The organism is Erysipelothrix sp. HDW6B, from assembly GCF_011301115.1.
In the GTDB taxonomy this organism is placed as follows: domain Bacteria; phylum Bacillota_I; class Bacilli_A; order Erysipelotrichales; family Erysipelotrichaceae; genus Erysipelothrix; species Erysipelothrix anatis.
The window spans coordinates 691,671-747,516 of sequence record NZ_CP049860.1 but is presented as its reverse complement, the minus strand read 5'-3'; the positions used below and the strand labels follow the sequence as shown (position 1 = coordinate 747,516).

Genomic DNA, 55,846 nt, shown 5'->3' with positions numbered 1-55,846 from the left:
ACAGTTCTCCACCATCAATGTCGCATACATTTTCGACTTTAGATGGTTTGTAGTGAATATTGTATATTGCACCACATGTTTTGCAGAGACGACGTCCTGTAATTCGTTTTACAAGTGTATCGTAATTAACTTGTAGATTGATAACGAGATCGATTGGTTTTCCAATTTCACGAGCCATTTCTTCTACAGCGTTTGCTTGATGTAAGTTACGTGGATAACCATCTAAGAGATATCCATTTACTGTATCATCTTGCATAATACGCTCTTTAACCATACGATCAGTAACATCATCAGGTACTAAGTTACCATTATCCAAGTAAGTTTTTGCCTCTAAACCTACAGGTGTTCCGTTCGCAATTGCAGAACGGAACATATCACCTGTAGAGATATGAGCAATGCCAAACTCTTCAACGATTTTCGCTGACATTGTTCCTTTACCGCTACCAGCAGGACCCATAATTAATAAATTCATAGTTCCTCCTATCGGCTGAATAAACCTTTATATGAACGTTCAGTTAAACGTCCTTTTAATTCTTTAACAGTTTCAAGTGCTACCCCAACAACGATGATGATACCAGTTCCACCAATAGCTGTTGATGCAGGAATTCTGCCATCAGTAATCATTGGTAAGATATGTGGTAATACAGCGATAAATGTTAAGAATAATGCACCTAGCACAGTAATTCGATTTAATATTGTACTAATGTAATTCTTAGTATCTTTCCCTGGGCGAACCCCTGGAATGTAAGAATTATTTTTCGCAAAGTCTTCTGAAATTTTCTCAGGATCAACTTGCAAGTGAGTGTAGAAGAATGTGAATGCGATTGTAAGTACAGCATAGATTGCAAGACCCACTGGGTGTGATGTTACAAAGTATGTTGACAAGAATTGATATACACTTCCTTGATTTACCCAACTTAATGCGATAATCGGTGCTTGCATGATTGCTCCTGCAAAGATAACCGGGATAACACTCGCTGAGTTAATCATTAATGGTAAGTGATTCATTCCTTTTCCACGCATCGTTCCGCCAGCACTCGAAGTGTATTGGATCGATATTTTACGAACGGCACCGCTCATAAAAGTTACCAAGATGATAATTGCAATAAATGATATAACGTAAAGTGTAAACCATAACCATCCTAAGCTTCCGCCATTTGTAACCATTGCGTTAAACGCACTGACAAATGAATTTGGCATTGCAGATACAATACCAGCAAAGATAATTAATGAAGTACCATTACCAACACCTTTGGTAGTGATTTGATCAGCTATCCAAAGTAAGAACATAGTTCCCGCTGTCATGACTGTTCCCATGAAGAAATAGTCAGCAGGAGTTGTACTCAATAAGATTCCATATTGAGAATTAAATACGTATAAAATACCAATTGCTTGCACATATGCCAATACCACACCTAAATAACGCGTAATACGATCAAGTTGTTGTTTTCCACTTTGACCGGATTTTGTTAATTCAGTGAGGTAAGGTATAACGTCCATTGCTAATAATTGAACGATAATTGATGCTGTGATGTATGGTCCCACTCCAAGCGAGAAAATTGATAACGACTGAAGCAGTCCACCACCAAGAATATTCATCATTCCAACTAAGTTGTTAGACTCTAATGCAGATACCATCCCTGAAAGCTTAACGCTATCAACGTTAGGAACAGGTACAACTGTTCCTAAACGATAAAGTAATAGCATCGCAAGTGTGAAAATGATTCTTATTCTGATTTCTTTGTTTTTGAATAAATCAGTGATAAATCTCATTAGATCACCTCTGCTTTTCCACCCATTTTTTCGATAATTTCAACTGCTGATTTTGAGAATACATTAGCTTTAACAACTAATTTTTTCTCTAATTCACCTTGGCCTAAGATTTTTACGCCGTCAAGTGTTTTGTTGATAATACGTTTTTCTAATAACATTTCAATTGTAACTTCTGTACCATCTTCAAATACGTTTAATGATGATACGTTAACAATTGCGTGCTCTACACGGTTAACGTTTTTAAATCCACGTTTTGGAATACGTTTGAATAATGGTGTTTGTCCACCTTCGAACCCTAAAGCAACTCCACCGCCACTACGTGCGTTTTGTCCTTTGTGTCCTTTACCCGCTGTTTTTCCATTTCCTGATCCGTGTCCACGACCGATACGTTTACGATCTTGGCGTGCACCTTCATTGTATTTTAATTCATGTAGTTTCATAAAGGTCCCCTTCCTATCGTACGTCTTGGACTTTAATTTCGCGTAATTTCGCTACTTCGTCTACAGTTGTCATTGATTCTAAAGCATCAAATGTTGCACGAACCATGTTGATTGGTGTGCGTGACCCGATACATTTTGTAAGAACGTCAGTAACTCCTGCTAACTCCATAACGTCACGGATTGCTCCACCAGCGATAACACCAGTACCTTCGATAGCTGGACGTACAAAGACTTCTCCTGCTCCGAATTTACCTGTGTTTGTATGTGGTAAACTTCCGTTTACAAGTTTAACATTGATTAAGTTTTTCTTAGCTGCTTCAACACCCTTACGGATTGCATCTGGAACTTCGTTTGCTTTACCTGTTCCAAATCCTACGCGGCCTTTTTTATCACCAACTACGACTAGAGCTGCAAAGCGGAAACGACGACCACCTTTAACAACCTTAGTAACACGATTGATGACAACAACACGTTCTTCGAATTCTTGTTCGCGTGCTTCTCTTCTAGGTTTACGATTCATCATGCGCCTCCTTATTAAAATTCTAGTCCGGCTTCACGAGCTGCTTCTGCAACTGCCTGAACACGTCCATGATAGATGTATCCACCACGGTCAAATACTACAGTAGTAATGCCTTTGTCTTTAGCGAGTTTTGCAACTTCTGCACCGACTTTTTTAGCTGCTTCGATGTTTCCACCGTTTTCAAGTTTAAGAGCTACTGATCCTGTAGCAACAAGAGTTGTCTTAGCTACATCGTCAATAATTTGTACCGCAATGTGTGTATTTGAACGATACACGCTAAGACGTGGGCGTTCTTGCGTTCCACTGACTTTACGACGAACGCGTGCATGACGACGAACACGTTCCTGATTTCTAGATAATTTTTTTGCCATAATTCAATTTCTCCTTTCCCACTATTTCTTAGCTGCAGTTTTACCCTCTTTACGACGGATAACTTCATTTTTGTATTTAATACCTTTACCGAGGTAAGGTTCTGGTTTACGAGTTGCGCGAACGTTTGCTGCGAATTCTCCTACCATTTGTTTGTCAATTCCACTAACAACGATTGATGTTGCTGATGGTACTTCAACTTCTAGTCCTTCTGTTACATCGAACTCGATTGGATGTGAGTATCCAACATTCAAGACTAATGTATTCCCTGACTTAGATGCACGATACCCGATACCAACAAGGTCAAGTTCTTTTTTAAAGCCTTCGTGAACACCTTCGATCATGTTGTTTAACAATGAACGTGTAGTTCCGTGAATCTGTTTTACTAATTTTGTATCATTCGGACGAATAACGTTGATTTCGCCTTCAGCGATTTCGATTGTGTAAAGTTCATTGAACTGACGTGTTAAAGTTCCTTTAGGACCTTTAACTGTCACCTCATTACCAGCCTTTACTTCGACTTCAACGCCAGCCGGAATGGTAATCGTTTTATTTCCGATACGTGACATAGTGTGTCTCCTCTCTTACCAAACGTAAGCTAACACTTCTCCACCAACATGTTTTTGGCGAGCTTGTTTATCTGTTAGCAATCCGTCTGATGTTGTGATGATTGCGATTCCGAGTCCATTAAGAACACGTGGCACTTCATTCACTTTTGCATAAACGCGTTTTCCAGGTTTTGAGATACGTTTTAATCCGCTGATTACTCGTTCTCCATTTGCACCATATTTTAGTACAACTGTGATTGATTGTTTGTATCCCTCACCATTGATGAGGAAGTCACGAATAAAACCTTCTTCTTTTAAAATTCTTACGATTTCTACTTTTTCTTTACTTGCAGGAATTTCAACAATATCGTGTTTCGCTTGAACAGCGTTACGAATACGTGTTAATAAATCCGCAATTGGATCTGTTACATACATGAAAAGTTCCTCCTTGCTACCAGCTAGCCTTACGTACGCCCGGAATTTGCCCTTTATGAGCTAATTCACGGAAACGAATACGTGACATACCATATTTACGTAAATATCCACGAGGACGGCCATCGACTTTATCGCGATTATGTAAACGAACTGGTGAAGCATCACGTGGTAATTTTTGTAACCCGATGTAATCACCTTCAGCTTTTAATGCTGCACGTTTTTCGGCATAGCGAGCAACAACTTCTTGACGTTGCATTTCACGAGCAATCTTTGATTTTTTAGCCATTAGTTACCCTCCTTCTTAAAAGGCATTCCTAACTCTTTTAATAGAGCGTATCCTTCTTCATCTGTTTGAGCTGTGGTGACAATAGTGATATCCATACCACGAACTTTATTAATTTTATCATAATCAATTTCTGGGAAGATTAATTGTTCTTTAACACCCATTGTGTAGTTTCCACGTCCATCGAATGATCCACCGTTAATTCCACGGAAGTCACGTACACGAGGAAGTGCAACTTTGATTAATTTTTCTAAGAAATCATGCATTTTTTCGCCACGTAAAGTAACTTTAACACCGATTGGCATTCCTTCACGTAACTTAAAGTTAGCGATTGATTTTTTAGCTTTTGTAACTACAGGTTTTTGTCCTGTAATCATTTCCAAGTCAGCAACTGCATCGTCGATTGCTTTCGCATTGTTGATAGCTTCTCCGACACCCATGTTGACAACGATTTTTTCAAGTTTTGGAACTTGCATTACTGAAGTATAGTTAAATTGTTTAACTAAAGTTCCAACTACTTCTGTTTTGTATTGTTCTTTTAATTTCATCTAGCTATACCTCCTTATTTAACTACGCTGCCTGATTTTTTGTAGACGCGTACTTTCTTACCTTTTTCTTCTTTGAATCCTACACGGCTAGCTGCTTTTGCTTTAGCATCGTATAGCATTACGTTTGAAACATGAATCCATGCTTCTTGTTCAATGATTCCACCATCTGGATTCATTTGAGTTGGTTTCATATGTTTCTTAACTAAGTTAACACCTTCGATTTTGACTTTGTCAGTTTTAGGACTTGCTTCAATGACATCGCCGATGGTTCCTTTATATGATCCAGTGATAACTTGAACTTTATCGCCACGTTTGATTTTCATAAAAGCCTCCTTATAACACTTCAGGAGCTAATGAGACGATCTTCATGAAGTTTTTTTCACGAAGCTCACGAGCTACTGGTCCAAAGATACGTGTTCCTTTTGGTGTCATATCATCTTTTAAGATAACAACTGCGTTGTCATCAAATTTAATGTATGAACCATTTCCACGACGAACACCGTATTTTGTGCGCACGACAACTGCTTTAACAACGTCACCTTTTTTAACACTTCCACCTGGGATTGCTTCTTTAACTGTACCAACAACGATATCACCGATGTTTGATGTACGGCGGAAGCTTCCACCTAGTGAACGGATAACTAAGATTTCTTTTGCACCAGTGTTGTCTGCAACTTTACATCTTGATTCATTTTGTATCATCTTGACAACCTCCTACAATACAACAGCTTTTTCGAGTAAACGAATTACGCGGAAATGTTTTGTAGCTGATAATGGACGTGTTTCCATAATTTCTACGATATCTCCGACCTTAATTTCATTTTTCTCGTCATGAGCTTTGAATTTTTTTGAATAGTTTACACGTTTTCCATAGAGTGGATGACGTTTTGATGTTTTAACTTCAACGACTACCGTTTTGTCCATTGCATCAGATACAACAGTACCACGGTAAACTTTACGTTTATTTCTTTCCATCGCTTTGTGACCTCCTACTTATTGTCACTAAGCTGACGCTCAGTGATTACTGTTTTGATGCGTGCAATCGTTTTACGGATTTCACGTAAACGAGCAGGGTTCTCAAGTTGACCAATAGCTTGTTGGAAACGTAAGTCAAATAATTCTTCTTTTAATGTATCGATTTGAACTAATAAATCTGTATTATTAGCTTCACGGATTTCTTTCAATGATGTCATACTTGTTCCTCCTCTCCCTTACGGACGAATCGAGTTTTAACTGCTAACTTGTGTGATGCAAGACGGAACGCTTCACGCGCAACTTCTTCTGGTACACCAGCAACTTCGAACATTACTCGACCTGGTTTAACTACTGCTACCCATCCTTCAGGTGCCCCTTTACCGGAACCCATTCGGACTTCAAGTGGTTTTCTTGTAATTGCTAAGTGAGGGAAAATTTTGATCCAAACTTTTCCGCCACGTTTCATATAACGTGTCATTGCAATACGAGCAGCTTCGATTTGTCTGTTGCTTACGTAGTTTCCTGATTCAGCAACTAAACCATATTCTCCAAAAGCAACTGTACGTCCTGCTTTTGAACGTCCTTCGTATGAAAGACGGTGTGGTTTTCTATATTTAGTACGTTTAGGCATCAACATAACTAATTACCTCCTTGCTCGTCTTTTGATGCTGCTTGAGCATCGTTGCGTTGTGGACGGTTATTTGGACGACGGTCGTTACGGTCATTGCGACGACGACGTGGTCGATCAAATTTTCCACCTTTTGGTGCTTCTGGTTCTTGTACTAATTGTCCTGGCAATACTTCACCACGGCAGATCCAAACTTTAACACCTAAGATACCGAATTGTGTATTTGCTTCATAGTGAGCATAGTCGATATCAGCACGTAATGTATGAAGTGGTACGATTCCTTCTGAGTATCCCTCAGTACGAGCCATATCAGCTCCACCTAAACGTCCGGAAACAGCAGTTTTAATTCCTTTTGCTCCTGAACGCATTGTACGTTGGATTGTACGTTTTTGTGCAGTTCTGAATGAAGCACGTTGTTCTAATTGCTCAGCAATGTTACGAGCAACAAGATGTGCATCTAAATCAGGGTTTCCAACTTCTAATACTTTAACATTTACTGTGTTTCCTTCTGAAATCTTAGCGATTGCAGCTTTTGTTTTTTCAATGTTTGCTCCGTTAACACCGATTACAACACCTGGGCGGGCTGTACGGATGATAACATCAACGCGGTTTTTTGAACGTTCGATTTCTACGCGTGAAACGTATGCATCTTTAAGATTTTTAAAGATGTATTCACGGATAAGTGTGTCTTCGTGGAGAAGGTCTGCGAAATTATTTTCTGCATACCAACGTGATTCCCAATCACGAATAACACCAACGCGCATACCGATCGGATTTACTTTTTGTCCCATTGTGTTTCCTCCCTTACACGCGTTCCGAAACCACGATAGTAATGTGGCTTGTACGCTTCATAATTGGCGCTGCATTCCCCTTGGCACGAGGTCTGAAACGTTTCATTGTCATTCCTTCGTCAGCATAGCATGCTGAGATGAATAATTTTTCTTCTTCTAATTGATGATTGTTTGTAGCGTTAGCAACTGCTGACTTTAAAACTTTCTCAATGATTTTTGATGCGTTATTTGGTGAGTATTTTAGAATTGCTGCTGCATGATCAACATCAAGGCCGCGAATTTCGTCTAATACTAAACGCGCTTTACGTGATGTAACACGTACTGTTTTTGCTACTGCTTTAACTTCCATTATTTACGACCCGCCTTTTTATCTGCTGCGTGACCTGTATAACGACGTGTTGGAACAAATTCACCTAATTTGTGTCCTACCATGTCTTCTGATACAAACACTGGAACGTGTTCTTTACCATTGTGCACCGCAAACGTATGTTCTACGAATTGAGGGAAAATAGTTGAACGACGTGACCATGTTTTGATAACTTCTTTTTTACCTGATTCATTTAGTTTTTCTACTTTATTCATCAAGTGTAAATCACAAAATGGACCTTTTTTTAAACTACGACTCATTTCTCTTTCCTTCCTTTCGTTTATTTCTCATTACGACGACGAACGATTAGTTTTGTCGAAGATTTCTTAGTGCGACGAGTTTTAACACCCATAGCTTTTTTACCCCATGGAGTCATTGGTGATTTACGTCCAATTGGTGTACGTCCTTCACCACCACCGTGAGGGTGATCAACTGGGTTCATTACAGAACCACGAACTGTTGGGCGAATACCCATGTGACGGCTACGTCCAGCTTTACCAATGTTTACAAGTGAGTGCTCTGAGTTACCAACTTCACCGATTGTTGCACGGCATGTTGATAAAATCTTACGTACTTCACCTGAAGCAAGTTGAACTGTAACATATTTGTCTTCAACACCAAGAACTTGTGCTGATGTTCCAGCTGAACGCACTAATTGTGCTCCACGTCCTGGTTTTAATTCGATATTGTGAACTGTAGTACCTTCTGGCATTTGTCCAAGTTCTTTAGCGTTACCAACAATGATGTCAGCTTCTGATCCACTAACAACTTTGTCACCAACTTTTAGCCCTTTAGGAGCTAAGATATAACGTTTTTCACCATCAGCATAATTTAATAAAGCAATGTTTGCTGAACGGTTTGGATCGTATTCGATTGTTGCAACAGTTGCAGGAATTGCATCTTTGTTACGTTTGAAATCGATAATACGGTACTGACGTTTGTGTCCTCCACCAATATGACGAGTTGTGATACGACCTAAGTTGTTACGACCACCAGTCTTGATTAATGGAGCTACTAATGAACGCTCAGGGTTGTTTCCTTTAGTTAATGTTTCATTAGCTAAAGTAGTCATCCCACGACGTCCAGGAGTAGTTGGCTTATATTTTTTGATTGCCATTTTAATAATTCCTCCTACGCAAATTGTCCGGAAATAGCGTTATTCTTCCGATAAGTGTTATTGTTCTTCTTATTAAAGAACGTCGATGTTAGAACCTTCAGCAAGTTTAACAATAGCTTTACGTACTGATTTTGTAGTTCCTTCATATTTACCTACGCGTTTTGTGCGAGGTTTTTGGTTGATCATATTTACTGATTCAACTTTTACATTGAAGATTTCTTCAATTGCTTGACGAACTTCAATTTTGTTTGAGCCTTTAGCAACTTCAAATGTAACTTTGTTATCATTTTGTTGCATCATTACTGTTTTTTCAGTGATGATTGGGCGCAAGATAATATCTCTAGGGTTACGTTTCATTATGCTAGTACCTCTCCAGCTACTTCCGCAGCTTTTGCTGTGAATACTAAAGTATCAGCGTTAACGATGTCATATGTGTTCAAGTCTTGAACAGTTAATAACATTGTGTTTGGTAAGTTACGCATTGATAAGTAAGCGTTAATTACATCTTCTTCGTCTGCGACGATGAATAATGTTTTACGGTTAAGTTCTAATGTGCTCATAACTTTTGCAAATTCTTTTGTTTTCACGTTTTCGAATGTTAAGTCAGCAACAACTTTCATTGTTGAATCAATAACGTGTTGTGATAATGCTGAACGAACAGCTAAACGACGAACCTTACGGTTGAGGTTGTATTTGTAACTTCTTGGTTTAGGTCCAAATACAATTCCACCACCACGCCATTGAGGAGAACGGATTGACCCTTGACGAGCACGTCCTGTTCCTTTTTGACGCCATGGTTTACGTCCACCACCGCGAACTTCTGTACGGTTTTTTGTTGAATGAGTTCCTTGACGAACTGATGCACGTTGCATGACAACAGCTTCAAAGATTGTTTGGTTATTTGGTTCAATTCCAAATACTGCTTCGCTTAATTCAATTGCGCTAACAGTTTTACCTTCTAAGTTTAGAACATCTAGCTTAGGCATTGTTTGAATCCTCCTTAGCGTAGTCAACTAGTTCAACTGGATCTTTTGATTTCACGCGTTTTACTGTTGATTTAATTTCAACAAATCCACGACGTGGTCCAGGAATGTTTCCTTTAATTAAGATGTAGTTGTTTTCTTCATCAATTTTGACAATTTCAAGGTGTTGGTTTGTTGTAGTAAATCCACCATGTTGTCCTGGCATTACTCCACCTTTTTTGATTGTTGGGATAATACCTTGTGATGCTAATGAACCGATTCCACGGTGGTATCCTGAACCGTGAGCTTTAGGTCCAGTTTTTTGGTTTCCACGGACGATTGCCCCGTTGTAACCTTTTCCACGTGATGTTCCTGAGACATCAACAAATTCCCCAGCAGCAAATACTCCTGCTGTTAATACTGCTCCTACCTCGTGTTCCATCATTTCTGATCCACGAATTTCGCGAACGAATTTCTTTGGAGCTGTGTTTGCTTTAGCAGCGTGAGCAATCTCAGATTTGTTTGCACGTTGTTCTTTCACATCGGCAACACCTAATTGAACTGCTTCATAGTTATCTGATTCCATTGTTTTCTTTTGAAGAACAACGTTTGGTAATACTTCAACTACGCTAACAGGAATTAGAGTTCCATCTGCTGTAAAGACTTGAGTCATTCCTAATTTACGTCCTAATAATCCTTTCATGATTTCTCCCTTCTACTAAAGTTTTATCTCGATATCGACACCACTTGGGAGATCAAGACGACTTAATGCGTCGATTGTCTCTGCTGTAGGTCCAACAATTTCAATCAATCTCTTATGAGTTCTTGATTCAAATTGTTCACGAGAATCCTTGTTTACGTGTACCGATCGTAAAACTGTTACGACTTGTTTTTCAGTTGGTAATGGTACTGGTCCAACTACTTTCTTTGCACCGTGATCGTTTGCTGCTTGAACAATTTTTTGTGCCGCACTATCAATTGTACGGTGTTCATAAGCTTTTAGACGAATACGAATAAAATTCTTTGCCATGGAAATCCTCCTTCTTCCGCCTATTAAATAGGCCTGCTCCATGCGAATTCCCCGACTTCTCACTGACCATGACAACGCTCTTCAGTGTGCCGGCAACCTCGCACTTCTATGCAGTCGCTTAAGTATTATACACTAAATACATATAGAATCAAGGGATTTTCTAATATTTATTCGACTTTTTTTACATTCGCAAAAATCAATCAAAATCCGCAGTATTCAGAGGGTATTTTAAGAAAAAGGAGCTTGAATAAATCAAGCTCCTTTGTATCGTTCATCAATTTCGCATAGCTCAGCAAATGTATCAATTTCAACAACATCTTGGAGTGTAACTTTGCGCAAATATATTTTGTATTTTTCGCGATTATAACGTAACGCAACTTCATCCCAGTATAATTGCTTTCCACTTTCAGATTCGAAGGTATGTTTGAGATCTTCTGATAACGTTTTGGCATCATCTTGATCCCAGTAAGATATTCCTACCATCTGATTTGTATTCGTTCCAGTGATACCAATGTCAACAATTAGGTCGCCTTCAGTTTCAAGGATCCAATCATCGCTTTCCGCCATAGGAATTCCCATATACATACTTCTGTACTCGTACTTGCGAATTATTTTAGAATTGTACAAGAGTAAATCCGATTCAAGTACAAGTGCATTATCCAATATATCACGAACCAAATACGCACTTGAAATATTATTAGCTTTATTATATCCATCATTATCAATGAAGCGAACTTGCGGATACTTAACACGTAATGCCTCAAAGGAATCTTTTAGATACCCCCGAACAATTACGATTTCTTCAATTCCCGCATCTACCACTGCATCAATAAGACGATCAATTAAACGATTGCCATTGACTTGGATTAACGGTTTCGGTGTACTCAACGTCACAGGCACCAACCTTGACCCAAATCCAGCAGCCAAGAAAATCGCACGTTTTACTCGGTATGGCTCAAGTGCCTCAATGCCTTTTTGAGTTATTTGCACCATCTCTTCATTCACAAGAAGTCCCATTGACAGTAATTCGTTGAAAGCGTTCTCCGCAAAATAGGGATTTTCTTTTACGGTCGCATACGCTACTGCACCATCGTGAACTGAACATAAAATTTCAAACTGATTCAAATCGATCATTTTTAGACCTCCGCTTCTTTTTCATGTTTCTTCACTAACGATACCACTACCTTCGCAATTACATTTACAAATAGAATTAAAATGGAAATAAATGCCGTTGATTCAATCATTGATTGAGAGTCTAGCTGAGGTATCAGAAGTGATAAAGGTTGGTTTCGCATATTCGCTAGGAATGAAACCGCAGAAATCGTAATCATAGCATTGATAAAGAAGTAGAGAAACATCTCCAAAACTGTTTCTTTTGTACTTGGGATATACACATCAAACAGTAGACGCATTTTTGATATACCCAAGGTATTAGCAGTGTCTTCCAAATTTTGATTAAACTTCTGTAGTGAATTATACGCCATTAAGTACGGTGATGCAAAGAAATGGATGATATTGACAAGAACAAGAATTGCTATCGTGCCATAGATAATGGAACCATTAAAGAGCATAACATAACTCAGACCTAAGACTACACCAGGTATAGCGAGTGTTGTTAGTGAAATAAAATGAATTGCTAGTGTGCTTAGTTTCTTATCACTTCGCGCAGTAATATATGCCGTCAAATAGGTTATGACAACTCCAATTAGTCCTGTGAACAACGCCACAGCCAATGAGTTTAACAAATACATTCCCACTCCTATATCAAATGCTTTTTCGATATTGACCAACGAGAACGTTAAATCAACAGGATATTTTGTTACCAGTGACAATATTAAGAAGCTTATCAGTGGTGTAACAATTACAATCCCCAAGACCGTGCAAAAGAGAATTGCAATGCGATCTCTTTTCTTGTTTTTTTCGACTATATATTCTTTCGTTATTGTGGAAGCACTCGTCGTTTTTTCACTCTTTAAATCAATAATAAAAGCAATAATAGCAGGTATTAGCAAGAATGCACCAATTACTGCCCCTTTTGAGAAATTTAAAAGACCAATTACTTCACGATACATGTACGTCGACAATGTCATCGTTTTGCCGCCAACTGCTAGTGGAACACCATAATCTGTAAAAATCATCGTGAAGACTGCGAAGAAAGCTGCAATTAACGGAACTTTTAAATTCGGTAGTGTTATTGTTACAAACTGTTGTCGTTTTGAGAGACCTAGTACTGTCGCCGCTTCATAAACTGTATAGTCTTCATATTTGTAGATATCTGTGAGCATCAAAAATGCAACAGGAAATGAATAAAGAATGGATCCCAAGATGATTCCCGGATATCCATATAGCCCAATATTAATACCAAGTAAATTAGTAACAATACCATTATCACCTAGCAGTAACACGAGTCCAGTACCGTGTGATATAGATGGAATCAACATCGGTAGCGTAAACAATACCGCAAATGCACTCTTATATTTAATATTGGTTCGATTAATCGCCCATGCACAGCATAATGCGATTAAAACAGATAGAATTGTAGCAATTGATGCTGTTATCAAAGAATTCATCATGTACTTTGGAAATTGCTCACTACCAACGACCGCTGTAATATCTGTTAACGATACACTACTCACAAGTTTGAGTACTGGTAATATGACGGCAATAACTAAGACGACGCCAATAGCAATTATTGACGTTCTCATCGATCGCTTATTCATAGGTTGATTTACCTGTCGTTCGTTTCAAAGACTCCAACTTAGCATCCAAGTGATCTACAACAAAACGTTTAATGTATGGATTTGCTGGGTTATTATAGATTGCTTGCGGTGAATCAAGTTGTTCAATTTTCCCTTCAGACATGACCATTACGCGGTCTGATAGAAAAAAGGCTTCTTCTTGTTCATGTGTAATAAAAATCATGGTTACATTAAATGTCTTTTGAATTTGTTTTAATTCTTTTTTCATAATTTCTCGATTTGATACATCAAGAGCTGATATTGGTTCGTCGAGAAGTAAAATCGAAGGGTTAAGCGCAAGGGTACGTGCAATCGCAACCCGTTGTTGTTGCCCTCCTGACAGTTTTCGTGGCTTTTTATCAATCTGATCAAGCATACCTATCATTTCCAGTGTCTTAAGTGCAATTTCTTTAGACTTTTCTTTGGTTTCCTTGTTCAATTTCAATGCGTACTCAACATTTTCTAAAACCGTCATATTTGGGAATAGTGCATAGTTTTGAAATACAATTCCCATATTTCTTTCAGATGGGTGTTGTTTCGAGATATCGATACCTTCATTCAATATAGCACCACTATTTGCGTGTTCCAATCCCATTAAAATACGAACTAGTGTTGTTTTTCCACACCCAGATGGTCCAAGAATACTCAAAAATTCTCCCTCATAGACATCGAAGTTTATATCGTTCAATACGACTTTTCCCTCATATTCTTTATGTAGATTCGTCACCTTTAGTTTAATTTTATTATCTAATATTTCCATTGTTCTAATAACCGGTCCTTTTCATCGATGCTATGAATTCCTTCCATATTCGCATATGGAATATGCTCAGGGTACTTCTCAATTTTATTTACTTGATCTTTATAGACTTGCTCTGGTGAGTACAAGTCTTTATCAATTACAAATGCTTCATTAATGATATAAGTATAAACGCGCACAACATCCGGATCATTCTCACGTCCTTTTAACATAGAAGTAGCAGAAGTGTTGTAAGGCGACCCCAGTTCTGGAAAAACTAATTCAAACGGCATCCCTTTATTGATTTCATTTACTGCTTGGAACGTCATCCCCATTGCTATCGCAATTTCTCCTTGATTAAGAAGTTTTATTGGGCCAGAACCAGACTCCGTAAATTGCTTAATGTTAGGATGAAGTGCATCAAAGTAGTCTAACGCTCCCTCTACTCCAAACTCGTTCACTAAACTTTTGTAGAAGAAGTATCCGGTACCACTAGATTTAGGGTCAGGCATTGCAATCTTATCTTTATAGATCGGATCAAGAAGATCTTGATAGGTCTTTGGTAGTGGAAGATCATATTTTTCCAATACATCTGTATTAATAATTAAGCTTCCTCCATAACGTTCCCAAATAACTGCTTGGTTATCAAAAATGCTTGGATTAAACTCGTCAATATAGTTTATTTCACTTAAATGACTCATCGGTGCCATTATATCGATTACCCGCGTCATGTAGCCAGTCTCTAACCCCACGATGATATCAGCATCCGTTTTCTCGCCTTCCACAGATAGTTTTGCTGCACTTTTACCTGTAGATGCGTATACAACCTTAACATGAAGGTCCGGAAATTCTTCATTAAGTTGTTCCTGGAGCGCTTCTCCTCGAAATTGTTCCATACTGGAATAAATAATAATTGTTGAGCTGTTTTGTTGTGACACAGCCCACAAACATATAAGGGCGAGTACTGTAACCGCAATAAAGAACTTTTTCATAAAATACCTCACTATCGTTTATTATACACTATTAATACTGTATTGTGTTCAATTTGAGATAATTTATCACTGTATTGAACACAATGTTTTGTTCAGACATAAAAAAAGAGAACTCTTACGAGTTCCCTTAGATTGATTAACTAGTTTGTTGAGAAATTATTTGATAATTTCTGTAACGTTTCCAGCACCAACAGTACGTCCACCCTCACGGATTGAGAATGTTGTACCTTGCTCAACAGCGATTGGAGCGATTAATTCAACTTCCATTTCGATGTTGTCTCCAGGCATAACCATATCTGTTCCTTCAGGAAGTAAGATTGTACCTGTAACGTCTGTTGTACGGAAGTAGAATTGTGGACGGTATTTGTTAACAAATGGTGTATGACGTCCACCTTCTTCTTTGCTTAAGATATAAACTTGAGCTTTGAATTTTACGTGAGGTGTAACTGATCCTGGTTTAGCAAGAACTTGTCCACGCTCGATTTCTTCGCGGTTAACACCACGTAGAAGTGCTCCAACGTTATCTCCAGCCATAGCTGAGTCTAACATTTTGTGGAACATTTCGATTCCTGTAACAACAGTTTTAGCTGTTGGACGGATACCAACGATTTCAACTTCTTCGTTGATTTTGATTTCTCCACGGTCTACACGTCCTGTAGCAACAGTACCACGACCTGAGATTGTGAATACGTCTTCTACTGACATTAAGAATGGTTTGTCTGTATCACGAACTGGATCTGCAACGTATGAGTCAACAGCGTCCATTAATTCAACGATTCTTTCTTCCCATGCAGCATCTCCTTCAAGAGCTTTAAGAGCTGATCCACGGATAACTGGAGCGTTGTCTCCATCGTAACCTTGTTCTGAAAGTGCTTCACGTACTTCCATTTCAACTAAGTCGATTAACTCTTCGTCATCAACCATGTCGCATTTGTTCAAGAATACTACGAATGAAGGAACACCTAATTGTTTAGCTAAGAGGATGTGCTCACGTGTTTGTGGCATTGGTCCGTCTGTTGCTGAAACTACTAAGATAGCTCCGTCCATTTGAGCAGCACCTGTGATCATGTTTTTAACGTAGTCCGCGTGACCTGGGCAGTCAACGTGAGCATAGTGACGTGCTTCTGTTTCGTATTCTACGTGTGATGTAGAGATTGTGATTCCACGCTCTTTTTCTTCTGGCGCGTTATCGATTTGGTCATATCCACGAGCTTCTCCACCCATTTTTTTAGCTAATACAGTTGTAATAGCAGCTGTTAGAGTAGTTTTACCGTGGTCAACGTGTCCCAATGTACCAACGTTTACGTGTGGTTTGGAACGATCAAATTTTTGTTTTGACATTTGAATTGTCCTCCTGTTTTAAATTTAACTCATTGTTTTACAAATATATATTAAGACAAACAATGATGAAAAGCAATATTAATGTTTAACTAAGTGTTTTAAGTTTTATTTTTTCTTAGCTACTGTTTCAGCAATGCTCTTTGGAACAGCTTCATAGTGATCAAATTGCATTGATGAGTTACCACGACCTTGTGTAAATGAACGAAGATCTGTAGTATATCCTGACATTTCTGAAAGAGGTACGAATGCTTTAACGATAACAGCATTGTTACGTTCTTCTTGGTCACGGATTTGTCCACGGCGTGATGAGATATCTCCCATAACTGCACCGAGGTATTCAGCTGGAGCTGTAATTTCAACATCCATAACTGGTTCTAGTAATACTGGATCACAAAGTTTTGCAGCTTCACGTAATGCAAGGCTAGCAGCAACTTTATAAGCCATTTCTGAGGAGTCAACATCATGGGATGATCCATCGAATAAAGTAGCTTTAATATCGATTGCTGGATATCCATATGCTAAACCGCCATCAAGAGCAGCTTTTAATCCATCGTGTGCTGGTTTAATAAATTCGCGAGGAACCGTTCCACCAACAACAGCGTCAACCCATTCAAATCCTTTTCCTGGGTTTGGTTCGAACTTAATCCAAACGTGTCCATATTGTCCACGTCCACCTGATTGACGAACGAATTTACCTTCAGCATCAGCAGCTTTACGGATTGTTTCGCGGTAAGCAACTTGTGGTGCACCAACGTTTGCTTCAACTTTAAATTCACGTTTCATACGGTCAACGATGATATCTAAGTGAAGCTCACCCATACCAGCGATGATTGTTTGTCCTGTTTCTTCATCAGTGTAAGTTTTGAAAGTTGGATCCTCTTCAGCAAGTTTTGCAAGAGCAAGACCCATCTTATCTTGGTCACCTTTAGTTTTTGGTTCAACAGCAACGTTAATAACTGGCTCAGGGAAGATCATTGATTCAAGGATAATTTCGTGTTTTTCATCACAAAGAGTATCACCTGTACCTGTAACTTTTAAACCGATTGCGGCTGCAATTTCACCTGCGTAAACTGATTCGATTTCTTCACGGTGGTTGGCATGCATTTGCATGATACGTCCGAAACGCTCACGTTTTTGTTTTACTGAGTTATAAACTGGTGATCCTGATGTAGCAACACCTGAGTATACTCGGAAATAAGTTAGACGACCTACGAATGGGTCTGTCGCAACTTTAAATGCTAACGCTGAGAATGGTGCTTCGTCACTTGCTTCACGAACAGCTTCTTGGCCATTTGGTAATGTACCTGCAACAGCTGGGATGTCTAATGGTGAAGGTAAGTAATCGATAACTGCATCAAGCATTGCGATAACACCTTTGTTTTTATAAGCAGCTCCACAAAGAACTGGGAAGAATTCACCGCTAATAACCGCTTTACGGATAGTAGCTTTGATTTGTTCAACTGTAGGTTCTACACCTTCAAGAATCATCATCATGAAATCTTCATCGAAATCAGAAATTTGATCAAATAGTTTCTCACGAGCTTCAGCTACTTGAGCTTTAAACTCTTCAGGAACATCAATGATGTCATCTGTTTTTTGTGAAACATCGGCAAACATGTGAGCTTTTTGCTCAACAATGTCGATAAGGCCGTCGAAGTGATCTTCGACACCGATTGGTAATTGGATAGGTGCTGATTTAGCTCCTAAACGATCAACAATTGTTCCGGCTGCCATGTAGAAGTCAGCACCTGTTGCATCCATTTTATTAACAAATACAATACGAGGAACGTTATATTTTGTAGCTTGACGCCAAACTGTTTCAGTTTGTGGCTCAACTCCTGATTTAGCATCAAGAACTGTAACCGCACCGTCAAGAACACGCAATGAACGTTCAACTTCAACTGTAAAGTCTACGTGGCCTGGTGTATCGATAATGTTAATACGGTGACCATTCCATGCAGCTGTTGTCGCAGCAGAAGTGATAGTGATACCACGTTCTTGTTCTTGCGCCATCCAGTCCATAGTTGCGGCACCATCGTGAGTTTCCCCAATTTTATGTGTTCGACCTGTATAGTAAAGAATACGCTCAGTTGTTGTAGTCTTACCAGCGTCAATATGGGCCATAATACCAATATTACGCATATTGTCTAATGTAAATTCACGTGACATAAGTTTTCAAATCTCCTTTCGCTATATTGTTTATTAGAAACGGTAATGTGCGAAAGCTTTGTTAGCTTCTGCCATTTTGTGTACGTCATCGCGTTTCTTAACGGATGCGCCTGTACCATTTGAAGCGTCGATAATTTCAGCAGCTAAACGCTCTTCCATTGTCTTTTCTCCACGTGTACGTGAGTATTGAACGATCCAACGTAGTCCGAGTGTCAAACGACGCTCTTGTGTTACTTCAATTGGAACTTGGATGTTTGATCCACCAATACGACGAGCTTTAAGTTCTAACACTGGCAATACATTGTCAAGTGCTTGTTCAAAAACCTCCATTGGTTGACGTCCTGTTTTTTCTTCGATAATTGCAAACGCATTATATAGAATTGATTGAGCTAAACCTTTTTTACCATCAATCATGATTCTGTTAATTAAACGTGTTACTAATTTTGAATTGTAAATTGGATCAGCAACTACGTCGCGCTTTGGAACATGTCCTTTTCTTGGCATTTAATTCACTCCTCTCATTTTTGATGTATTATTCTGATGCTTTTGGTTTTTTAGTACCGTATAATGAACGGCTTTGACGGCGATCTGTAACTCCAGCGCAGTCTAATGTTCCACGAACGATGTGGTAACGAACCCCAGGTAAGTCTTTAACACGACCTCCACGGATTAAAACGACACTATGTTCCTGTAAATTGTGACCAATTCCAGGGATGTAAGCCGTAACTTCCATACCATTACTCAAACGAACACGCGCATATTTACGTAAAGCTGAGTTAGGTTTCTTAGGTGTCATTGTACCAACACGTGTACATACTCCACGTTTTTGTGGGCTGTTTACTTGAGTTGTTTGACGTTTAATCGTATTCAAACTACGACCTAGTGCCGGTGATTTTGATTTGTATACACGACTTGTTCGGCCATGTGTAATCAATTGATTAATTGTAGGCATTAATTGTCTCCTTCCTGACTATTGCACACAGTACCAAGTGTGCCGTGGGCTCCATATTAATTAGGTCTCTTCGCAGAAACCCTAGATTAATCATAAGCCTTTACATTCTATCATATAGCGATTCATTGTCAATAGGTTTTCCACACTTTTTCCACGTAATTATTGCGTGGAGTACGTGACACTATCTCACTGTACTCCACCCACTTCTAATGTGTTTATTTTTCGATAGATTGAGGAAGTTCCCTTTTTTCAAATTTTTTGAAGAATTGGATTTTCCCTTCATCGTGAAGCGTCTTAAGAATTGTTACAAGGATTGGTAAGCCAAACAGACCAATAATCCCAGCAAGTCTCATCCCTACAAAAATACAAATTAACGTTACCAAAGGATGGAGCCCAATTTGATCTCCAACTACTTTCGGTTCCAAAATATTACGGATCACCGTGATAACGACATAAATAACGAATAGGCCAATAGCGCGTTCGAAATTCCCCATAACGAGTTCGATGATTGTCCACGGAATCATGACTGTACCTGTACCGAGTACCGGTAGGATATCAACAATCGAAATCATAAAAGCTAAGCCAATTGGATTCCCAACTCCAATGAGCGCAAACCCTATCGATAACTCAATAAATGTGAGTGTCATTAATTTGGCATAGGCTTTCATATATTTCCCAACAGTATCAAAGAATCCGCCTTTAACGTCATACATAAACTGGACCCACCGTTGTGGCAAGTATGCGAGCACTGTATCCACCACATTCTTATAGTCTAACGTGAAGAAGAATGAAGAGATAATCGCTATTAGAATCGAGATGAATAAATTTGGCAAGCTACTGACGAATCGTGTCAAGAATGAAATTGCACTGGTAGATACAGTTCCAGCCAATTGCTGAATCTGTTTCGATATTGCATTAGTAACTTCTGACAGATTGCTCAGTATTTCCGGATTAATGTGTTCAAATAATGACTCAACATAATTGAAGATCGAAGTCAACGCTGGAATTAGAGTTGATTCCACATATGTAGGTGCGTGTTTCACAACACCTTGAATTCCCGAAATTGCTGCGAGTGTTAATCCGAAAATTATGATTCCCACTACTATATAGAAAACAACGATGACTCCAATTCGGAGATATTTGTTCTCGCCAAACATTTTTACAAGCTTTTGAATAATTGGTTTTAAGAGTGATGCAATCACAAATCCAACAATAAACGGTGTTAAATACTTTACCGAAAACTTAAAGACTAAAAATGCGAGTCCTGCAATTAATGTATAAAAAACAAAATTTATTATAAACCGCTTTTTTTCTTCTAATGTCATAAGTACCCTTTCTTAACGAATTTCTCTACGTTTTACTATTATACTTTCTATTTCCAGGAAAGCATCTTCAAACCTAGTATATAATATGATTTTAGTATATCAAAGATTGTCATCAAATACTGTCCACTAACGACATTACCATGATTGATGTGTATTTTTTTACAAAAGTGGCCATTTCTGTTTAACAAACCAGATATTCTTTCTATATATAATAACAAAATCAACTTTAATTCATGTGTATTTTATGTAAAATAGACGCACTTAAAATTCATCGCTCTGGGTTCAAAAAACCACTGTTTTAAAAGGTGTTAATTTTTCAAAAAGAGTATTGCCATGATATGTTTCTTGTGATAGTATGTATAAGCAATCACGAAATGGCGAATATACGCACTGGGGATGTACTCAAGTGGCTGAAGAGGTGCCCCTGCTAAGGGTATAGGTCGGGTAACTGGCGCGAGAGTTCAAATCTCTCCATCCCCGCCATTAATGGTCCAGTGGTGTAGCGGTTAACATGCCTGCCTGTCACGCAGGAGATCGCGGGTTCGATTCCCGTCTGGACCGCCATTCGTATTGCAGGTGTAGTTCAATGGTAGAACACGACCTTGCCAAGGTTGAGGCGGGGGTTCAATTCCCCTCACCTGCTCCAAATTGCATAGCACAGAGCGACATAGTCGCTCTTTTTTTATTTACATGAATAATACTCGATGTTTTTACCTTGACCTTAACAACATCTCACTATAAAATTCAAGTACAGATACCGATCGTAGAAGGAGCTATAATGAACATAAATAATAAACTCAAACAATATGAATTAGATTTTCTTGATTTCGAATTTATAAGTTGCAAGGCAAATGTCGAACAACGCATTGATCCGACATTCTTTGAACTAAAATCTGACGGTACACGACAAAATCGCGAAAGCGTTGTTAATTCGCTTTGCTCAACGGAACGTGATCGAAACATTGACATTACTAATTTTATGATACAAGAAATTGGACCGAGTACATTTCTCATAAACTATGAATCTCGAAATCAAGAAGACCAAGAACATCTTGCACGAACTTCAATATGGCGTGAGCAAGATAATGATTTGAAATTACTCTTCCATCAAGCCACGATAATACAACCAGCGGTTGAGTTAGAGTAATATTTTAGACTATTTTCAAGAATAGTATTGCCAAGATTAAAATCCTGTGTTAATCTATAATCCGCTAAGGGTTGCAAATCAACTGGTCCAGTGGTGTAGCGGTTAACATGCCTGCCTGTCACGCAGGAGATCGCGGGTTCGATTCCCGTCTGGACCGCCATTCTTAGTCAATTGTGAGCGAATTCAATTCGCTCTTTTTTTTATATTCATTTAATGAAGTTACTCTTTTCACACGTGTTTAATTGTATTTGCAAATAATTGCATTTTCTTGTTGCACTATGTATGTTCTTATGGTATTCTAAATGAGCACTAAGAAGTGCAGTCAATACAATGAATGGTCCAGTGGTGTAGCGGTTAACATGCCTGCCTGTCACGCAGGAGATCGCGGGTTCGATTCCCGTCTGGACCGCCATTCTATTGCAGGTGTAGTTCAATGGTAGAACACGACCTTGCCAAGGTTGAGGCGGGGGTTCAATTCCCCTCACCTGCTCCAATTTATAAATCTAAAGAATGACATTTGTCATTCTTTTTTTATCATTACACAATGAACCGAATTTAATCTATGATAAACTGTAACTATATCAAAAAGGGAGGAGCGCAAATGCCCGCTACAACACAAAACGAAATCTGGAGTCCGCAAGTCATCGCCGCCTTTATCAGTGTCGGAGGTGTACTTCTAAGTTCGATCTTTGGATATATTAGCTCATACTACGGAAATCAACAATCTCAAAAGAACGAGCTTCGCAAAATTGAAAAAAACCAACAAAAATATATTGAGCAACAAAACAAGCTTGAAAAAGACAAATCCTTACGAAGCGCGCTTCAAAAGCTCACATACCTCTTTTATCAAACAGACTTCGATTCCCAAGTTTTTCATACATATTTCAATACACCTGAAGGGCTTGATTCCTTTAATGATGTCATGTCCTATGTCACTGCGTATGGTAATCAACTTTCAACACAGACTGCGATTTACCTTCAAAAAGCCATGTTTGAAAGTAACCTATTGTCAAAACATTACGTAACGCTAGAAATTTTAGCGTCCGATGCTCTTAACTACCAAATCGATTGGACCCGTTATGAAACAAACGCCATCGCATGCCTTCTCATTGCACAGATACGCTATGACATTAGTAAAGAACTTATCAACCCTAAGGATTTACTCGCTGCCAAATATAATAATGTGAATCCGAACCTGAAGCGTTTCTTTGAGACAGGTGTTGATCACTTTATTGATATCCTAAGCCTTAATCATTTTACTCAATACAAACAGACAAAAGACGACTTCCAATAAGTCGTCTTTTTTTACTACTGAATCGCTATATAGATTTTTACACTACCATCCGTGCCATAACGTTCATAATCAATCGTGTAGGCACGATTCAACAATCCGCCATCTTCCAATTCCCAAATTTGTTTCCACGTTCCTGCAACGTCTCTGTCGACGACATCGAAGACGCGGTAATCAATATTTGGTGTGATAGGTATCATCATTTCTGTACGAGGTTCTTGTGTCGCTAAAGCGAATCCATAATCACCACGATAGTCACTGTGATAATCTGTATAGATAGCATAGATGTCTCCTTCCAAAGCAGGCTCTAGTTTTGATATATTCACCCATGCTCCCTGGATTTTATTCAACATCGCTTCATCAGTAAAATTATTAGTTCTAAACGATTCCAATAGGTATAAATTCATTTTCTTCACTTCCTTTATTTGATTGTAACACAAAGACCGTCTACCGACGGTCTCTAGTTTATTTTGTCATTTTATTTTTTATGATCGCCTTACTTCCTTGATATGTAATTATAAAGTAAATCGCATATACAATGAGGACGAATCCGAGTGTAATTAATGCTGGCATCATTGAACTTGCCGACAAGCTAATCAACTTTAGGTTCACGTTTACTGCACTTACACCAATATACGTATGTAATAGCGCAACAATTAGCGGAATAAAGAAGTAGATTGCATTTTGCATAAAGATTGAGCGATCAATCATTCGATCTTCGACACCTAGCTTAGCAAGTATTTGATAACGTTTTTGATTATCATTGGCTTCAGAAAGTTGTTGGAGCGCAAGAATAACAAAACTTGTCACAAGGAATACGACCCCAAGATAGAAGGAAAGATATGTCAGAAGTAAACCCATCGCCATTGATGATTCAATCATCTCTTGTGCAGGAGTTACAAAATACATGTAGTCAAACATGTCATCTCCAACTTCTTTGTTATCGTAATGTGTTGCAATTGAGGTTCTTAACGCTTTCGCGAATTCTTTATTATCCGTACCAGCTTGCGTATTCATCATATGTATGGTCACCGCAGAGGTAAGGGCCTCATTCGAATCCACAACATTTTGTAATGCGTTGTCATTCATAATAACTAACACATCATCATTACCATTATTGTCAATTTTAGTTTTTTCAATGTCTTTAACTTCTTTATAAGACAAGTTTTGGTTTGCAAAATCGTAGGTGTTTCCGTCTTTAAAGATAGCACTTGGAGACATGGTTTCTGGCCCCATTTGTTGAATTGGCGCAATAACTGCAAATTGACCCTGACCAACTGAAATTGGCTCTAGATTTTGCATTGTACGTGCTTTATTAAAGTTTTCCACACTCACAAACCCAACGTCTGTGATTTCATACATAAAACTATTAGCATCATTTTGATCAATGTACTTCTCAAAGACAACATTGAATCGCATATTTACTGAAGAATAGTAGGTCATGGTTTCCGCATTTTTGATACGAGAATCGTTTAAATCAATAAGGTTAGGTCCTATCGTACTGCTGCCGATTGGATAAGAGTATTTTACAGAAATGTCATTCGCAATCATTCCCGATATTTGTTCATTCATAACTGAGTTTAAGTTAAATCCCGTTATGAGAGTACCCATACCAAAAAGTAGCATAATACTAATCACAGACATCATTTTGTAGGTCGAGTTAATTTTTGCACTTACCTGACGCCATACAAAAACATTAAGTCCTTTGTAATAACTCTTCTTGCTTGTTTGCATAAACTTGAGTAAGAAACCTGAGAATGATTTAAAAATTAAGAATGTTGCAAATGAACCCAAAGCGATAATTGGCAGTAACTGCATGAAGAGTTCCATTGGTTGCAGCGCCCAATTGTAAGCATAAATGAGTAACCCTGTACCAATAACAAATATCACAACAGACATCCACGCACGTTTCACAAAGTTCTCTTCGTTGATTCGATCGGCTCTTAAAAGTTCTATGAGTTCATATTTTTCAAGAAGTATACGATTAAAGAGCACAACTACTAGGAAGACTCCTAAGAAAATAGCAATCGTTTTGAGTGTCGCTTCGAGCGAGAAAACAAAACCATAATTCATGTCTGCAGCCATCATTTTCCCTGTTAAGACCGCAGTCCCTTGAGACGCGATGAAGCCAAAGACGAGTCCTGCTAGTAATGAGAAGAATCCAATGTACATCGTTTCTAAAATTAGAATCGTCGAAATCTTACGTTTTGGCATTCCCAAAAGGGTATAGAGACCCAATTCTTTTTTACGACGTTTAATAAGAAAGTTGTTTGCATAAAGAATTAAAAAACCAAATACTGCAGCAACAATAACAGACATAACATTCATAACATTGACCAATAGTTTAACCATTGACCCTTGCATTTCATTCATTTTAAGGATTGTTGATTGTTGTTCGAATGAGTTGAAAACATAAAAAAGCGCTACTGAAAACATCAATGTAATAAAGTATATAGAATAGTCTCGGTAACTCTTTTTCACATTTCGGAAAGCGAGTTTAGAGTACATTAGATGTGTCGCCTCCCAATACAGTTACTACTTCGATAATTTGGTCAAAGAATTCTTTTCTTGATTGATTGCCTCGAATAAGCTCATTAAAGACTTTACCATCTTTGATAAACAAAATTCGTTTTGCATAGCTCGCACTAAAAGCATCATGAGTAACCATCATGATTGTCGCATGTTGTGTTTCGTTGAGATCTTGCATTTTTTCAAGAAGCATACGACTTGATTTTGAATCGAGAGCACCTGTCGGCTCGTCAGCGAGAATCAAACTCGGATTTGTTATTAATGCTCGCGCACTTGCTACACGTTGTTGTTGTCCACCAGACATTTGATATGGAAACTTTTGAAGGTGTTCTTCAATATTTAGAAGTTTCGCAACCTCGCCCACGCGTTTTTCAATTTCTTTGTGACCGACCTTTTGGATGGTCAACGCAAGCGCAATATTTTCGTATGCTGTTAGAGTATCCAATAGATTAAAGTCTTGGAAAATAAATCCTAATTCAGTTCTACGAAATGCTTGAAGCGCTTCTTTTTTTAATTTCGTCGTTTCTTTTCCATTAACTGTAATGACTCCACTAGTAACTGAGTCGATCGTTGAGATACAGTTTAACAATGTTGTTTTACCAGAACCACTAGGTCCCATCACACCAACAAACTCACCTTTCTCAATTTCAAATGAAACTCCATCGAGAGCTTTTGTTACATTACCTTTTTTACCGTAATATTTTTCGATATTACTTACTTTTAGAATCGTTGTCATAATTCCCTCCGTGTCTATATTAAGTATACTTTATTGCGTTTTTAGTACAATTTATCTCACTTACAGTGGACTTACATTTTTGTCATAATTTACAATTTTTTGTTTCGCTCTTTGAAAAGACCGACAATATACCGATACAGGACATAAAAGTAAAGTAAGTAGCACACAAAAATAACGAGTGCAACGGCAACGCCACGATAGTTTAGGTAGGTAGTAGCATCGGCCCCAAATAGGCCAGCACTGGCCGCAACCGCGCGGTTTCCAACGAGCGTATGGCAAAGTGCAAGGACTAAAGGCATCGTTACATAGATAAGTGTTTGCTTACGAATTATTTTAGTGAACTCTTGATCATCAACCCCCAGTTTATCGAGAACGCGATAATTCTTTCGTGTATCCATTGCATCGCTCATAACATGCAAGGACTGAACGACCATAGCACTTATGAGAAATACGACGCCTAAATATAGTGTGGTGTAAGATATAGCGACGCGGATTTCATTTACGGTTCGGACAGCGTTTTCTTGAGTTGAAAGAAATATTTGGTTATCTTGATTCAATGGAATCAATTGTTCAATAATCTCATTATTGGTCGTATCGATGTTCACTACAGACTGGTTATAATTGATGTACCCGTTTGTCTGCCACATCTCTAAAACTGAATCTTCCACAATCAAATAGGATGCCATTCCGGCTCCATTACTCAGGATTACTGTTTCTGCGGTTGGTAGCTGGTGCACTGTTTTGGGCGAATCAAAAAGATTGATTTCGGTCACAAGCTTGCTAGAATCAAACTGATTGAACGGATTCGTGGAAACAATGTCACTTGCTAGGAGCACATCTTCAGTATTCATATCTAGTGGCGGTAAGTTGAAGTGTGCTCGAACTGCATCGTAGTCTTGCTTGGATACGATAGAAATCGTTCCAGAATAAAATTTATCATCATTGATAAAGTCTGAAATTGTGTATTCACTCTCATAGAGTTCAAGCGATTCTGAATATTGTAGTGGTACCTCATTCGTTGAAAGATAGTTTTGAAAATCAATCGTTTCTTTGTCATACATAACCGATAGAGTATAGGGAGAAGTACGGTAAGCACTTTTCAAAAGATACGCATTGGTATTGATTCCGGTCGTCAAAAAGACCAATGAAAAAAGCATAATAACACTAATAAATGTCATCATTCGATAGGTGGATCGGATACGGGTTCCAAGTTGACGAAACACAAACATGTTCGTGCCTCGATAATAAACAGGCTTGATTCGCGTAATAAGATTCATAAAGATATGTGCAATTGAGTAAAAGATAATAAGTGTTGCGAGTGTTCCTAAAAACACAATTGGAATGAATCCGATTATAAGCTGGTACGGTTGAAGTGCCCATCGATAGGCATAAAAAAGAATATAAATTCCCGCCAACAGGCTGACATATCCAAACCAAGGTTTTATGTTCAAAATTACGTCGTTTTGGCGTACTGCATTAAGCAGATTAACAAGTTTAAATTTACGGATTTTTTTAATATTACCGAAACTCACAAGAATAAAAATGATGCTAAAGCTGATTATGGTATTTTTAAATGCAGCTTGTGAATATATGAAAGAAAACTCAATGTCGCTTTCAAGTACAAAGGCTGTAAACACACTCGTAACTTGCGAAAGGGCAACTCCCATGATAAGTCCCACAATTAGTGATACAACCCCAATTACGAGCGTTTCGATGACTAATATTACGGCCATAGTTCGATTGCGCATCCCAAGTAGAATATAGGTAGCAAATTCTTGATTGCGGCGTTTGACCAAGAAGTTATTGGCATAACGCACCAAGAAATAGAAAATGATAAAAACGAGAATTGAAAATCCTAAAATGAACGAATCAAAGTTAGCGACAATCCCGTCAGATGACTGGAGTATTTTAATTAACGACAATTGTTGGTCAACAGATCCAAAGATATAGAAAAGCGCCACTGAGAAGGTCAGTGTTATAAAGTACATTAAGTAGTCTTTAAAGCTTTTTCTAACATTGGCAAACGCCAATCTAATACTCATCATAAATTACCTCTTTATTGAAACATCATATCGGATTTGGGGAATGTAATGGTAACATGTGTACCTTGTTCTGATTTAATGCTTATGTCTAAGTAAAGTTTGTCACCAAGTATCTTGACAAGATACAACCCCATGCCGGTTGCTTGTTGGTGGAAGCGACCAGTTTGACCGGTGAATCCGCGTTCAAATACGCGCCGAATGTCACTGTCAGCAATACCTGGTCCATTGTCTTTAATATGGAGTGACACACTTTGGTTATGGGTTTCTGCTGTGATAGTAATCATACCTTCACCTGCTGTCACATACTTCAAAGCATTATCGATAATTTGCTTCAAAATGTACTCAAGCCATTTTGCGTCACTGAACACATCAACATCCAAATTCTCCAACTGTAGCTGAACTCGCTTCTGAATAAATGTTGCTGACAGATTCTTAATGACTTTACGCACGGAATCTTCAAGTGTCACCTTTTGAATGATATAGTCTTTTTCTAGCGATGAAGAACGCGCATAGTACAGCACTTGTTCAAGATAATTCTCAACTTTAGTTGTTTCTTCAAGAATCTCTTTCATCTCACGTGTGTTGGTATTTGAAGCGATTAAGTCAATTGCTGCAAGTGGTGTTTTTACTTCATGGATCCATAAATCAAGATAATTCATGTAATCATCTTGACTATGCCTGTACGCACTCACGTAATCACTCATCGATTTATTGGATATTTGAAGCGTTTCAATTAGGATATCCCCATCCAAAAAACCTGAGTTCGGCAATAATTCTGTAATGAGATATTTTTGATCCAGTGCGGCAAGATTCATAGCGACTTCATTGTAGAATTGATAGCGGCGGCTAAATTCGACCACCATCATTATAAAGAATAGAAGCAGCACCGACACAATGACCACCACAATTATTTCCCACTGAATTTTAAGGACAATTAAAAAGAAAGCTAAAAACACTGTTACTAACAGTGTTGATAGAATAATATAGCGCTTGTCTTCGAAGAATGCTTTAATTGTCATAAATGGTATACCCCATACCACGTTTGGTTTCAATAAAGTCCTCAATCCCGATTTCTTCAAGTTTTTTACGAAGGCGATTGATGTTTACCGTTAATGTATTATCGTCAACAAACCAATCTGTATTCCATAAATATTGCATCAGATCTTGTCTTGAGACGATTGTATTTTTGTTTTGAATGAGAAATGATAGAATACGCAACTCATTCTTTGTAAGTTCTTGTTGGGCATCACGATACTTAACACTACCGCGTGGTAAATCAAGTTCGACACCACGAATTGTAACGACTTGGCTATCTGATTTTTCATAGCTTCGTCGGAGTATTGATTGGAGTCGGGCCAACAGTATCTGTAAGTTATAAGGTTTGGTGATGTAGTCATCGGCTCCTAAATTCATAAGCATCAGCTCATCCATCGTACTATCACGACTTGTAACCACTACAATTGGAACCTCACTAATCTTACGGATTTCCTTGGCAAGGTAATGGCCATCAACAACAGGCAATGATAAGTCCAACAAAATACAATGGACATCCTGTGCTTTAAACGTTTCGATAACATTTCCAAAATCTGTGATAACAAGGGTTTCGTACCCATTTTTTTGCAAAAATGTACTGAGTTCATTTCTAATTTTTTCATTATCTTCAACAATCATAATTCGATACATAGTTGTGCCTCCATTTCTTTTATTATACACTAAAACAGTTCTATGCATAACCATGATATAATATCTAAAATGGAGGTCCCTATGAAAATAATCACTTACACCGACGCAACAACCTTAACCTTACCCGCTTATGTCATTCAATCACTTCGTGATAAAGCTGAGTTGGCTCATATTCGGCATCTCGATAATAAAACATTTATCATTCTCAATTACCCTAGTAGCCCTAAAAATTTGCACCCCATTTGTGTAGAGGCCGATGGATCCGATTATACATTGTATGCGCACGACACTGTCATTCTCGATGACAACGTTGCTGACTTTACCTTTACGGATCTTATCATTAAAACGTTACGAAATTACGAGACACTGGTTAAGTATGTGAATGCTAAGCTGAATCACTTTGAGAATGTCATGGACCGTGGAATTACGAAAGAAAACATACGGCAATTATTTAGTATCAACCGGCAACTCATTTGGTATCAAACTGCCATCAACGCGATCGGTGATGTCACCCAATACATCAATGACCAGAAACCTGAGCAATTATGGTCACCTGCCAATGCTTCTGAATATGCTAACATTCGAATTGAAATCAATCAACTTGATCAAAACATCATTATGTACCAACAGATTATTGATGCCATTATGAATGTATCGGATTCCTTATTTTCAAATAAGTTAAACATAACAATGAAACGGTTATCAGCTATTACACTTGTTCTGTCCATTCCAACACTTATTACCAGTTTTTATGGAATGAACATTGACCTACCGTTTCAGGGACACCCCTACTCTTTAGTTATTGTTTTTACAATTAGTACGGTGTTAACGATTGCGACTGTTGCATACCTTTACAAAAAAGATTTCTTCTAACAAAAAAGTTTGGCTTTTCAGCCAAACTTTTATATTTTACCACTATCTGAGCATCGACTGCGTATAGTACGTGCAGGAACACCTGCAACAATATCACCGGGAGCAACATTGTGTGTTACGACACTTCCCGCTCCCACCACGGCGTTATCACCAATTGTAATATCACCGATAATTTGAGCAGCGGCTCCTATATGAACACGATTCCCCAAAGTTGGATGTCTCTTCCCTTTTTGACGTGTCTTACCCCCTAAAGTAACACCGTGATGTATCAGGCAGTCATCACCAATTATTGATGTTTCACCAATCACAACACCATTACCATGATCTATCACGAAGCGGCGCCCAATTTGCGCGCCAGGATGAATTTCAATTTGAGTCATAAAACGACCCATTTGAGAAATCAAACGTGCTAAGAAAAAGCAATGATACTTGTAAAGCTGATGCGCAATTCGATAATATCCCATTGCATGATAACCCGGATAAAGTAAAAGCACTTCCGCAATAGTTCGAACGGCTGGATCATGTTTTTTATACGCCTTCGCTGTATCGAGCCACTTCACAACTGGCCCGCTTATAATGTATTAAGTTTTTCTTGAATTTGTGCAAGAACAACTTTTCGATCTTCAGGATTATTTTCAAAATCTAAATTATCAACATTAATTTTAAGAATCGGGGATAAGTCATAGTTATCGAAATAGGCACGATACTCATCGTTGAGTTTCTGCCAGTACTCGCGTTCAACCACCAATTCGTAATCACGGCCTCGTTTTTTAATACGACGCATTGCTTCATCAACGCTAATTTCAAGATAGACCATTAGTTTTGGAACATGCACATGTTCCAACATATTTGCTAGTAATTCCGTGTAGGTCTGGAATTCCTCATCACTCATTTCCTTACTTAGATTTAACATCCTTGCAAAGATTGCATCACCATAAATGCTTCGGTCCATAACCGCTTTGGATACATCCTTAGCTTGTTTGATATGCTCAAATCGTTTATTCAAAAAGAATACTTGCAGGGGAAACGCATAGCGTTCACGATCATAGTAGAATTTATCTAAAATTGGATTATCTACTACGGGTTCTTCAAAAGCTTCATAATCATTTTCTGCAATAATACGCATTAAGGAGCTTTTCCCAACCCCTACAACACCTTCAATAACAATCATGTCATAGACCTCTTTCTTTGATACATAACTCAATATTTCTTTATATGAAAAGTTCATAGTCGTCACCATTTCCAAATTTCATGTACTATAAGTGTAGTCGGTGATTGCGTAAATTGCAAGTGATTGTCAATCATATTTCGCAATGATTTTTTGCGCCTCATCCTGAATCCACATTCTAAGTTCTAGAGGCGCTAACACTTCCAAATTTGCACCACCTTTGCGAATAAAATCCTTTGCTGCGGCTTCATTAGGAAACTCCAATTCCATATGAAAACGATGATCATCCAACCACGTTATCACCTGATTTTTACCCCAAATGTACTCACTTAGAAAATCGAGATTACGAATAATTAATGTCGCTTGGACTGGCTTAATCTTATATCCAAATTCCGTGATGGCCCCCTTGCTATTACTCGGTGCTTCATAACGGAATGTTTCATCTAGCATCGTCAGGGTTTCTATGCGATTAACTTTCAAACTTAGATAACGATTGCGTTCATCATAACCCATCATATACCAGAATTGATTTACAAGAATGAGTTCATACGGTTCAAATGTATACGTGTTTCGATCTTTATGAGTTTTCTTATAACTCAGTTTGAGTCGTTGGTGCGTTTCAATTGCAACCTCAATTAATTCAAGATGCTCTTGATACTGCTTCACATCGACATTTAATTTAACGGATTGGAAGGCCATTGTGTTACTGACATCTTGATAATTGAGTTGCTGCGACAGTTTGGAGACTGCACGCACAAAATCTCCGCCCATAGCAGAGTTATTGTGCTGAATGACCATTGCGAGTGCCTGTTTCAAAATTTTACGTTCTTTCATATCAAATGCAACCGGCGGGATTTGACTTCGACTATGGAGTTGATACCCACCACCTGGACCCATGACAGTTTCGATGACATATCCTGCATCTTCTAATTCTTCCTTTAATCTTTGAACACTACGGGCACTAATTTCTAATGCTTGTGCCAGCTCATCAATTGGCACGATTGCACGTGCGGACAATATATCAAGCATTGCTAATGCATTCGTTAATTTACTCATTAGAGTGACATGCCTTTCACGATATAGCAACGGGTTAGTAAATCTTCAAACTCGCGCTCACTACGACCAATTTGAACTAAACCACCTAGTGTTAACTCTGGTAGCACTTCACTGACTTCGATTAAGCATTGACGGCTTAAGAGCTCACCATGGTTAACAGAGCCTGTAAAAGTTGTCTTCGAATAACTTTGGACAAATTCAATCTCAAAGCGCAGATCTAAATCTCGGCTGATTGTTAGAAGATTTGGCTCACGACTTCCAAAATAATCGTACAAAGTTGCTTGACCTGTGACACATAGACTTAATTCATGGAATGGATGCGATGTAACTGTGTACTCCTGCGCATAGGTAGGATTCATTCGAATTTCATTATAAAAGTCATGAGCATCTTGTTGCGATTCGAATCTGAGTGTTACCATGACTGGTTCATCGTAATTGAGCCCAAAGCGTTCTGTAAATTGGTAGTGTTGGTCACGAATAAACGTTGTAATATCGTGTCCTTTCATTGAATGTACTAAGTTTGCAATTGTTAATCCTTTTGTCATATTGATCACCTCTTGAACCTAGTATATAACTAGTATACGACAATATCTGTCATATATTATTATTTCATTGGAAATTTTGTAAAAAAAACACCTTTATGAAGGTGTTTCTGTTTTCGGAGTGATTAATGATATGAGTTCTTCGGCAGAGTTGCTCGTATAAACCGGCAATCTTCGTACCGTCCACTGCCCATCCTGAGGCCGAGCATTAACATGACCCGCTACAGGTGCAGAAAATGTAAATGCTAAGCGATAGTTATTCTTAATTAATGCATCGATGACCGACGCATTAAACGATCCGAATGGATATGCAAAGTATTGGTGTGGTTTTAGCGCATACTGATTTGCGAGTTCAAAATCTTTCATTAAATCATCATCATTCATAACAGTAATTCGGGCGTAACCCCCTTGATTCAATTGAACAATACGGTGAAAATCAAAGGAATGATTACCATGTTCAAACGTATCAAGGCTTGCTTCCATATCTTCCAAACTAATAAATGCACTTTCGCCTGTTTTAACCCACGATCCAATGTTGAACGAAACGGCGGTATAATTATATTTTTTTAGAACTGGTCCAGCGTATGTGATGACATCTTTCATGCCATCATCAAATGTAATCAGTACCGATTTAGGATTAATAGGTTGACCATTCACATACCATTCATAAAATTGATCCAACGTTACGGATACATAACCAGCATCATGGAGTGCTTTCATATGTGAATCAAACTGTACATCATCAATCCAAAGTTCAGAATTGCTATAACGACCTGCCTTTGTCTCAACGCTTGTGACGCCATGATACGCCAAAACAGGAATCCCATCTTGATTAATTTGCTTCAATAGCGCGTCTTTCGTTGCCTTTTCTTCAATTTCTAATTGTAAGCTTGTATAGGCTGTATCCTTGCGCTCAAATGCATGGGATACCGCATAATAACTTGTCATCAATAAAACCATTGCTAAAATTACACTAACTGCTATCTTCACTTGAAAACGCAGTTGACGCTTCTTGTTCATTGTCCCCCACCTCACATCATTTATTAATCTCATTATACGCAACTTTATACTAACTTAACAAACAATCGTCTCAAAAATTTGTTTTCGCTGTTGCCAAAAAATAAGGTCTTCATGTCTTTTGGCAACTTCGTTAAATTTATCGATTCTTTCACACAAAAAAACCAAACCGAAGTTTGGTTTTAAATTAAATTATTGATTCCACTCAGCTTCAACTTTGACTTTGTAATCGTTTAAGATTGCTTGAGCGTCTGATGAAGGGTCTGAAAGGATAAGTTCCATCATTTCACGTGTTTTGTTATATGCTGGATCTGAGTTTTCAATAACTGGAATTGCGAAGAGGTCTTTCGTTGCGTCTGATAAAATCTTAGCAATTAATGAACCTGAGTTTTTGTAATCATCTGATGCTTGTACTTTTGCGCTTACAGGCATGTATCCTGTTTTTGTAGCCCAGTGTAATTGTGCTTCAGGTGAAACTAAGTATGACATGTATAAGAATGCTGCTGTTTGTTGTTCAGGTGTTGCACTGTTGAACATGTAGATGTCTGTACCTTGTTGGATGTTTTTAACATCTGGACGCACAGCTGCTCCATATTCGTAACGACCGTCGACAGCTTTCTTAACGTGTGATTCTCCAGCCATTGAACCTACGTTCATAGCAAGTAGTCCTGCTCCGAATGGTGTTGATAGGTATTCCCCTTTGTCAGCGATTCGGAAGTATCCTTCTTTAACACCGTCTTGGTAGAATTTCGCAACTTTCAAGCTTTCTGGGCCTGCGATATCTAAGTCTTTTGTAAATTCTTTACCTTCGTTAGCCATACCGATTGCATAGTAGTTATTGAGTGAGTCAAAACCTGCACCGATAACTTGTCCATTTGATTTTTCGAAAATTTCTTTAGATGCTGATGCGAGTTCTTCCATTGTTGTAGGAACTTGAACACCATATTGGTCTAATAGTGTTTTGTTATAGTAAAGGACTTCAGTTGATTTGTTGAATGGGATTCCATATTGAACACCATCAATTTTAGCACCGTTCATTAATACTGGTAAGATATCAGCTTTGTCTTTTAATCCGATTGTTTCGTGATTGATAAATGGATCTAAGTCTACAAGAACTTTATCCTGTGTTGCTGCATTCCATAACCAGTTAGGGTATGCTTGTGTAATTGTTGGTAAATCTTTTGGTGATGCGATTGTTTGGTTAATTTTTGATTGTAAATCTGGGTATTTTGATTGGTTTTGTAATGTAACTTTGATATTTGGGTTTGCTGCCATAAAATCTTCAGTGATTTTAACAAGCGCATCTTGTTGTCCACCATTCATAGCGTGCCAGAATGTAATTTCTGTACCTGCAGGAACCTCGGTAACGATATCTGTGTTACCTTTGCTTCCCGAGCCACTTGAACATCCAACTAATACTAATACTGCAAGTAATACTACGAAATACTTTTTGATATTTTTCATATATGTCTCCTTCAAATAGTTTCTCCTCGTGTAGGCAAATGTCTCAAACCATGTTTGTTTTCCAGTCTTTCTGGACGTAATGTATGGATTGGGACTAATAATTTAGGGGCAATTCGATCAACAATTTCCTCTAAGTCTTCGGGGAATGCATGTCCTGAACATGCCAATCTCTCAAATACTATATCGTTCGCTGCCAACGCATCTAAGAATGGTTGGTAAGCTGGATCGAAATCTCCTAACGGTGCTGCATCGCTATGAATATAGACACCACCTCCTTTAAGATCAGCGTGATCCGCAACAACTTGCCATAGATACTCCCCTGAATCCGCAAGAAGCATGTCATAATCCACACGCAAATCGGGATTTAAACCGAACGTCTCAGTTCGTACATAATAGGGTGTTTCTATATTCAAGCATTGTTTTAAGATATGAGCATACGATGCTTCCAGAACAACAGGTCGGGGACTTTGTTCAACAATTGCGGCAAGACGTTTTACGTTTGCAGGGTATGTGTTGAATGTCACTTGATTCCCGTCGTTGTCTTTAACGACTTGTACCAAGCGATCAAGAAGCTCTTGTTCGCTATTAATTCTGTTTACATGTCTTTCATCATCAAAGCTGATTGAAACACCTTCGATAATTAAGACGTCATATCCGTGAGCACGTTGTGCATAATCTAGAGAGGCTTCTCTATCAAAACCATGAAGTCTTAAGTCTCCTGTATAGGCGATTGTTAAGTCTGGTGTGCGAATGAGTAATCCACAGGCACCATAAGCGTCATGGTCAACGCGGCGAAGTTCAACTTCAATAGCACCGATATTTAAGACTGTACCGTCCGCAAGACCTGTGATCTCGCGTGTATATGTCGTGTCAACTCCTGGTAAGAGGAAGTCGTTCGTACTATTCAAGCTTTCGAGTAAAATCTTTGTTTCATTTAAAGCATACAGTGGAATCTTTGGATCCAAATAATTAATCATTCGAGAATGATCCAAATGACAATGGCTTAAGAATACCGCTGTATTGTCAAATGTATTGGGTTCAGTTTCTTCATAACCCAAACGTGGATCATAAACATGATTCAAGTCAGGAATGAGACGATGTTTTAACAATGTATGGATGGATTCGTCTTTGAGGTTTAATTCAGGAACGAATTCAGTCCCAAAATCAAAATAGATACGATCATTGCCATATGCAACTTCAATCACTGTACCTCCAATGGTTAAAATACCACTGTGGAACGTAATAGTTGTTTTTTTATCCTTTAATTCCATTTTTTGCAACCCCGCGAATAATTTCTTTTCTAAAAATGAAGTAAACAATCAAAATTGGAATAATTGTGAGTGTAGCAGCTGCCATTTGTAAATGGACATCACTACCACTTTCTGTCGTAAAGGCAGAAAGACCATTGTTAAGAAGACGCATATTCGAGTCGTTTGTAACCAGCAATGGCCATAGGAATGAGTTCCAGCCCGAGATAAAGCTTAGAATTCCTACAGTTACCAACGCAGGTTTTGCAAGAGGAATCATAATTTTCCAAATAAACTCAAGGTCTCCACAGCCATCAATTTTAGCTGCTTTGTAGTATGAGCTTGGAATTCCTTTAAGATATCCTTGTAAATAATAGATGTAGAAGACACTTGCAAGTGATGGAATGATCAACGCACTATATGTGTTAAGTAATCCCAATTGTGCAATTGTTTGATAGTTTGTAAAGACAATTGATTCGTAAGGTACCATGAGTAATGAAATCATGACAATTAATACGAGATTTTTGTGTTTGAATTCCAGTTTTACCAATGCAAAGCCAGCTAAGACTGACGTTACAAGAATTCCAAATGTAGTTGTTAATGAAACAAACACAGTATTGAAGAAGTAACGTAAGAATGGCGCATGCTCGAACACTAACCTAAAGTTAATGAATTGTGGTGATGACGGGAAAAATGTAGGCGGAATACTTGTTGCCTCTTGATAGGTCATAACACTTGCTAGAAGCATGTATATGAATGGGAACAATGTAATTAACGCCATAAATATAATGAATACTACTGATATTACCTGAACTACTTTTTTCATAATTAACGTTCCACCCTTTTCACGATCTTATTCTGCAACGCAGTAAATAAGAGAATGAGTGCAAAGAGAATCATCGTTGCAGCCATAGCAATCCCTGGTCGTCCAGCGACGTGGAATTTATCATAAATATAGAATACGGCGGTCTGAGCACTGTTGGCAACACCAGCAGTTCCTCCGAAAAGCGCGTAGACTTGCGAGTAAATTTTAAATGCTCCGATAAAGTTTACGGTAAGTAAGAATGTAATCGTTGGGATTAATTGCGGCATGGTAATACGTGCAAATTTTTCCCAGTTCGATGCACCAAACATATCGGCTACTTTGTAGTATTCTTCGCTAATATTTCTAAATCCTGCTAGCAAGATAATAATATTAAACGCGAGTCCTGTCCAAACACCAAAGATAATAAGCGTTGGAACCGACATATTTACACTGTTAAGCCAGTTAATGGGTGCGATACCAACCCATCCCAAGACATGATTAACAATTCCATAATTACCATTGAAAAGGTAACGGAAGACAATCCCAATAGCTATGGTACTGGTTACGTAAGGAATAAAGAAGATTGTTTCAAAGAATCCTTTATTCTTGATTTTTTCAAAGATTAACCATGAAATGAGTAATGAGATTACCAAACAAATTGGAACCACAAAGAACGCATAAATTGCAGTGTTCTTCATCGCTGTATGAAATACTGGATCTTTTAAGACTGTGACATAGTTATCTATGCCCGTGAAGCGTGGATTAAGGAGTGTTCCTTTTTGAAACGACATCCATAAGGATTTAAACATCGGATAGATATTGAACACGCCAATAATAGCTAACGCAGGAAAAAGAAATAGCCACGCTTTGGGTTGATTCTCTGCGCTATATTTTTTGAATCCCTTCATTAGTAAACTCGCTCTCCACTCTCTTTGAATACGAATACACGTGGGTAGTTGAAGTCACATGAGATTGCATCACCTTCAAGAACTTGCTCATCAATACTTACGATTGATTTTCCGTGAATACCGCCCATATCAAAGTTTAGGATGCGTTCACGACCAATGAGTTCCACAGTTTCGACATTCGCACTAAAGATTGGATTGTCGTTTGTTAGGGTAACGTCTTCAGGACGTACACCTAAGAGGTATTTGCCATCAGTCATTGTTTCTTTAAAGCGATCTGCCACAAAGTTTGCTTGGGCAAATTCGAAATTTTCACCGATAACTTTTCCATCTTTAACTTCAATTGGTAAAATATTGATTACTGGATTACCAATGAATTTTGCAACGAAAAGGTTATTTGGTTCTAGGTATAGATTTTGTGGATCGTCATGTTGTTGGATAACACCTTCGTCCATGAGTACGATTTTATCACTAATGGATAAAGCTTCTTCTTGGTCATGGGTAACAAAGATAGTTGTGATTCCAACTTCTTTAACAAGACGACGGATTTCTTCACGAATACGTAAACGTAAACGTGCGTCTAAGTTTGAGAGCGGTTCGTCCAATAATAAAATACTTGGATTTTGTACTAACGCACGGGTAATCGCAACACGTTGTTGTTGTCCCCCTGACATCGTTCCAGGTTTTTTATTTTCAAGTTCTTCAATGCTTGTAAGTTTCATAAACTTGCGAGCGATTGCTTCTGCTTCTTCTTTAGGCATTTTCTTCTCACCAACACGTAGTGGGAACATAACGTTTTCTAAAACTGTCATATGTGGATACAATGCATAGTTTTGGAAAACAAATCCGATATCACGATCTTTAGGGTGTTTATCGACCATTGTCACACCTTCATTTAAGATATCGCCTTCAGTTGGATCTAAAAGACCAGCTATTAAGTTTAGGATTGTAGTTTTACCACAACCTGAAGGTCCGAGCAAACAAATGAGATCTCCGTTCTCAATTGTGAAATTAACTTTCTTAAGTGCTTCAAACCCATTATCAAACACTTTTCTCAAGTCCTTGACTTCAATCATTCCATTTCCTCCTAAGTTGAAAGCTTGTGCTTCCATTTATTACTCTAAACTATTTACTCATTTTTATAGGGTTATAAAAATGTCTATAACTTAAAAGTCTACTCAACATTATAACAAGACACGTTCCATGTTGTGTAAATTTTCGTTAATATTCATGGTTTTCGATCGATTTCTTGCGAAATTTCCGTAAATCCCATGAACACTTCATTTTACCATCAATATATGCACCTTGTGTTAAGTTGTCGTAAATATTTCTGTAACAATTTAAGTATAGCATAAAAGAGCGTAAAATCTAACGCTTGCAACGCTTGAAATTGAAAAAAGCACACGATAATCATGTGCGCCTTTTTTATGTTAGTTTTTTATGCTTTTCGTGGGAAGTGCAAACGTACTTTAAAGACATCTTCTTCAGGTAGCCACGAGACCATCCCACCCTGGTTTTGCATCACTTCTTCGACAATTTTGGTTCCGATCCCGTGAAATTGCGTTTCTTCTGTTTTTGTTGTTTCGAGATTGTCTTTGACGGTGCCTGAGAAACTGTTCGCAACTTCAATATCGAGCCAATAATCGCGCAAATTACTGCGTATTTTAATGAAACGCTGTTCGTGGTCTAGGTTGAGATTCGCTTCATAGGCATTTTCTAGGACATTGTTGAAGATGCGGGCTAAATCCAAATCATCAATGATGACATTAGGATCCCAGTAAACTTTAGCTTCAAATTGAATCATCGCTTCTGCACAATAGTTTGCATATGCTTGTAAGATTGCATCAATAAATACATTGTTTGAGTATTCAACGTGAGCATCGACGCCCTTAGCCATCTGAACACCCATGTCATCCAATAGTTTGACCGCTTTTTCAGTTTCATTGTTTCGAAGCAGCATATTAACTGTGGAAAGGACTTTTTTATAGTCATGGCGGAACTTTCTAAACGTCTCCGTATACTTTTGATACGATTTATAATGACTTACTTGCGTATTAAGTTGTTGTTGAAGTACTGCTGTTTGTTTCTCATACTCTAGCATTTCCGAAATACGAACCGAGTGATTCAATGTCAACCGTGCCATCCAGACGACCATCATTGATCCTACACAATACGCCAGTGTATTCCAGCTTTCTTTTGCAGAAAAGCGTGTTCCATATGTAATAAACATAAGGTAAGATGCCAGCGAAAATTTAACGATAGTCACAAAGTTCAGTTGTGTGTGATTGTTGATTAGTTGGCGCATTCGTTTTCCACTACGATAATATTTCGACTCAAACAACAGTAACGTAATCGACATGACTGTTGAGATTAAAAATACGAGTAGATAGAAGTTGTCAGAGGCATTGATTCGATAGAGCGGAACTTGTGTAACTATTGATAAAACAGTTACTGCAAATGCCCGCATGGTAAAAAGATAAAATACGTGACTGACTGTCGCAAAGGATACCACATAAATCGGAAGGTCAACTGTAAAATAGAACGTTAACCACATCACCGCCAGGATCAGCCAAAAGGTTTCAAACATTTCCAATCCGTAGCTATGCGAGAAAATAAAAATAATTGATTGTGTCACCATCGAAATAGCTAAAAAAACATATGCATGTTTACGAAATTTACCATATTGACTGATGTCAGCTACCGACATATAGATATAGCAATAGAGTGCAATCGTAAACAATCCCAAGATTGTCAAATACATTATGCGTCCCAACTATCTGAAACGAACGCGTTGAAGGCGTCCTTAACGCTAACTTGATATGCTTTTCCGAGCGGCAATTCTTCCTCATTTGAGAGGCGAATTGTTTGGTTCTTAAACATTACAATATGTTTGAGATTTACAAGATAGGATCGATGAACCCGAACGAAGCCTTTTCCAGCTAATTTTTCGGTCAAAGAATCCATTGTTTCATAAAAGTCAAACGTTTCATTGGTATTGTAATGAACCCGCATGACACGACGGTAAATTTCAAAATGAGAAATATCTTTAAGTGCAATTCGGCGTGACTCAGATCCAAAGGAACAATCAAAAAAATCCGTAGCTTTCTTCTCAACTAAACTAATCGCGTTGTTGAATACTTCCTCAAATCGAGCATCACTCGTATCTTGTTTTACAAGATAATTAAAAGAACGCACATCAAACGCATCGAATACAAACTCAGACGATGTCGTTAAGAAGATAATTTGCGCATCAACATTGCGTTCGCGAATTCGCTTCGCAGTTTCTATACCGTTTAAGGCATCCATGTAAATATCGAGCAAGATAATATCCGGAGCATCGGTAAAACCATCCAGATGAAAAAGCAAATCTTCTCCACGGTGAAAAGTCTCTAGCTTGAGTTCAAGCATGCGTGCTTTACTGTAGCGTTTAATAAGTGCGCTATATGATTCGATAATTTCGATATCATCATCGCATAAATAGACTGTTATCATAATCCCACCTCATTTTGTTTATTATACCACGAGTTTTTACTCACAGGTACTGACAACACTCTTCTTTAAGTAAATATATTTGACATAAATTTCATCATAAATTCAAGCTGTTGTAACGGAATTTTCGACATTGCGTGATATCGTTAGACTACGTTCAGTATTTAAGGAGGACTTATGAAAAAATTATCTGTTATTTTACTCGCTTTTTTTCTTGTAAGTTGTTCGATCAATACGATCGCCCAAGATCTTCCTTCAAACCAAGAACACTTCATTGAAAACTATGCACGCCAAAAATTTTATGAATATGGTTGTAATCCGCCAGAGTATTCGAAATGGACAATTATGAAACAACAATCTACATGGGATGTAAGTTTCGATGATGCATTTTCAGGCGCACGCCAAACCATTCGCTTTGTTTGGGATGGTGAATCGGAATATGCCGAAACGACATTTGTTCAAATCGATAACCAGATTCGCTTTACACGATAGATTTAATATATTTTGTAGGACTCATTTCACTAAAATCAAATGCCGAACCCAAAATATCAGATGCTATACGATATCCAATAATCGGTCCGGTTGTCAGCCCCGATGAACCAAGTCCACTTGCTACATATACTTTTTTAGTAGTATCAATGGGGCCATAGAATGGTGCAAAGTCTGAAGTATATGCACGGGTTCCAATTCGAAAACCGGTTATATCCGCACTGGTAATCTTTGGGATATACATTTGAGCATCATGAATCAGACGCGCTTCAACATTGAGATCACGATGCGTATCAAAACCGGCTTCATTGTCATGTGATGCACCAATCACCAGCATTGTTTGGTCAAACAAGATATCAATTTCACCTTGTGGCATGATGACTGGATATGCCTTATCAATATCAAAGGCATTTTGGAGTGTTACAAGCTGTCCTTTTTGTGGTTTTACATCAAATATGTATTTTTTTTGCGCGTCGTTTATCCACGGTCCAGCAGCAACAATGATATGGTCAAATCGACCACATGTTTCAAGACGTTCAACAGTCGTCTGTTCTTTAATAACAGGTATGTTTTGATCCTTCTGAAGAATTTCGATAAGACGAGCACCGTCGATTTGCGCACCACCTTCAATCAACAATGCATCCTCAAGCGTCACATAGTCTGGAATATAGTCTGCGAGAGCTGGTTTCTGCAATCGTTGGACATTGCCCATCGCTGGTGTTGTTTTAGCCCGCTCAAACGCAAGCTCACTCAATGCGTCCAAACGAGTCGTATGTGCAATCAATGTGCCTGTTTGTCGATAAAATGATGGATCTGACACATCACGAACAAGCGTCTTATAAAATGCCGCACCATCAGATGCTAAAGCATACCATGCTTGATGACGGCGCTGGCTCACCCATGGACAAATTATCCCCACGGCTGCTCGTGTCCCTTGTGCATAATCAGCATCATATACAACGACATCCATGCCGTTTTTCTTTAAATAGTAGGCGGCAGTCATACCGACAATACCCCCACCAATAATTGCAATTTGTTTCATGTTATCACCCAGTGTTATTATAGTAAGTATTAAGGAACATTCCAAGTATCTAAGGAGCACCTATGACGAAATTAAAAGGACTATCAAACGAAGCCGTTCAAATGCGCATTCAGAATCACCAAGTCAATACACAACCTAAACCTGAACTGAAGACAAACAAAGATATTATCATAGGGAACATTTTCACCCTTTTCAATTTATTTAATATTGTAATCGCTATTGCATTGATAGCTGTCGGCGCTTATACCAGTATTTTCTTCATGGGCGTTATCGTCTCTAATTCTTCTATGTTCATTATCCAAGAAATACGAGCTCGAAATCTTGTTCAAAACCTTAACATCTTGGTAGCACCGCATGTCAAAGTTTTACGAGATGGTGTAATTCAAACAATTACGCCTGACGAAATTGTTTTGGATGATATCGTTTACTATGAACCCGGCAATCAAATTGCTGCAGACAGCGTCGTCTTAGAAGGTTCTGTGGAAGCCAATGAATCTCTTTTAACTGGTGAAGTCGACCCTATCGATAAATACACCGACGATACACTTTTATCCGGATCTTTCATTGTTAGCGGAACTTGCTATGCTCAGGTTGTCCATGTTGGAAGTGACAACTATGCAACCAAAGTAACGCAACAAGTGTCTACGCAACGTCGCATCGCTAGCGATCTTTTAAACACCTTTACAAGCGTCACAAAACTTACTAGTTTCTTTATCATTCCCATCGGTGCACTTTTATTCATTCAAGGATTTGTCTTCCGACACGAGTCGTTATATCAAGTTGTTGTAAATACTGCATCGGCACTCCTTGGTATGCTTCCTCAAGGTTTAGTCTTATTAACAACCGTTACCTTGATGACAGCAGTTCTTAAACTCGGAAAGTCCAAAACATTAGTTCAAGATTTGTATGCAATTGAAGCGCTATCTCAAATTGACGTCTTGTGTGTCGATAAAACTGGAACCCTCACCAAAGGTGAAATGCAAGTCATTGATACATTAAATCTTGATGTTAAGTTTCAGTTTCTCATGAACCATTATGTCAACTACACTCATGATAATAATGCGACCATGCTAGCCATCAAACATTATTTTGAACCTGTTGAAACGATGCAATGTATTGATACAATTCCATTTGCTTCAGCACGCAAGTGGGCCTCGATGACGTTTGACAATCAGGAAACCCTCTTCATCGGTGCACCAGAAATATTAATGCCAAACCTAGCTTTACCCGACGTCATTCTAAATCACCGTAAACTGGGGGCACGCATTATTCTTGCAGCATCTAGCTATGAGGCACCAACCGACAAAACGCTCCCTCAATCGTTACATGCACTGGGATGGATTGTAATTGAAGACCCACTCCGGGAGGACGCACATCAAGCTATTGATTTTTTTGTAAACAATGGCGTCAATATTAAGGTAATATCCGGCGATAACATCGACACCGTTCTTGCTATCGCACAAAAAGCGGGTGTTAATACAATCCAAGGTGCTGTCGATGCATCAACTTTGACAACACCAGAGGCGTTGCACGAAGCAATATTCAAATATAATGTCATTGGACGGGCAACACCAACTCAAAAACTTGAGTTTGTAAAGATTTTACAAGAGGGGAAAAACCGTGTTGCGATGACAGGTGATGGTCTAAATGATGTACTTGCACTAAAGCAAGCAGACGTATCGATTGCTTTAGGTGAAGGTAGCGACGCAGCTCTAAACATTAGTCAAATCGTTATAATCGATGGCATGTTGTCCACCTTGGTGGACGTTGTTCGAGAAGGACGACAAACCATCAATAACATTACGCGATCTGCATCCCTTTTTTACTTACGCACAATCTTAACCATTAGTGTTGCGATTCTTGCAATCCTCATCAATGTCCGTTTCCCTTTCATTCCGTTCCAAGTAACCCTTACCAATATATTTGTGGGCGGACTCCCTTCCTTGCTGATCATGTTCGAATTACACGATTATAAGCCAAAATATACGGTCTTAGAACATGTCGTGCTCTATGCACTTCCCAGCGCCCTTGGGATAGTCACTATGTGGTTTATTCTTGTTCTCTTTAACAAACCTTTAGGACTGGACCTTAAAGCCATCCAATCCATCATTTTCTTTGTAAATGGAATTCTCTCGATTCACCTTATTTATCGGATTTTGACACCCTTGAATCGTTTCAGAGCATTCATTCTTGCCCTGGACATTGCAGGTTTTTTAATAACGAGCATCGTAATGCATCCCTTATTAGAACTCGTGTCATTTACACAACATCATCTTATTATTTTGGTTGTTGTCGTGCTTATTAGTATTCCCATCGTGAAACTCTACGCTCGCATCAGCAAGTTCTTCGTAACACGACACCGACTTCACCAAAGTGCATAAAAAGGGTTAGCCTGCGGCTAACCCTTTTCTTTTTATGATCAATCTTCTAAAGTCTTAGTAGGATAATTCTTTGACAAAGAAATGATCTGTTCCTGTCAATGGATAATCTTGCTTTACATAGACTTCTTTAAATCCAAATTTCGGATAAAAATCTTTACCCTGGAAACCAAATGTATTCAGAAAGAGATAACGGCACCGATGCTCGATTGCCATGCTTTCAACTTTCTCTAACAATGCTTTACCCAGTCCTTGTCCTCGTAAATTTTCGTGAATTACTAAGTATTCGATATCTACCCAATTGCCAAATATTTCGCCTGAAATGCCTCCAAGAATATTCTCATCTTCATCTCTAATATAGATAGCAAATTTAGAATGTTCTAAAGTTTCAAAGTTTTGTCGATTGTATTTCCTCAGAAGATCTCTAAGTTTAATAATATCTGTCTCTTCTGGAGTGAGTGTTTTTTCAAATTTCATCAAGTATCTCCCAATTTTGGATGCTTCACAATTATCCCAATTTGAAATTAAAAAGTTAACCGAACGGCTAACTTTTTAATTATAGTCTGATTGGAGGCTATTTTTGGTATCCTACAACTCCACGGCAAATTGTTGTTTCAACATTAATGTCGTTATCAACTATAACAATATCAGCATCTTTACCGATTGCGATACTTCCTTTACGTCCAAAGATTTCAAGGTGTTTTGCGGCATTTTCCGAAGAAATTTTCACCAAGTCACGCATACTTGCACCGGTAAAGTGTTTAAAGTTACGAACAACGAAGTCCATTTCAGCAACTGAACCTGCGAGCGATCCTGTAGCGATACGGCATTCTTTTCCAACTTTAATAACTTCTTGACCACCAAGATCATACTTACCATCTGGAAGTCCCTTAGCACGCATCGCATCCGTAATTGCAATAACATTGTCTACACCTTTAATTTCATATGTTGCCTTAACAACATCTGGATGTAAGTGAATACCATCCACAATTAATTCTGCTTTTAATTCTGGTCGTAAGAATCCAGCAGTAACTGCTCCTGGTTCACGGTGATGGTGTGGTTTCATCGCATTGTGGAAGTGTGTTAAGTTTGAAAGTCCATTAGGAATTTCATCAATTATTTGTTGATAATTTGAATCTGTATGTCCAGCTGAAGGAACAACCCCTTTTGAACGTAGGTAATCTGTAAAACCTGGCGCTGCTTCTTCAGGTGCATAGGTAATTAACTTGATGCGTCCTTTTGCGACATTCCAGAATGTATCAAAATACTCTGTCGTTGGTTTTAAAACAAAGGCAGGGTTTTGTGCCCCAACATGTTTTTTCGAAATAAAGGGTCCTTCGAGGTGAATCCCTACGATTTCAGCTTGTCCTGGTTTGTTGGTATCATCCATAAACTCTACAATTGCACCCAATGCTGTCGATACAGCTTCAATTGATTGCGTCATTGTTGTAGCAAGATATGACGTTGTTCCTTCTTTTGGAAGGAATGTTGCGATATTTAGTAAACCTGCTTGATCAGCGTCCATATGGTCAGCACCATTTGCACCATGAATGTGTTGGTCAATAAATCCTGGCAAGACATTGAGTCCCTTCGCATCGATGACATCACCGTCTAATTTCGGTGCATTTTCCATCATACCAAGTTCGACGATACGGTCCTCTTCAGTACGAATAAAACCGTTCTCGATAACACGGTCTTCTAAATAAATTTTCCCATTAATGATTAACATAAATTGCCTCCTTATGTATACATGTATAATTATAGCACTTTTTTTATCACGCGTTCGTATAAACACAGGCACATTCTAGGGATATTCTTATGTTTTTCAACAATTTAGAGTATCTTAAATATTTTTTTCATACATTCAAATTTAATTAAAAAAGACTATCCGATGTTTCCGAGAAAACAAGTTTGATTTTAATGTGGAGTAGTCTATAATAATACTGAATGAAAGTGAGAGGGAATTACAATGAAATTATTTGTTGTTAAAGATAACCAAGAAGGAGCAGAACTTGGTTACAACATCATTCGTGAAGCGTTAGTTAGCGGAAACTTAAACGTCTTTGGATTGGCTACTGGAAGTACACCAATTTCTTTATACGATCGCATTACTGCAAGTGACTTAGATTTCACAAATGTGGTATCCATTAACTTGGATGAATACATCGGTATTGGTGCTGATCATATCCAAAGCTATAACTACTTCATGAATAAACATTTATTTGGTAAAAAGCCATTTAAAGCTAATTATTTGCCAAATGGCTTGGAAGAAGATGCAGCTAAAGAATGCGCACGTTACGACCAAATCATCGCTGAAAATCCAATTGATATCCAAATCTTAGGAATTGGCGAAAATGGTCATATCGGTTTCAATGAGCCAGGAGCATCATTTGATTCATTGACAGAAAAAGTTGCATTAACTGAAAGTACAATTATTGCAAATTCACGTATGTTTGATTCAATTGACGAAGTACCTAAATTTGCATACTCAATGGGTATCAAATCCATCATGACTGCAAAAACAATTATCTTGTTTGCATATGGTGAAAAGAAAGCTGATGCTATCTATAAAATGATGGAAGAAGCACCAACAGAAGCGCTTCCAGCAAGTGCTTTACAAAATCATGATAACGTAATCGTCATCGTTGATGAACAAGCAGCTTCAAAACTTGACGTTACAAAACATCAATAAAAAAAAGTTCCGCAAGGAACCTTTTTTTTATGCTTTCTTTACAAATTCAGATTTGAGACTCATCGCACCAAAACCTTCGATTCGGCAATCAATATTATGGTCACCTTCTACAAGCTTGATGTTTTTCACTTTTGTCCCTTGTTTTAAAGGAGCAGACGCGCCTTTAACTTTTAAATCTTTGATGATTATTATTGAATCACCGTCATTAAGAATGGATCCATGAGCATCACGGATAACATCTTCAGCCACTGCTTCATTCTCAGACCACTCGTGAGCACACATTGGGCAAACAAACATGCCACGATCCTCATACGTATAGTTTTCATTACACTGTGGGCAACTTGGATATGTCATTGATAATCTCCTTTACGCTTTAAGTATACAGTAACCGTTTTATTTGACAAGTTTTCGAATGAGTTCTATAATGAACAAAGTTCAGGATGGTGATTTTATGAAGAAAAGTACAATTAGTAAACAAGCCCTTATCGATGTCGCGCGTCACATTGTTTTTACCGATGGTTTGGATGCATTAAGTATCCGTCGCGTTGCTAAAGACGCTGATGTTTCAGTTGGTTCTGTTTACAATTACTTTGAATCTAAAAATGATCTAACGATCGAAGTTATCAATGAATTTTGGGATAAGGTTATGATTGGTGATCTCAAAAACATTAGTGCACATGATCGTTATACGACGATGCTTAAAGAATCGTTCAAGAAAGCTTCTTATCATGCCCGTATCTACCATTCTATTTTCATCGGCTATTATCGTACGATTTCTGAAGACGATCGAAAACGTACGATTGAAACACACCACCGTAACCTGAAAGCAATCGAAGATGTATTCAAGCAATCTCTCGATTCTGATGCATACCAAAATCCAGCAATTTGGAATGAGAACTTTACTAAAGAAAAGTTTAATGCTTTTGTCGTTCGTAATTTCTTAGAATCCCTGCGTCATGGTGACGAAGATATTGACTTCTTAATTGAACTTATAAGCCACACTCTTTACAAATAACCTGAATGGTTCATCTTACAATAGTGTAAGCAAGTTGTACGATAGTTCGCTCAATGATTCAACGATATTCTCGTATCATAGGATACAGGAGGACTTCTCATGACATCTTATCTAAAACTTGCTTTTCGTAATGTCAAAAAGAGCTATAAAGACTATAGCCTTTATTTCTTAACACTCACTTTTTCCGTGGTTTTGCTTTACTTACTGCGGTCGTTTGAAATGCAATCGAGCATTCTTGAACTCGACCCATCGCAAGGAACTGCGATTGCTTCTTTGATCATGGTTTTGAACACAATGTCTGTGATTATTAGTGTTGTTTTTGCGCTGTTAATCATCTATGCCAATCAGTTTCTAATTCGACGACGAAAACAAGAATTGGGTTTATACACTTTGATGGGCATGCCTTTTCGAAAAATACGTATCATTCTGTTCTTTGAAACATTAATCGCGGCACTTGCCTCTTTGGTCGTTGGATTTACGATTGGTATCGGCTTATCACAAGTGATGGCCATGTTTAGTGCTTCCATTCTGAGCGTTAATGCAGCTTACACATTTATTGTTTCAGTGCCCGCACTTTTATCTACAACCCTAATTTTCAGTGCAATTTACACTGTTGTTATTGGTTTTAATACACTGATCCTCGGTCGTTTTACTTTGCTCGATATGTTGACAGCACATCGCCAAAATGAATCAATCAAAGCACCACGCACTCGCACAACAGTGCTCTTGCTAATCCTTGGTGTATCATGTATTGCTTACGCATACACCGTCTCGTTACAACCTTATGGTATCTTAAATCAGATGGTGTTAGTAATCGTTGTCGGGGCGATTGGTACCTTATTGCTCTTCAAAGCCTTGTCCGGCTTCCTTCTACAGAGTGTGCAGCGTTTCGAAAATCACTACTACTCAGGTTTAAATGCCTTCAATTTTCGACAACTTTCATCAAAAATTAGTACAACATATCGTTCGATGAGTATCATATGTCTTATGCTTCTAACTGCAATAACCGCATTGGTCACGGCATTCAATTTGAATAATGTACTCGCACAATTCAAGGATTCAATGATTGTCTACGATATCGCAGCAACACATACACAGCCCTTCGATCTCAACGGTATTGATACCTCCCAAATAAAAGAAAGCTATCAGTTTTATGTTCTTAATGGTAATGCATCAGACGCCGTAATTTATCCTGTAATATTTATTGCTCAACATGACGCAAACCAAAGTTTAAGACGTGATCACCAGCAACCTATTCAACTCCTAGATAATCAGTTTGCATTCTACAAACACCCCAATTTACCAATAGAAACACCTGACTTCAGTGAATATGGATTAACAGACTCCGTCACAACTACCGTTTCAGATTTAAGATTAACGAACAGTGCTTTGATGAACTCACTTAAAATTGTTGTGAGTGATGCAACATTCAAGCAACTCGAATCCCACCTCAAACCTACATACTACACCAACATCAATACCCACGATTCACAATCAATTGCTCCCATGCAAGATAATCTATCTACACACGTTCCCGCTGGAACGCAACTTGTTTCAGCACGTGATGTCGAACTAGAAATGGCCGGTACCGAACTTCTATTTACCTACCTTGGTTTCTACATTGGTGCAGTCTTCCTAATCTGTAGTTGCGTGTTATTGGCACTCCAACAACTTTCTGAAGCAAGTGATAATATTCATCGTTACAGCATACTTAGCAAAATCGGTGTTGAAGAGTCTTTAAAACTACAGTCAATTACCACTCAACTCAGTCTTTATTTTGCCTTACCTTTGATTATTGCGATGATGCATGCTGTTGTTGGCATCAAAGCCGCCAATCTTACCCTATCTCTTGGTGGTTTAGCGCCTTCTAGTCCTTTAATTGCTATCATCGTTACCCTTGGCTTTATTGTCGCATATGGTTTATATGGATTCACAACGCTAAAATCTGTTCAACGCATTGTCTTACAATAAAAAAAGTGAGTATTATCTCACTTTTTCTTTGTTTTAATATATGCTTGCATTTGTTGTTCCATGATATCCATGGAAGCAGCACCACTATCAAGCAACACTTTGTGGAATTCAACTTCGGAATACTGTGAACCTAAGGCATCTTTCGTTGTCTTCTTAAGATCTCTAATATAAAGATTGCTTAAATAATATGTTGGGTAAACTGCAGGTGTTTGGATTATTTGGTAATAGAATGACTCTAACCCTGCTTCATCTAACGTGAAGAAATCAGACATGTATGTACCAAATTGTTCCATAGTCCAACCTTCGTAATGAACGCCAATGTCTGCTCGAATATGTATTGTTTCAATTAGTGTCATGTAGGCATTGTAAAACTCTTCGAATTTTTCATCATGTACATATTTTACTGCGAGTTTTTCAGCATAATTAGCCCAACCCTCAGCGCTATTTGATGGCGAAATTAGTGATCGAATTGGATGCATGTCTTTCAATGTCTTGAAGTAACTGAATTGATACATGTGCCCTGGAATCCCTTCATGAGCATATGTTGTGTAGAGACTGTTATCAAACTCTCCGTTAATATAGATAACCTGTGCCTCTTCTCCAGTGTAGTCAACTGGTGGTGAGAAGTAAAACGCAGGGGCTGACGATTCAGAAATCGAAGGATGCACCTTACGCAGTTCATAGAATGGCATTGGGATCATAGGGAAATCTTCCCCAAACGATGCATGAATATCTTCTAAAAGGGCTTCACCATTTTCATAATTTCCAAACGATTCAGCCATCATGAGTTCCATATAACGATCACGTTCTTCAGTTGTATACTCATTTGATAAATATAAGGTTTCAACAGCTGCTTGTTGCGATTTTTCGGTAAAACGTAAAATTTCTTTAACGGTCGATCGTTTTCCAGTCTCTTGTTGTAAGAGTTCTTCGTAGAATGCCTTACCATTGGGACGCGTGCTCATTCCCGCTAATGTTGTATCTGTAACTTGGATGGCCCCTAGTTCCGTTGCCATCATTTGGTAACTTTCATAAAGTTGCTTGGAAATTAAAGCCTGACTTCTTGCCTTTGCAGTTTCTTTTTGCGACGCATCTAAGAATGTAGCACCATCAATTTTCTCATTCATATATGCAATTAAGTAGTAGTCTGGTTGTGCAATTTGCTGAGCCGTCACATCACTTACTCGAGCCATTTCAGTTAATTCATACTGAGTAAATCCTGTTGAACGTGTTTGTCGGTCTCTTTCCAACTGAATATATTTTGAAATCGTTTCTGGCAACGATTCCAACAATGTAAAGTATCCTTTTAAATCTTGTTCTGTTCTAAATTCGTAAATTTCAAGATATGCCGGGAATGAACCCATCAAGTTACGACTGTAGCCAAGGACAGACGATCCGACACTGAAATCGTAATAGTCTTGTAACGCAACAATATCTTCAAGATGTTGAACAATTACTTTTTTATCAAGTTGTTGCTGTGGTGATAGCGTTGCATCATCAAAGCCCTTCACTTCATCCAATACTTCTTTGGATGTTTTTGCTGCTTCCTTATAGTCTTCTTCACTTACAAAATCCATTTTGTAATCTTTACTTTCGATGCCGTATGTTGCTGGATTTTCAAACATTAGATTGATTGAAAAGTCCTCTGGATCTATAAACTCCGGCAAGAGTTCATCTAGGTATGTTGTGAATTCTGCATTGGGCGTATCCGTACCGTCAACATTCTTAGGTTTTGTCGTACAGCCCGTTAAAACTAAGAGTGCAATTAATGCACTGATCAATATTTTTTTCATAGTCCCTCCCACTATTTTCTAATACTATCCTACCATGTTTGGACCAGCCTTGAGAAGTTTTCCACAGTTTTTATTGCGTCGCGAACATTTTTAAATTATTTGTATGGAAAGTGCTTTCCGACTTCGCTATAATGTCCTTAATAGGAGGGGCTTATTATGGAATTTTTCCAAGTGAATTTGATTATGCTTGTTGTCGCAATTTTATTCTTTGTGGGGGCGTATTACTTAGATGCGAAAACAAAATTTATCGAAAAAGTATTTAAAACAACACCCAAGCAGTTTTATATTATTACAGGAGTTCTTGCACTTGTAATCTTGATTATGAACTATATTGCAATTAGCGTATTTGGTTCATGGCAATCATTGATTATCACATCTGCTGCGATTGCGATTGCAATCTTAATTGTTATTAAACTTTACCAATCACGCAAAGCATAAAAAATGTTGGATTTAATCTCCAACATTTTTTTATTTTTCTTTGGTCAACTTTCGGCTACGCACCACAAGAATCCATAGACCATAACCAATTAGTCCACCAAGCGTATTCATGATGAGATCATCAACATCGAAGATGCGAACATTAAAGCCATAATACATTCCCGCTAATTGAAGTAGCTCAATCGTTAACGTAAATGCGATGACAAATCCCATCGTTTTTATGAAAGGTTTATTTTGATCTTTAAGATAACGTCCCATGAGAAAGCCAATGGGCACAAAAATAGCAACGTTCAAAAAATTTTCGAGAAGGTAGCGTGGTTGAAAATCAACCCACAAGTTCCAATACAAATTGTTCAAAGGCTTCAGATTGTAGCGGAAACGGTGCGCTTCAAGTACATGGAGTTGTGCTTCTTTACCCCATGGAAATGGAAACTGCGTAACATCAAACACAAGTAAGACATAAAGCAGTAGTATCGAACCAGTTATTTTTTGAGACGTATTTTTGCGACGTAAAATCGTAAAATACACGATAAGGTAAAGTGGTATATAGATGAGGATTCCGGTTGGAATCCAACCTGGACCACTGTGTCGTCCAAACATAATGCTCTCCTTTTTTCAGTGTTAAAACTATACCATAACCCAATGCAGTCCTTGCGAAATGTTCGTGAAACTATGCTTCGATGTCTAATGCATATTTACCTGCGGTAAATCCTGTAGCAAAGGCAGACGTAATATTGAATCCACCAGTGAACGCATTATAATCTAGCAACTCACCAATACATGAGATATGCGGATCTAGTTTTGATTTTAGTGTTTTTGGATTGATTTCTTTTAATGATATGCCGCCGTTTGTTACGAAAGCATGAGAGAAACCTCGAGTTTCGTACGTAGTCATTGGGAAACGTTTAAGATAGTCGATTATCATATTTTTGTTACTTGCTTGCTCTTTGATAAACGCTAACAGTCGTTTGGGTACGCCCGATTCAAGCGCATAC

Annotated in this window: 65 protein-coding genes and 6 tRNA genes (2 of these 71 only partly in view); 15 read left to right on the top strand and 56 right to left on the bottom strand. The window is 38.3% G+C overall.

Translation table 11 applies throughout. The features are described from left to right. From G7061_RS03680 to ytvI, 31 genes are all read right to left on the bottom strand, one after another. Positions 1–472, bottom strand: the 5' portion of a protein-coding gene (locus G7061_RS03680) for an adenylate kinase (protein ID WP_159635269.1). Its footprint begins 179 nt before the window's first position; 472 of the gene's 651 nt are visible here — the first part of the coding sequence; it begins with the start codon at positions 470–472; its stop codon lies off the left edge, out of view. Positions 473–480: 8 nt separating this feature from the next. Next, on the bottom strand, positions 481–1,773 hold the full coding sequence (gene secY, locus G7061_RS03675; RefSeq protein WP_159635272.1) for a preprotein translocase subunit SecY: 1,293 nt from the start codon (positions 1,771–1,773) through the stop codon (positions 481–483). Beyond that, positions 1,773–2,213, bottom strand: coding sequence for a 50S ribosomal protein L15 (rplO, locus tag G7061_RS03670; protein WP_159635275.1), 441 nt, complete (start codon positions 2,211–2,213; stop codon positions 1,773–1,775). The genes secY and rplO overlap by 1 nt, the downstream gene beginning before the upstream one ends. 13 nt (positions 2,214–2,226) lie before the next feature. Then, positions 2,227–2,733, bottom strand: coding sequence for a 30S ribosomal protein S5 (rpsE, locus tag G7061_RS03665; protein ID WP_159635278.1), 507 nt, complete (start codon positions 2,731–2,733; stop codon positions 2,227–2,229). 14 nt (positions 2,734–2,747) lie between these two features. Continuing rightward, complete coding sequence (gene rplR, locus G7061_RS03660) at positions 2,748–3,104, bottom strand: 50S ribosomal protein L18 (protein ID WP_159635281.1); 357 nt, start codon at positions 3,102–3,104, stop codon at positions 2,748–2,750. 21 nt (positions 3,105–3,125) lie between these two features. Beyond that, complete coding sequence (gene rplF, locus G7061_RS03655) at positions 3,126–3,671, bottom strand: 50S ribosomal protein L6 (protein ID WP_159635284.1); 546 nt, start codon at positions 3,669–3,671, stop codon at positions 3,126–3,128. A 15-nt stretch (positions 3,672–3,686) separates the two neighbouring features. After that, a complete protein-coding gene (rpsH, locus tag G7061_RS03650; RefSeq protein WP_159635287.1) occupies positions 3,687–4,085 on the bottom strand; it encodes a 30S ribosomal protein S8 in 399 nt (132 codons plus the stop codon). Between the two features lie 16 nt (positions 4,086–4,101). After that, entirely contained in the window at positions 4,102–4,371 is a 270-nt protein-coding gene (gene rpsN / locus G7061_RS03645) for a 30S ribosomal protein S14 (protein ID WP_159635290.1), read from the bottom strand. Further along, a complete protein-coding gene (gene rplE, locus G7061_RS03640; RefSeq protein WP_159641124.1) occupies positions 4,371–4,916 on the bottom strand; it encodes a 50S ribosomal protein L5 in 546 nt (181 codons plus the stop codon). Before rplE ends, rpsN begins: the two co-directional genes overlap by 1 nt. A gap of 14 nt (positions 4,917–4,930) precedes the next feature. Then, complete coding sequence (gene rplX / locus G7061_RS03635) at positions 4,931–5,239, bottom strand: 50S ribosomal protein L24 (protein WP_159635296.1); 309 nt, start codon at positions 5,237–5,239, stop codon at positions 4,931–4,933. A 10-nt stretch (positions 5,240–5,249) separates the two neighbouring features. Then, positions 5,250–5,618 carry a 50S ribosomal protein L14 gene (gene rplN / locus G7061_RS03630; RefSeq protein WP_159635299.1) on the bottom strand — a complete coding sequence of 123 codons (369 nt, stop codon included), beginning with the start codon at positions 5,616–5,618 and terminating at the stop codon, positions 5,250–5,252. A 12-nt stretch (positions 5,619–5,630) separates the two neighbouring features. Then, positions 5,631–5,891: a 30S ribosomal protein S17 gene (gene rpsQ / locus G7061_RS03625; RefSeq protein WP_159635302.1), complete on the bottom strand. Its 261-nt coding sequence runs from the start codon at positions 5,889–5,891 to the stop codon at positions 5,631–5,633. A 14-nt stretch (positions 5,892–5,905) separates the two neighbouring features. After that, positions 5,906–6,109, bottom strand: coding sequence for a 50S ribosomal protein L29 (gene rpmC, locus G7061_RS03620; protein ID WP_159635305.1), 204 nt, complete (start codon positions 6,107–6,109; stop codon positions 5,906–5,908). Further along, the gene (rplP, locus tag G7061_RS03615) at positions 6,106–6,528 is read right to left on the bottom strand and encodes a 50S ribosomal protein L16 (RefSeq protein WP_159635308.1); all 423 of its coding nucleotides are present in this window, start codon (positions 6,526–6,528) and stop codon (positions 6,106–6,108) included. The genes rpmC and rplP overlap by 4 nt, the downstream gene beginning before the upstream one ends. A gap of 2 nt (positions 6,529–6,530) precedes the next feature. Next, a complete protein-coding gene (rpsC, locus tag G7061_RS03610) occupies positions 6,531–7,310 on the bottom strand; it encodes a 30S ribosomal protein S3 (RefSeq protein ID WP_159635311.1) in 780 nt (259 codons plus the stop codon). A 13-nt stretch (positions 7,311–7,323) separates the two neighbouring features. Then, entirely contained in the window at positions 7,324–7,659 is a 336-nt protein-coding gene (gene rplV / locus G7061_RS03605; protein ID WP_159635314.1) for a 50S ribosomal protein L22, read from the bottom strand. After that, a complete protein-coding gene (gene rpsS, locus G7061_RS03600; protein WP_159635317.1) occupies positions 7,659–7,937 on the bottom strand; it encodes a 30S ribosomal protein S19 in 279 nt (92 codons plus the stop codon). Before rpsS ends, rplV begins: the two co-directional genes overlap by 1 nt. 20 nt (positions 7,938–7,957) lie before the next feature. Beyond that, entirely contained in the window at positions 7,958–8,794 is an 837-nt protein-coding gene (rplB, locus tag G7061_RS03595) for a 50S ribosomal protein L2 (protein WP_159635320.1), read from the bottom strand. A 72-nt stretch (positions 8,795–8,866) separates the two neighbouring features. Next, a complete protein-coding gene (rplW, locus tag G7061_RS03590) occupies positions 8,867–9,151 on the bottom strand; it encodes a 50S ribosomal protein L23 (RefSeq protein ID WP_159635323.1) in 285 nt (94 codons plus the stop codon). Further along, positions 9,151–9,780 carry a 50S ribosomal protein L4 gene (rplD, locus tag G7061_RS03585; RefSeq protein WP_159635326.1) on the bottom strand — a complete coding sequence of 210 codons (630 nt, stop codon included), beginning with the start codon at positions 9,778–9,780 and terminating at the stop codon, positions 9,151–9,153. Before rplD ends, rplW begins: the two co-directional genes overlap by 1 nt. After that, the gene (rplC, locus tag G7061_RS03580) at positions 9,773–10,459 is read right to left on the bottom strand and encodes a 50S ribosomal protein L3 (protein WP_159635329.1); all 687 of its coding nucleotides are present in this window, start codon (positions 10,457–10,459) and stop codon (positions 9,773–9,775) included. Before rplC ends, rplD begins: the two co-directional genes overlap by 8 nt. A 15-nt stretch (positions 10,460–10,474) precedes the next feature. Continuing rightward, positions 10,475–10,786, bottom strand: coding sequence for a 30S ribosomal protein S10 (gene rpsJ, locus G7061_RS03575; RefSeq protein WP_159635332.1), 312 nt, complete (start codon positions 10,784–10,786; stop codon positions 10,475–10,477). Positions 10,787–11,038: 252 nt separating this feature from the next. Then, positions 11,039–11,920, bottom strand: a complete 882-nt coding sequence (locus tag G7061_RS03570) for a sugar phosphate nucleotidyltransferase (protein ID WP_166118986.1) — start codon at positions 11,918–11,920, stop codon at positions 11,039–11,041. 2 nt (positions 11,921–11,922) lie between these two features. After that, positions 11,923–13,491, bottom strand: coding sequence for an ABC transporter permease subunit (locus G7061_RS03565; protein ID WP_370456900.1), 1,569 nt, complete (start codon positions 13,489–13,491; stop codon positions 11,923–11,925). Positions 13,492–13,498: 7 nt separating this feature from the next. Beyond that, entirely contained in the window at positions 13,499–14,212 is a 714-nt protein-coding gene (locus tag G7061_RS03560) for an ABC transporter ATP-binding protein (protein WP_236262321.1), read from the bottom strand. A gap of 59 nt (positions 14,213–14,271) precedes the next feature. Continuing rightward, complete coding sequence (locus G7061_RS03555; RefSeq protein ID WP_159641136.1) at positions 14,272–15,252, bottom strand: extracellular solute-binding protein; 981 nt, start codon at positions 15,250–15,252, stop codon at positions 14,272–14,274. Positions 15,253–15,408: 156 nt separating this feature from the next. Then, positions 15,409–16,593: an elongation factor Tu gene (tuf, locus tag G7061_RS03550; protein WP_159635347.1), complete on the bottom strand. Its 1,185-nt coding sequence runs from the start codon at positions 16,591–16,593 to the stop codon at positions 15,409–15,411. 105 nt (positions 16,594–16,698) lie between these two features. Further along, positions 16,699–18,762, bottom strand: coding sequence for an elongation factor G (fusA, locus tag G7061_RS03545; protein ID WP_159645759.1), 2,064 nt, complete (start codon positions 18,760–18,762; stop codon positions 16,699–16,701). Between the two features lie 33 nt (positions 18,763–18,795). After that, entirely contained in the window at positions 18,796–19,266 is a 471-nt protein-coding gene (gene rpsG, locus G7061_RS03540) for a 30S ribosomal protein S7 (protein ID WP_159635353.1), read from the bottom strand. Positions 19,267–19,294: 28 nt separating this feature from the next. Continuing rightward, positions 19,295–19,714: a 30S ribosomal protein S12 gene (gene rpsL / locus G7061_RS03535; RefSeq protein ID WP_159641142.1), complete on the bottom strand. Its 420-nt coding sequence runs from the start codon at positions 19,712–19,714 to the stop codon at positions 19,295–19,297. Positions 19,715–19,929: 215 nt separating this feature from the next. Then, positions 19,930–21,039, bottom strand: coding sequence for a sporulation integral membrane protein YtvI (gene ytvI, locus G7061_RS03530; protein ID WP_159641145.1), 1,110 nt, complete (start codon positions 21,037–21,039; stop codon positions 19,930–19,932). Between the two features lie 392 nt (positions 21,040–21,431). On the opposite strand from ytvI, the gene G7061_RS03525 reads away from it, so the two are divergent. From G7061_RS03525 to G7061_RS03490, 8 genes are all read left to right on the top strand, one after another. Continuing rightward, a tRNA-Ser gene (locus tag G7061_RS03525) sits at positions 21,432–21,522 on the top strand. A gap of 5 nt (positions 21,523–21,527) precedes the next feature. Further along, a tRNA-Asp gene (locus G7061_RS03520) sits at positions 21,528–21,603 on the top strand. 8 nt (positions 21,604–21,611) lie between these two features. Next, positions 21,612–21,685: transfer RNA gene (locus tag G7061_RS03515), tRNA-Gly, on the top strand. 132 nt (positions 21,686–21,817) lie between these two features. Beyond that, positions 21,818–22,186: a hypothetical protein gene (locus G7061_RS03510; RefSeq protein ID WP_159635362.1), complete on the top strand. Its 369-nt coding sequence runs from the start codon at positions 21,818–21,820 to the stop codon at positions 22,184–22,186. A gap of 84 nt (positions 22,187–22,270) precedes the next feature. Beyond that, a tRNA-Asp gene (locus tag G7061_RS03505) sits at positions 22,271–22,346 on the top strand. A 176-nt stretch (positions 22,347–22,522) separates the two neighbouring features. After that, positions 22,523–22,598: transfer RNA gene (locus tag G7061_RS03500), tRNA-Asp, on the top strand. Between the two features lie 7 nt (positions 22,599–22,605). Next, a tRNA-Gly gene (locus G7061_RS03495) sits at positions 22,606–22,679 on the top strand. Between the two features lie 108 nt (positions 22,680–22,787). Further along, positions 22,788–23,480: a hypothetical protein gene (locus G7061_RS03490; RefSeq protein ID WP_159640673.1), complete on the top strand. Its 693-nt coding sequence runs from the start codon at positions 22,788–22,790 to the stop codon at positions 23,478–23,480. A 14-nt stretch (positions 23,481–23,494) separates the two neighbouring features. On the opposite strand, the gene G7061_RS03485 is transcribed toward G7061_RS03490, so the two are convergent. The 6 genes from G7061_RS03485 to G7061_RS03460 all read right to left on the bottom strand — a co-directional run bounded on the left by G7061_RS03485 (position 23,495) and on the right by G7061_RS03460 (position 30,467). Continuing rightward, a complete protein-coding gene (locus G7061_RS03485; protein ID WP_159645762.1) occupies positions 23,495–23,884 on the bottom strand; it encodes a hypothetical protein in 390 nt (129 codons plus the stop codon). Positions 23,885–23,942: 58 nt separating this feature from the next. Further along, positions 23,943–25,985 (bottom strand): ABC transporter permease, encoded by a 2,043-nt coding sequence (locus G7061_RS03480; RefSeq protein ID WP_159645765.1) that lies wholly within the window; start codon positions 25,983–25,985, stop codon positions 23,943–23,945. Then, entirely contained in the window at positions 25,975–26,742 is a 768-nt protein-coding gene (locus tag G7061_RS03475) for an ABC transporter ATP-binding protein (protein WP_159635374.1), read from the bottom strand. Before G7061_RS03475 ends, G7061_RS03480 begins: the two co-directional genes overlap by 11 nt. Before the next feature lie 89 nt (positions 26,743–26,831). Further along, positions 26,832–28,787 (bottom strand): FtsX-like permease family protein, encoded by a 1,956-nt coding sequence (locus tag G7061_RS03470; protein ID WP_166118976.1) that lies wholly within the window; start codon positions 28,785–28,787, stop codon positions 26,832–26,834. Positions 28,788–28,798: 11 nt separating this feature from the next. Then, on the bottom strand, positions 28,799–29,803 hold the full coding sequence (locus G7061_RS03465) for a HAMP domain-containing sensor histidine kinase (protein WP_159640685.1): 1,005 nt from the start codon (positions 29,801–29,803) through the stop codon (positions 28,799–28,801). Then, positions 29,793–30,467 (bottom strand): response regulator transcription factor, encoded by a 675-nt coding sequence (locus G7061_RS03460; RefSeq protein ID WP_159635383.1) that lies wholly within the window; start codon positions 30,465–30,467, stop codon positions 29,793–29,795. The genes G7061_RS03465 and G7061_RS03460 overlap by 11 nt, the downstream gene beginning before the upstream one ends. A gap of 81 nt (positions 30,468–30,548) precedes the next feature. Between G7061_RS03460 and G7061_RS03455 the strand changes: the two genes are divergently transcribed. Then, the gene (locus G7061_RS03455; protein WP_159635386.1) at positions 30,549–31,340 is read left to right on the top strand and encodes a CorA family divalent cation transporter; all 792 of its coding nucleotides are present in this window, start codon (positions 30,549–30,551) and stop codon (positions 31,338–31,340) included. Positions 31,341–31,369: 29 nt separating this feature from the next. Here G7061_RS03455 and cysE read toward each other — a convergent pair whose 3' ends face one another. The 12 genes from cysE to G7061_RS03395 form a co-directional block, all read right to left on the bottom strand. Next, positions 31,370–31,900, bottom strand: coding sequence for a serine O-acetyltransferase (gene cysE / locus G7061_RS03450; protein ID WP_159640688.1), 531 nt, complete (start codon positions 31,898–31,900; stop codon positions 31,370–31,372). Between the two features lie 11 nt (positions 31,901–31,911). After that, positions 31,912–32,568: a deoxynucleoside kinase gene (locus G7061_RS03445; RefSeq protein ID WP_159640691.1), complete on the bottom strand. Its 657-nt coding sequence runs from the start codon at positions 32,566–32,568 to the stop codon at positions 31,912–31,914. 69 nt (positions 32,569–32,637) lie between these two features. After that, positions 32,638–33,564, bottom strand: a complete 927-nt coding sequence (locus G7061_RS03440; RefSeq protein WP_159640694.1) for a YafY family protein — start codon at positions 33,562–33,564, stop codon at positions 32,638–32,640. Continuing rightward, positions 33,564–34,109: a hypothetical protein gene (locus G7061_RS03435; RefSeq protein ID WP_159640697.1), complete on the bottom strand. Its 546-nt coding sequence runs from the start codon at positions 34,107–34,109 to the stop codon at positions 33,564–33,566. The genes G7061_RS03440 and G7061_RS03435 overlap by 1 nt, the downstream gene beginning before the upstream one ends. Before the next feature lie 93 nt (positions 34,110–34,202). Continuing rightward, on the bottom strand, positions 34,203–35,126 hold the full coding sequence (locus G7061_RS03430; RefSeq protein ID WP_159645771.1) for a polysaccharide deacetylase family protein: 924 nt from the start codon (positions 35,124–35,126) through the stop codon (positions 34,203–34,205). A gap of 189 nt (positions 35,127–35,315) precedes the next feature. After that, complete coding sequence (locus G7061_RS03425; protein ID WP_159635404.1) at positions 35,316–36,587, bottom strand: extracellular solute-binding protein; 1,272 nt, start codon at positions 36,585–36,587, stop codon at positions 35,316–35,318. A gap of 11 nt (positions 36,588–36,598) precedes the next feature. After that, positions 36,599–37,858 carry an MBL fold metallo-hydrolase gene (locus G7061_RS03420; protein ID WP_166118970.1) on the bottom strand — a complete coding sequence of 420 codons (1,260 nt, stop codon included), beginning with the start codon at positions 37,856–37,858 and terminating at the stop codon, positions 36,599–36,601. Then, positions 37,842–38,660, bottom strand: a complete 819-nt coding sequence (locus G7061_RS03415) for a carbohydrate ABC transporter permease (protein ID WP_159640706.1) — start codon at positions 38,658–38,660, stop codon at positions 37,842–37,844. Before G7061_RS03415 ends, G7061_RS03420 begins: the two co-directional genes overlap by 17 nt. A 2-nt stretch (positions 38,661–38,662) precedes the next feature. Beyond that, positions 38,663–39,547 (bottom strand): carbohydrate ABC transporter permease, encoded by an 885-nt coding sequence (locus tag G7061_RS03410; RefSeq protein ID WP_159635412.1) that lies wholly within the window; start codon positions 39,545–39,547, stop codon positions 38,663–38,665. Beyond that, positions 39,547–40,620: an ABC transporter ATP-binding protein gene (locus tag G7061_RS03405; protein ID WP_159640709.1), complete on the bottom strand. Its 1,074-nt coding sequence runs from the start codon at positions 40,618–40,620 to the stop codon at positions 39,547–39,549. The genes G7061_RS03410 and G7061_RS03405 overlap by 1 nt, the downstream gene beginning before the upstream one ends. A gap of 362 nt (positions 40,621–40,982) precedes the next feature. Next, a complete protein-coding gene (locus G7061_RS03400; RefSeq protein WP_159640712.1) occupies positions 40,983–42,305 on the bottom strand; it encodes a GHKL domain-containing protein in 1,323 nt (440 codons plus the stop codon). Continuing rightward, positions 42,305–43,036, bottom strand: a complete 732-nt coding sequence (locus G7061_RS03395) for a LytTR family DNA-binding domain-containing protein (RefSeq protein ID WP_159640715.1) — start codon at positions 43,034–43,036, stop codon at positions 42,305–42,307. The genes G7061_RS03400 and G7061_RS03395 overlap by 1 nt, the downstream gene beginning before the upstream one ends. Before the next feature lie 174 nt (positions 43,037–43,210). Here G7061_RS03395 and G7061_RS03390 point away from each other — a divergent pair, with 174 nt between their 5' ends. Then, complete coding sequence (locus G7061_RS03390; protein ID WP_159640718.1) at positions 43,211–43,525, top strand: hypothetical protein; 315 nt, start codon at positions 43,211–43,213, stop codon at positions 43,523–43,525. Here the strand turns inward: G7061_RS03390 and G7061_RS03385 are convergent. Further along, positions 43,515–44,564 (bottom strand): FAD-binding oxidoreductase, encoded by a 1,050-nt coding sequence (locus G7061_RS03385; protein ID WP_166118963.1) that lies wholly within the window; start codon positions 44,562–44,564, stop codon positions 43,515–43,517. The genes G7061_RS03390 and G7061_RS03385 overlap by 11 nt on opposite strands. 62 nt (positions 44,565–44,626) lie before the next feature. On the opposite strand from G7061_RS03385, the gene G7061_RS03380 reads away from it, so the two are divergent. Further along, a complete protein-coding gene (locus tag G7061_RS03380; RefSeq protein WP_166118957.1) occupies positions 44,627–46,945 on the top strand; it encodes an HAD-IC family P-type ATPase in 2,319 nt (772 codons plus the stop codon). A gap of 54 nt (positions 46,946–46,999) precedes the next feature. Here G7061_RS03380 and G7061_RS03375 read toward each other — a convergent pair whose 3' ends face one another. After that, positions 47,000–47,419, bottom strand: a complete 420-nt coding sequence (locus G7061_RS03375) for a GNAT family N-acetyltransferase (RefSeq protein ID WP_166118952.1) — start codon at positions 47,417–47,419, stop codon at positions 47,000–47,002. Between the two features lie 97 nt (positions 47,420–47,516). After that, positions 47,517–48,671, bottom strand: coding sequence for an N-acetylglucosamine-6-phosphate deacetylase (gene nagA, locus G7061_RS03370; RefSeq protein WP_159640731.1), 1,155 nt, complete (start codon positions 48,669–48,671; stop codon positions 47,517–47,519). A gap of 240 nt (positions 48,672–48,911) precedes the next feature. On the opposite strand from nagA, the gene G7061_RS03365 reads away from it, so the two are divergent. Continuing rightward, the gene (locus G7061_RS03365; protein ID WP_159635440.1) at positions 48,912–49,634 is read left to right on the top strand and encodes a glucosamine-6-phosphate deaminase; all 723 of its coding nucleotides are present in this window, start codon (positions 48,912–48,914) and stop codon (positions 49,632–49,634) included. 27 nt (positions 49,635–49,661) lie between these two features. Here the strand turns inward: G7061_RS03365 and G7061_RS03360 are convergent, their stop codons facing one another. Next, positions 49,662–49,988: a zinc ribbon domain-containing protein YjdM gene (locus tag G7061_RS03360; protein ID WP_159635443.1), complete on the bottom strand. Its 327-nt coding sequence runs from the start codon at positions 49,986–49,988 to the stop codon at positions 49,662–49,664. A 70-nt stretch (positions 49,989–50,058) separates the two neighbouring features. Here G7061_RS03360 and G7061_RS03355 point away from each other — a divergent pair, with 70 nt between their 5' ends. After that, positions 50,059–50,649, top strand: coding sequence for a TetR/AcrR family transcriptional regulator (locus G7061_RS03355; RefSeq protein ID WP_166118947.1), 591 nt, complete (start codon positions 50,059–50,061; stop codon positions 50,647–50,649). A 99-nt stretch (positions 50,650–50,748) separates the two neighbouring features. Next, positions 50,749–52,620, top strand: a complete 1,872-nt coding sequence (locus G7061_RS03350; protein WP_166118943.1) for an ABC transporter permease — start codon at positions 50,749–50,751, stop codon at positions 52,618–52,620. Between the two features lie 17 nt (positions 52,621–52,637). Here G7061_RS03350 and G7061_RS03345 read toward each other — a convergent pair whose 3' ends face one another. Next, positions 52,638–54,413 carry a DUF885 domain-containing protein gene (locus G7061_RS03345; RefSeq protein WP_166118939.1) on the bottom strand — a complete coding sequence of 592 codons (1,776 nt, stop codon included), beginning with the start codon at positions 54,411–54,413 and terminating at the stop codon, positions 52,638–52,640. A gap of 156 nt (positions 54,414–54,569) precedes the next feature. Here G7061_RS03345 and G7061_RS03340 point away from each other — a divergent pair, with 156 nt between their 5' ends. Continuing rightward, on the top strand, positions 54,570–54,851 hold the full coding sequence (locus tag G7061_RS03340; protein WP_159635455.1) for a hypothetical protein: 282 nt from the start codon (positions 54,570–54,572) through the stop codon (positions 54,849–54,851). A 30-nt stretch (positions 54,852–54,881) separates the two neighbouring features. On the opposite strand, the gene G7061_RS03335 is transcribed toward G7061_RS03340, so the two are convergent. Together G7061_RS03335 and G7061_RS03330 are read right to left on the bottom strand one after the other, a co-directional pair. Next, positions 54,882–55,451 (bottom strand): VanZ family protein, encoded by a 570-nt coding sequence (locus G7061_RS03335; RefSeq protein ID WP_159640743.1) that lies wholly within the window; start codon positions 55,449–55,451, stop codon positions 54,882–54,884. Between the two features lie 70 nt (positions 55,452–55,521). Then, positions 55,522–55,846, bottom strand: the end of a protein-coding gene (locus G7061_RS03330) for an NAD(P)/FAD-dependent oxidoreductase (RefSeq protein WP_166118934.1). It continues 854 nt past the right edge of the window; 325 of the gene's 1,179 nt are visible here — the last part of the coding sequence; its start codon lies off the right edge, out of view — the gene reads right to left on this strand; its stop codon occupies positions 55,522–55,524.

What these genes read in the sequence shown, in the direction of transcription:
- secY (WP_159635272.1), bottom strand. Translation starts at nt 1,773, where the DNA reads ATGAGATTTATCACTGATTTATTCAAAAACAAAGAAATCAGAATAAGA.
- rplO (WP_159635275.1), bottom strand. Translation starts at nt 2,213, where the DNA reads ATGAAACTACATGAATTAAAATACAATGAAGGTGCACGCCAAGATCGT.
- rpsE (WP_159635278.1), bottom strand. Translation starts at nt 2,733, where the DNA reads ATGAATCGTAAACCTAGAAGAGAAGCACGCGAACAAGAATTCGAAGAA.
- rplR (WP_159635281.1), bottom strand. Translation starts at nt 3,104, where the DNA reads ATGGCAAAAAAATTATCTAGAAATCAGGAACGTGTTCGTCGTCATGCA.
- rplF (WP_159635284.1), bottom strand. Translation starts at nt 3,671, where the DNA reads ATGTCACGTATCGGAAATAAAACGATTACCATTCCGGCTGGCGTTGAA.
- rpsH (WP_159635287.1), bottom strand. Translation starts at nt 4,085, where the DNA reads ATGTATGTAACAGATCCAATTGCGGATTTATTAACACGTATTCGTAAC.
- rpsN (WP_159635290.1), bottom strand. Translation starts at nt 4,371, where the DNA reads ATGGCTAAAAAATCAAAGATTGCTCGTGAAATGCAACGTCAAGAAGTT.
- rplE (WP_159641124.1), bottom strand. Translation starts at nt 4,916, where the DNA reads ATGAAATTAAAAGAACAATACAAAACAGAAGTAGTTGGAACTTTAGTT.
- rplX (WP_159635296.1), bottom strand. Translation starts at nt 5,239, where the DNA reads ATGAAAATCAAACGTGGCGATAAAGTTCAAGTTATCACTGGATCATAT.
- rplN (WP_159635299.1), bottom strand. Translation starts at nt 5,618, where the DNA reads ATGATACAAAATGAATCAAGATGTAAAGTTGCAGACAACACTGGTGCA.
- rpsQ (WP_159635302.1), bottom strand. Translation starts at nt 5,891, where the DNA reads ATGGAAAGAAATAAACGTAAAGTTTACCGTGGTACTGTTGTATCTGAT.
- rpmC (WP_159635305.1), bottom strand. Translation starts at nt 6,109, where the DNA reads ATGACATCATTGAAAGAAATCCGTGAAGCTAATAATACAGATTTATTA.
- rplP (WP_159635308.1), bottom strand. Translation starts at nt 6,528, where the DNA reads ATGTTGATGCCTAAACGTACTAAATATAGAAAACCACACCGTCTTTCA.
- rpsC (WP_159635311.1), bottom strand. Translation starts at nt 7,310, where the DNA reads ATGGGACAAAAAGTAAATCCGATCGGTATGCGCGTTGGTGTTATTCGT.
- rplV (WP_159635314.1), bottom strand. Translation starts at nt 7,659, where the DNA reads ATGGAAGTTAAAGCAGTAGCAAAAACAGTACGTGTTACATCACGTAAA.
- rpsS (WP_159635317.1), bottom strand. Translation starts at nt 7,937, where the DNA reads ATGAGTCGTAGTTTAAAAAAAGGTCCATTTTGTGATTTACACTTGATG.
- rplB (WP_159635320.1), bottom strand. Translation starts at nt 8,794, where the DNA reads ATGGCAATCAAAAAATATAAGCCAACTACTCCTGGACGTCGTGGGATG.
- rplW (WP_159635323.1), bottom strand. Translation starts at nt 9,151, where the DNA reads ATGAAACGTAACCCTAGAGATATTATCTTGCGCCCAATCATCACTGAA.
- rplD (WP_159635326.1), bottom strand. Translation starts at nt 9,780, where the DNA reads ATGCCTAAGCTAGATGTTCTAAACTTAGAAGGTAAAACTGTTAGCGCA.
- rplC (WP_159635329.1), bottom strand. Translation starts at nt 10,459, where the DNA reads ATGAAAGGATTATTAGGACGTAAATTAGGAATGACTCAAGTCTTTACA.
- rpsJ (WP_159635332.1), bottom strand. Translation starts at nt 10,786, where the DNA reads ATGGCAAAGAATTTTATTCGTATTCGTCTAAAAGCTTATGAACACCGT.
- G7061_RS03570 (WP_166118986.1), bottom strand. Translation starts at nt 11,920, where the DNA reads ATGATCGATTTGAATCAGTTTGAAATTTTATGTTCAGTTCACGATGGT.
- G7061_RS03565 (WP_370456900.1), bottom strand. Translation starts at nt 13,491, where the DNA reads ATGAGAACGTCAATAATTGCTATTGGCGTCGTCTTAGTTATTGCCGTC.
- G7061_RS03555 (WP_159641136.1), bottom strand. Translation starts at nt 15,252, where the DNA reads ATGAAAAAGTTCTTTATTGCGGTTACAGTACTCGCCCTTATATGTTTG.
- tuf (WP_159635347.1), bottom strand. Translation starts at nt 16,593, where the DNA reads ATGTCAAAACAAAAATTTGATCGTTCCAAACCACACGTAAACGTTGGT.
- fusA (WP_159645759.1), bottom strand. Translation starts at nt 18,762, where the DNA reads ATGTCACGTGAATTTACATTAGACAATATGCGTAATATTGGTATTATG.
- rpsG (WP_159635353.1), bottom strand. Translation starts at nt 19,266, where the DNA reads ATGCCAAGAAAAGGACATGTTCCAAAGCGCGACGTAGTTGCTGATCCA.
- rpsL (WP_159641142.1), bottom strand. Translation starts at nt 19,714, where the DNA reads ATGCCTACAATTAATCAATTGATTACACATGGCCGAACAAGTCGTGTA.
- ytvI (WP_159641145.1), bottom strand. Translation starts at nt 21,039, where the DNA reads ATGACATTAGAAGAAAAAAAGCGGTTTATAATAAATTTTGTTTTTTAT.
- G7061_RS03510 (WP_159635362.1), top strand. Translation starts at nt 21,818, where the DNA reads ATGAACATAAATAATAAACTCAAACAATATGAATTAGATTTTCTTGAT.
- G7061_RS03490 (WP_159640673.1), top strand. Translation starts at nt 22,788, where the DNA reads ATGCCCGCTACAACACAAAACGAAATCTGGAGTCCGCAAGTCATCGCC.
- G7061_RS03485 (WP_159645762.1), bottom strand. Translation starts at nt 23,884, where the DNA reads ATGAATTTATACCTATTGGAATCGTTTAGAACTAATAATTTTACTGAT.
- G7061_RS03480 (WP_159645765.1), bottom strand. Translation starts at nt 25,985, where the DNA reads ATGTACTCTAAACTCGCTTTCCGAAATGTGAAAAAGAGTTACCGAGAC.
- G7061_RS03475 (WP_159635374.1), bottom strand. Translation starts at nt 26,742, where the DNA reads ATGACAACGATTCTAAAAGTAAGTAATATCGAAAAATATTACGGTAAA.
- G7061_RS03470 (WP_166118976.1), bottom strand. Translation starts at nt 28,787, where the DNA reads ATGATGAGTATTAGATTGGCGTTTGCCAATGTTAGAAAAAGCTTTAAA.
- G7061_RS03465 (WP_159640685.1), bottom strand. Translation starts at nt 29,803, where the DNA reads ATGACAATTAAAGCATTCTTCGAAGACAAGCGCTATATTATTCTATCA.
- G7061_RS03460 (WP_159635383.1), bottom strand. Translation starts at nt 30,467, where the DNA reads ATGTATCGAATTATGATTGTTGAAGATAATGAAAAAATTAGAAATGAA.
- G7061_RS03455 (WP_159635386.1), top strand. Translation starts at nt 30,549, where the DNA reads ATGAAAATAATCACTTACACCGACGCAACAACCTTAACCTTACCCGCT.
- G7061_RS03445 (WP_159640691.1), bottom strand. Translation starts at nt 32,568, where the DNA reads ATGAACTTTTCATATAAAGAAATATTGAGTTATGTATCAAAGAAAGAG.
- G7061_RS03440 (WP_159640694.1), bottom strand. Translation starts at nt 33,564, where the DNA reads ATGAGTAAATTAACGAATGCATTAGCAATGCTTGATATATTGTCCGCA.
- G7061_RS03435 (WP_159640697.1), bottom strand. Translation starts at nt 34,109, where the DNA reads ATGACAAAAGGATTAACAATTGCAAACTTAGTACATTCAATGAAAGGA.
- G7061_RS03430 (WP_159645771.1), bottom strand. Translation starts at nt 35,126, where the DNA reads ATGAACAAGAAGCGTCAACTGCGTTTTCAAGTGAAGATAGCAGTTAGT.
- G7061_RS03425 (WP_159635404.1), bottom strand. Translation starts at nt 36,587, where the DNA reads ATGAAAAATATCAAAAAGTATTTCGTAGTATTACTTGCAGTATTAGTA.
- G7061_RS03420 (WP_166118970.1), bottom strand. Translation starts at nt 37,858, where the DNA reads ATGGAATTAAAGGATAAAAAAACAACTATTACGTTCCACAGTGGTATT.
- G7061_RS03415 (WP_159640706.1), bottom strand. Translation starts at nt 38,660, where the DNA reads ATGAAAAAAGTAGTTCAGGTAATATCAGTAGTATTCATTATATTTATG.
- G7061_RS03410 (WP_159635412.1), bottom strand. Translation starts at nt 39,547, where the DNA reads ATGAAGGGATTCAAAAAATATAGCGCAGAGAATCAACCCAAAGCGTGG.
- G7061_RS03405 (WP_159640709.1), bottom strand. Translation starts at nt 40,620, where the DNA reads ATGATTGAAGTCAAGGACTTGAGAAAAGTGTTTGATAATGGGTTTGAA.
- G7061_RS03400 (WP_159640712.1), bottom strand. Translation starts at nt 42,305, where the DNA reads ATGTATTTGACAATCTTGGGATTGTTTACGATTGCACTCTATTGCTAT.
- G7061_RS03395 (WP_159640715.1), bottom strand. Translation starts at nt 43,036, where the DNA reads ATGATAACAGTCTATTTATGCGATGATGATATCGAAATTATCGAATCA.
- G7061_RS03390 (WP_159640718.1), top strand. Translation starts at nt 43,211, where the DNA reads ATGAAAAAATTATCTGTTATTTTACTCGCTTTTTTTCTTGTAAGTTGT.
- G7061_RS03385 (WP_166118963.1), bottom strand. Translation starts at nt 44,564, where the DNA reads ATGAAACAAATTGCAATTATTGGTGGGGGTATTGTCGGTATGACTGCC.
- G7061_RS03380 (WP_166118957.1), top strand. Translation starts at nt 44,627, where the DNA reads ATGACGAAATTAAAAGGACTATCAAACGAAGCCGTTCAAATGCGCATT.
- G7061_RS03375 (WP_166118952.1), bottom strand. Translation starts at nt 47,419, where the DNA reads ATGAAATTTGAAAAAACACTCACTCCAGAAGAGACAGATATTATTAAA.
- nagA (WP_159640731.1), bottom strand. Translation starts at nt 48,671, where the DNA reads ATGTTAATCATTAATGGGAAAATTTATTTAGAAGACCGTGTTATCGAG.
- G7061_RS03365 (WP_159635440.1), top strand. Translation starts at nt 48,912, where the DNA reads ATGAAATTATTTGTTGTTAAAGATAACCAAGAAGGAGCAGAACTTGGT.
- G7061_RS03360 (WP_159635443.1), bottom strand. Translation starts at nt 49,988, where the DNA reads ATGACATATCCAAGTTGCCCACAGTGTAATGAAAACTATACGTATGAG.
- G7061_RS03355 (WP_166118947.1), top strand. Translation starts at nt 50,059, where the DNA reads ATGAACAAAGTTCAGGATGGTGATTTTATGAAGAAAAGTACAATTAGT.
- G7061_RS03350 (WP_166118943.1), top strand. Translation starts at nt 50,749, where the DNA reads ATGACATCTTATCTAAAACTTGCTTTTCGTAATGTCAAAAAGAGCTAT.
- G7061_RS03345 (WP_166118939.1), bottom strand. Translation starts at nt 54,413, where the DNA reads ATGAAAAAAATATTGATCAGTGCATTAATTGCACTCTTAGTTTTAACG.
- G7061_RS03340 (WP_159635455.1), top strand. Translation starts at nt 54,570, where the DNA reads ATGGAATTTTTCCAAGTGAATTTGATTATGCTTGTTGTCGCAATTTTA.
- G7061_RS03335 (WP_159640743.1), bottom strand. Translation starts at nt 55,451, where the DNA reads ATGTTTGGACGACACAGTGGTCCAGGTTGGATTCCAACCGGAATCCTC.